This window comes from Kitasatospora sp. NPDC086801 (assembly GCF_044745805.1).
Taxonomy (GTDB): Bacteria; Actinomycetota; Actinomycetes; order Streptomycetales; family Streptomycetaceae; genus Kitasatospora.
The window spans coordinates 335,740-392,647 of record NZ_JBIVAX010000003.1 but is presented as its reverse complement, the minus strand read 5'-3'; the positions used below and the strand labels follow the sequence as shown (position 1 = coordinate 392,647).

The window sequence follows — 56,908 nt, the reverse complement described above, 5'->3', positions numbered from 1 at the left end:
AGCAGTGCGGCCTTGCCGGCCGGGGCGAGCGGCAGGCCGACGTCGGTGGAGCCGACCACCTCGCCGGCGAGGGCGCCGAGCGCCTGGCCGATCTGGGTGCCGAACATGGCGCCGCCCATGGAGCGCATCATGCCCATCAGCGGGCCGGCCATGGCCTGCATCTCCTCGGGCAGGACGCCGCCCATGGCGTTGCCGACCCGCTCGGCGACCGGGTCGACGAGGTCCTTCCAGACCGGGAGGGTGGCCTCGATCCACTCGGCGCGGCTCCAGGCGACGGCGGTGCCGGCGCCGGAGGGGAACTCGGTGACGCCGTCGAGCCACAGGTCGGCGAGCCGGACGGCCTCGGCGACGGCGGAGTGCTCGGCGGCGCTGACCGAACGGTCCTTGCTCTTGCCCTCGGCGGGTTCGGCGACGACGGTCTGGCGGGCGATGTTCTTGGCGAGGTCCCAGTTCACCGGGCCGCCCTCGAACGAGAGCATCTGCCCGAGCTGCTGGAACGCGGCGCCGAGGTCGTTGGGGTTGAGGCCGCCGAACATCGCGGCGAACGGGTTGTCGGCCCCGCCGGGGCCGCCCGGGGCTCCGCCGCCGGGCATGCCGAACAGCGCGCCGAACGGGTTGCCGGCGCCGAAGCCGAACGGCTGCGCGCCGCTCTGGTCGGAGCCTGCGGAGCCCTGGTCCTTCTTCTGCTGCTCGTCGTCGGGCTTGGCCTTGCCGTCCTCGGGCTCCTCGGGCGGAACGCCGAATCCGAAGGGAAGGTCGCTCACGGGGTCCTCGATCCGGTCGGCCGTCATGCGGGTGTGGCGGGAAGTGCTGCCCGCCCGGGGCACCAGCGGAGTGGGGGACTCGTGGGCGGCTCCCGCGCGGCAGGTCCGCGCCGGGTGCACCGCCGGGCCTTCGCCTCGGGCAGGATGGACGTACGTGACACACGTCCGTACGCACATAAGCTAACCGTGGAGGATGGCCGGTGAGTTCCCCGCCTTCGGACGTTCGCTCTGGGCTGACCGCAGGAGAGGACGACCCGGACACCACGGCGTCGCCGCCTCCAGCCTACGGCGGACGGCCGCTGACCGTGGCCGTCACCGGCGCCGCCGGCGTGATCGGCGAGCGGGTCGCGGCCCGCCTGGTCGCCTCGCCGCACGTGCGCAGGGTGCTGGCGGTGGACGACCGGCGCGGCGAGGTGCCGGGTGTGCAGTGGCGGGTGCTGGACGTGCGGGACCCCGCGGTGGCCGAGCGGCTGTCCGGGGTGGACGTGGTGGTGCACCTGGCGATGGACTTCGGCATGGAGTCGGATCCGCGCGCCCGCAGCGCCTACAACGTGCGCGGCGCGCAGACCGTGCTGACGGCGGCCGCAGCCGCCGGGGTGCACCGGGTGGTGCTCTGCACCTCCGCGATGGTCTACGGCGCGCTGGCCGACAACGAGGTGCCGCTGGCCGAGGACTCCGAGCTGCGGGCGACCGAGGAGGCCTCGCTGGTCGGGGACCTGCTGGAGATCGAGCGCCTGGCCCGCCGGGCGCCGCGCGCCCACCCGGGGCTGCAGGTGACGGTGCTGCGCCCGGCCGTGGTGGTCGGCCCCGGCGTGGACACCGTGCTGACCCGGCACTTCGAGGCGCCGCGGCTGCTGGTGGTGGCCGGTTCCCGCCCGTGCTGGCAGTTCTGCCACGTGGACGACCTGGCGGCGGCGCTGGAGTACGCGGCGCTGGGCCTGGTGGAGGGCGAGGTGACGGTCGGCTGTGACGGCTGGCTGGAGCAGGAGGACGTGGAGCGGCTGTCGGGGATCCGGCGGATGGAGCTGCCGGCCTCGCTGGCGCTGGGCACCGCGGCCCGGCTGCACCGGCTGGGCCTGACCCCGGCCCCGGCGGGGGACCTGGCCTACACGATGTACCCGTGGGTGGTGTCCGGCAGCCGGCTGCACGAGGCGGGCTGGCGTCCGGAGCACAGCAACGAGCAGGTGCTGGCCGAGCTGCTGGACCAGGTGGCCGGGAAGCACGCGGTGGCCGGGCGCCGGCTGGGCGGCAAGGAGGCCGCGACCAGCCTGGGGGCGGCCGGGGCGACGGTGGCGCTGGTCGGTACGGCCGCGCTGGTGCGCCGGGCCCGCAAGCGGCGCCGCTTCTGAGGCCCGCAGCCGGGGGCCGGGCACTTTTCTCACGATGCGGAATTCTGTCGTCGTGATGCGGAACCCACTTGCCTCAAGCCACTCGGGATGGGGAATCATGGGGTCATGCCCGAGAACCACGACCCCATCCGCCTGCTCGCCATCCGCGACACCCCGCTCTCGCTGGACGAGGTGTACGAGGCGGTCGGCGACGACGCGGCCGGCGGGACCACCGTCTTCGTCGGGACGGTCCGCGACCACGACGGCGGCAAGTCGGTCACCGCGCTGGAGTACAGCTGCCACCCCACCGCCGAGCAGGAGATGCGCCGGATCGCCGAGAAGGTCGTCGCGGACTTCCCGGTGCGGGCGCTGGCGGCGGTGCACCGGGTCGGCCGACTGGAGATCACCGACAAGGCGGTGATCGTCGCCGTGTCCTGCGCCCACCGGGGCGAGGCCTTCGCGGCCGCCCGGCGGCTGATCGACGACCTCAAGCACGAGGTGCCGATCTGGAAGCACCAGGTCTTCACCGACGGCGAGGAGGAGTGGGTCGGCGCCGGTGGCTGCTGACCCGGCGCCTCCCGCGGATCGGGTCGGGCCTGCGGGCGGCCGGTTGGATGCGGAGAGTCGCCATGTGCACACGCAGTGCGACGATCATGCCAGGCGCGCCGGGCTCTCACTCGAACGGGTCCGGGTCGGTGGGCCGAATACTCCCTGGCAGTGAGCCGATCGGCCGTCCCGTAACCCGGATGGCGCTCGCCGCGTTGTCCGCCGGAGTGGTTAATCTGCTCATAGACACGACGAGCTGGGAGTACTGATATGGGTGCGCTCGCCTGGTTGATCATTCCGGTAGTCGCCGTCCTGCTCGCCGCGCTGTGGGCGGGCTGGGCGCAGCGCGCCCCGAGAGCCACCGGGGACCCGGCCTCGCTCGCCGAGCACCGGCGCTTCATGGCCGCGATGGAACGCACCACCGCCGGAAGCGCCGCCTCCGAGGACGGTTCCGGCCGGTAGCCCGGGGGGCGTCCGCTCATCCGCGTCCCGTACTGTCGAGGCATGCCACGCCGCTCCGCGACGATGCTCGCTGCCACCCTGCTGCTCATAGCGCTGCTCTGCGTCTCGGTGCTGATGAAGGTGCCGTACACGGAGATGAGCCCGGGGCCGACGTACAACACGCTCGGCAACCAGGGGGGCAAGCCGGTGATCACCATCACCGGGCGCGACTCGTACCCGACCAGCGGGCACCTCAACATGACCACCGTCCAGGTCACCGGGGCCAAGTACGAGCCCAGCCTGGTCAACGCGGTGGTCGGGTGGCTGCGCGACGACGTGATGGTCGTGCCGCACGACAACGTCTACCCGAAGGGGCAGACGGACGCCGACGCCAAGAAGCAGAACGCCGAGGAGTTCGCCTCCTCCGAGGACAGCGCCCGCACCGCCGCGCTCAACCAACTGGGCGTCCCGATCGGCACCGAGCTGATCATCAAGTCGGTCACGGCGGGGGCCCCGGCGGAGGGCCGGCTGCACGCGGGCGACCAGATCGTCGCCGTCGACGGCGCGCCGGTCAGCACGGTCGAGCAGGTGGTGGCCGCGGTCACCAAGCACAAGCCGGGTGAGTCGGCGGTCTTCACCGTGGTCCCGCGGGTCAAGGACGCGGCCGGTAACGGCGGCGCCAACCCGGGGGCCAGGACCGACGTCACCGTCCCCACCGTGCGGGCCGAGGACCTCGACCCGAAGGCCCCGGCCGAGCGGGCGGGGCTCGCGGTGGTCGGCATCGGCACCACGATCCGGCACACCTACCCGTTCCAGATCGACATCGGCCTGCAGGACGTCGGCGGGCCGAGCGCCGGCCTGATGTTCTCGCTCGGCATCATCGACAAGCTCACCCCCGGCGGCGACCTCACCGGCGGCCGGTTCGTGGCGGGCACCGGCACCATCGACGACGACGGCAAGGTCGGTCCGATCGGCGGCATATCTATGAAGCTGATCGCCGCCCGGGACGCCGGCGCCGAGTACTTCTTCACCCCGTCCTCGAACTGCGCCGAGGCGACCAAGAACGTCCCGTCCGGGCTGTCCCTGATCAAGACGGACACGCTGGACGGCGCGCTGAAGTCGCTGGAGCAGATCCGCTCCGGGCAGACCTCCGCGCTGCCGTCCTGCGCCGTGAAGTGACGCCGTGAAGTAGCGCCGTGAAGGAGCGGGGTGAAGGAACGGCGTGGAGGAGCGCCGCCGGGGGTTGGGGCTACGAGAAGGTTGCCAGCAGCGCCGCGGTCAGTCCGGGCACCAGGTCAGGGCCGGTCAGCACCTCGCGGGCGGTGTCCTTGGAGCGCAGCCGCAGCGCGATCTCCTTCTTGCCGTTGCGCAGCACGGCGGCGGTGATCCGCACCTCCTCGCGCTTGGGGTGGTTGGCCACCCACTCGGCGAGCTGGGCGTCGCTGGCGTTGCGCGGGCGGGTCTGCTCGGAGCCCGGCGGCAGCATCAGGCGCTCGACGACCAGGGCGCAGCCGGCCACCGCGTCGGGCCAGGCGATGGTGCCGAGGAACTTGTCCAGCTCCATGCCGGCCGGCAGCTCGTCCTGCTCGACCGGGGTGAGGCCGGCCGTTTCGTCGTCGCCGAGGCCGAGCTGGGCGGCGATCTTCGGGTCGGCCTTGCGCAGGGCGGTGCTGTCCACCAGGGCGAACAGCCGGGCCGGGAGGTCCCAGCCGAGCGTGGCGGCGTACTCGTCGATCTCCAGCGCGGCCCGGGTGAGCGGGGTGGCGGCAGGGAGCTTGGAGACGTCGTCGGGGGAGCCGGGGGAGTTGAGTGCATTGGACGCGTCGGACATGCCCCAATCCTCACACGCCGGGCGGGGGCGCGGGTGCCGGGCGTCGCCGGTGGGCCGGGGAACGGCCGGGGCGGGGAACGGCGTCGTAACCGTCTGCTAACGGTGGGAACTCGGCCAAAGCCTGGTTAAGTTTCCCTGAAGACCGACTGACTCCAGACGACACAGCTGAGGTGCCACCGTGGTATTCCAGATGCCGGAACGCTCAGGGCCGGGTTTCCGGCGCAGAGTAGGACCGCCCTCCCGGCGCGCGCGGGTGGCCCTGCTGACCCTGGGCGTGCTCGCGGTGCTGTTCCTGCTGTTCGTCATGTTCGCCGGGTTCTGGACGGACTGGCTCTGGTTCAGATCCGTCCGCTACTCCTCGGTGTTCACCACGCAGCTGTGGACGAAGATCGGCCTGTTCGCGGTGTTCGGCCTGCTGATGGCGGTGATCGTCGGCTTCAACATCTGGCTGGCGCACCGGCTGCGGCCGCCGCTGTCGGCGATGTCGGTCGAGCAGCAGAGCCTGGACCGCTACCGGTCGGGCCTGGCGCCGTTCAAGCGCTGGGCGCTGATCGGCGTCTCGCTGGTGATCGGCCTGGTGGCGGGCGCCGCGGCGTCCGGCCAGTGGCGGACCTGGCTGCTGTGGACGAACGCGACGCCCTTCGGCGAGAAGGACGCCCAGTTCGGCATGGACGTCTCGTTCTACGCCTTCGACCTGCCGTTCTACGAGTTCGTGCTGGGCTTCGCGTTCAGCGCGGTGATCGTCTCGTTGCTGACCTCGGCGCTGGTGCACTACCTGTACGGGGGGCTGCGGCTGCAGGGCCCGGGCCGTCGGGCGAGCGCGGGCGCGCAGGGGCACCTGGCGGTGCTGCTGGGCGTGTTCGTGCTGCTGAAGGCGGTGGCGTACTGGCTGGACCGGTACGCGCTGGCGGTGAAGACCGGCTCGTACAAGGGGGTCTCCGGCTGGACCGGCCTGCGTTACGTGGACGCCAACGCGTTCCTGCCGGCCAAGACGATCCTGTTCTTCGTCGCGATCATCTGCGCGGTGCTGTTCTTCCTGACCCCGGTGCGCCGCACCTGGGCGCCGGCCCTGATCGGGCTGGGGCTGATGGTGCTGTCGGCGGTGCTGATCGGCGGGCTGTACCCGGCGATCGTGCAGCAGTTCCAGGTCAAGCCGAACGAGCAGGCCAAGGAAACGCCGTACATCCAGAAGAACATCGACGCGACGCGGCAGGCGTACGGGATCGCGGACGCGCAGACCACCCAGTACAGCCCGCAGGGGTCGACGACGGCCGAGGCGCTCAAGCCGGACGCGCAGACCATCTCCGACATCCGGCTGCTGGACCCGAACGTCGTCTCGCCGACCTTCCAGTCGATCGAGCAGCAGCGCAACTACTACGCCTTCCCGAACACCCTGGACGTGGACCGCTACGGCTCCGGCACGGACAAGCAGGACACCGTGATCGGCCTGCGCGAGCTGGACCTCAACGGCGTGCAGCGCAACTGGATCAACGACCACTTCAAGTACACCCACGGCTACGGCGCGGTCGTCGCCAAGGGCAACCAGGTCAGCGACAAGGGCGAGCCGGTGTTCACCGAGTCCGGCCTGCCGGCCACCGGCGCGCTGGGCGACTACCAGCAGCGGATCTACTACGGCGAGAAGACGACGTCGTACTCGATCGTCGGCGGCTCGAACAAGGAGATCGACTACACCACCAAGACCGGCGAGAACAAGGAGTACACCTACACCGGCAACAGCGGTGTCTCGCTGGACAACCCGATCACCCGGGCCGCGTACGCGGTGCGCTTCGCCGAGCCGCAGATCCTGTACGCAGGGGCGATCACCGACGGCGCGAAGGTGATCTACAACCGGACGCCGAAGGAGCGGGTGGAGAAGGTCGCCCCGTGGCTGTCGATCGACGCCGACGCGTACCCGGTGGTGCAGGACGGCCGGGTGGTCTGGGTGCTGGACGGCTACACCACCTCGGACGGCTACCCGTTCTCGTCGAAGACGACGCTGGGCACCGCGACCAAGGACTCGCTGACCAACCAGCGCGGTGAGCTGCTGACCGTCGCCAACCAGGTCAACTACATCCGCAACTCGGTCAAGGCCACGGTGGACGCCTACACCGGCGAGGTGAAGCTCTACCAGTGGGACGACCAGGACCCGGTGCTGAAGACCTGGATGAAGGCGTTCCCCGGCACCGTCGAGCCGAAGGCGGACATCCCGGGGACGCTGCTGCCGCACCTGCGCTACCCGCAGGACATGTTCAAGGTGCAGCGCGACCTGCTCGGCCAGTACCACGTGACCGACGCCAACTCCTTCTTCAACGGCAGCGACATCTGGCAGATCCCGGTCGACCCGACCAGCGACACCAAGCAGGTCCAGCCGCCGTACTACGTGACGGTGCGGATGCCGGACCCGCAGGTCACCTCGGCGAGCTTCTCGCTGACCACGACCTTCGTGCCCAACGGCCGCCCGAACCTGGCCGCGTTCATGGCGGTCAACGCCGACCCGGGGCCGGACTACGGGAAGATCCGCATCCTGAAGATCTCGGGGGACAACAGCGCCCCCGGACCGGGCCTGGTGCAGTCGACGTTCAACTCCCGGCAGGAGGTGGCCTCGCAGATCTTCGCGCTGAAGAGCGGCGGTGACACCGAGCTGGAGTACGGCAACCTGCTGACCCTGCCGGTCGGCGGCGGGCTGCTCAACGTCGAGCCGGTGTACGTGCGCGGACGCGGCGCCAAGTACCCGACGCTGCAGAAGGTGCTGGCGGTGTACGGGAACGACAACGTGGCGTTCGAGAACACCCTGGAGGACGCGCTGAAGAAGGTGTTCGCCGGGGCGGCCCCCGGGACCACGCCGACCGCGCCGTCCACGCCCAACAACCCGTCCACGCCCGACAATCCGGGGACGCCGACCAGTCCGACGACGCCGGGCGGGGCGATCTCGCCGGAGCTGCAGAAGGCGCTCGGGGACGCGGAGAAGGCGTACAACGACAGCCAGACCGCGTTCAAGAACGGCGACTGGGTGGCCTACGGCAACGCCCAGAAGGCGCTGGGCGACGCACTGAAGGCGGCCGAGGCGGCCCGGGGCGGGAGCCCGGCGCCGGCCCCGACCCCGGGCGCGACGTCGACCGGATCGCCGTCCGCGCGGCCGTAGCCCGCTGAGCTGCGGCAACCGATTCCTGTTTCACCCCGCACCCGTGCTATGGTTCAACTACCGACGCGGGGTGGAGCAGCTCGGTAGCTCGCTGGGCTCATAACCCAGAGGTCGCAGGTTCAAATCCTGTCCCCGCTACTCAGTGGCCAGAGGCCCGGAGGATTCTTCCTCCGGGCCTCTGGTGTTTTCCCCCCGAAGCGGCGGGAACCGCTCCGGTACCATCAACCGTCGCCAACGACGACGGAACGGGGTTTGTAGGGTCCAAGTGTCGGGAAATCGACAAAGCGCCGAAGCAATTCCGTCGGCTTCGGGTCGGCCCCGCCCGAATTCGGCCGGGGCAGGTGTACGCGGGTTGCGGGTGGTGCGACGATGGGACACATGGGGGACGGTGCGCGGCTGCTGACCGGCCGTCGGTTCCGGCGCCTCCCCTGGGGGTCCCCCCGGCCGCGGGCCGGGGCACGATGCCGCGACACTCTGGGGGAGCGGGAGTCGGCATGAGGCTGATCGGCAAGAACGGGTCAGGCACCAAGTCCGCGGCGGCCACCGAGGCGGACACCGACGCCTGGGCGGAGAGCCCCGAGAGCCGCCCCGGAACCCTGCCCGCCCAGCGCACCAGCGGCCTGTCCGAGCGCCCCCCGGTCGTCGGCTACGGCCCCGACAGCCTGGTCCACGTGTCCACCCGTCAGTTCGCCGAAGCCATCAGCCCGTACGGGCCCGGCGGCGAGGCCGCCGACGGCCCGAACGCGAACGCCGCCGCACTCGACCCGGCCGGCCTGGACACCACCAGCTTCGAGACCGCGCTGGCCGCCCGCGAGAGCGCCGCGCTGGAGGCCCGCCACCGGCAGGCCGCCGACGACGGGGACCCGGACGCCGCCAGCCGGCTCGGCACCCTGCTGCTGCGCCGCGGCGACCTGGAGGACGCCGAGCCCTACCTGCGCGCCGCCGCGGCCGCCGGGACGCGCGCCGCCGCCAACAACCTCGGCGTGCTGCTGCACCAGCAGGGCCACCGCGCCGAGGCCTCCCAGTGGTGGCGCCAGGCCGCGGTGGCCGGCAGCGCCCCCGCCGCGCACGCGCTCGGGCTCCAACTGCGCGACCAGGGCGAGGAGGAGGCCGCCGAGTACTGGCTGCACTTCGCCGCCGACCACGGCCACCCGCTCGGCGCGTACGCGCTGGGCGACCTGATGGAGCACCGGCGCGACGTGCGCGCCGAGCGCTGGTTCAAGGTCTCCGCCGACGCCGGGCACCGGGAGGCCGCCTACCGGCTGGCCCGGATGCGCGAGGCCGCCGGGGACAAGGAGACCGCCGAGGCCTGGTACCGCACCGCCGCCGCCCGCGGCCACGCCCGTGCCGCGCTGCGCCTGGGCGTGCTGCTGGAGGAGCGCGCCGCCACCGACCAGCCGCTGCTGGAGGAGGCCGCCCGCTGGTACCGGCAGTCCGCGCAGAACGGCGAGCCGCGCGCCGCCTGCGCGCTGGGCTTCCTGCTGCGCGACTCCGGGGACATGGCCGCCGCCGCCGAGTGGTGGCGGGAGGCGGCCGAGGCCGGCGACGGCAACGCCGCCAACGCGCTGGGCGCCGTGCACGCCGGCCGCGGCGAGGCCAAGGAGGCCGAGCGCTGGTACCGCACCGCCCTGGACGCGGGCGACCAGAACGGCGCCTTCAACCTCGGCCTGCTCTGCGTCGCCACCGGCCGCGACCAGCAGGCCGAGCAGTGGTACCGCCGGGCCGCGTACGCCGGGCACCGGGAGGCCTGCAACGCGCTGGCCGTGGTGCTGTTGCAGCGTGGCGAGGAGACGGGCGCCGAGCCGTGGTTCTCCAAGGCGGCCGAGGCCGGCAGCGTGGACGGCGCGTTCAACCTGGGCGTGCTGCACGCCGGGCGGGGCGAGCAGCGGCAGGCCCAGGAGTGGTACGCGCGGGCCGCCGCCGAGGGGCACGGCGAGGCCGCGCTGCAACTGGCCGTCGCCCAGGAGCAGCGGGGCAACCTGGCCGGCGCCCTGGAGCGCTACCGGCAGGCGGCGTCCGGCGGGTCGGCGGAGGGCGCGTTCCGGCTGGCCTCGGTGCTGGACCGGCGCGGCGATGCGGACGCCGAGGCCGAGCACTGGTACGCGCTGGCGGCCGACGCCGGGCACCGGCGGGCGCAGGTGCGGATGGGCGTGCGGGCGGCCGAGCGCGGTGCGCTGGAGATCGCCGAGAGCTGGTACCGGCGGGCGGCCGAGGCCGGCAGCCGCAGCGCCGCCTTCAACCTGGGGCTGCTGCTGGCCCGGCAGGACCGGGAGGCGCAGGCGATGCTCTGGTACACCCGGGCGGCCGACGCCGGGCACGGGCGGGCGGCGCTGCGCCTGGCGCTGCTGGCGCTGCGCCGGGGGGAGCCGGTGCAGGCGGAGAACTGGTGCCGCCGGGCGGCCGACTACGGGCCTGCCGAGGTGGCGGAGCGGGCCGGGCGCCTGCTGGGCGCGCTGCACGCGGAGCTGAGCGCGTAGCGGCGGGTCCCGCTGCGGCCGGTGGTCTGCGGGGCGGTCGGGGCCGTTACGGCGTGCCCGTGCAGTCCGGGCAGAGGCCGCGGTAGGTGACCTCGGCGGCGGTGACGGTGAAGCCGAAGCGTTCGCCGTCGGGGAGGGCGGCGAGCGGGTCGCCGTGCGGGTGGACGTCGCGGATGGCGCCGCAGCCGGAACAGATCAGGTGCTGGTGGGCGCGGTGGGCGTTGGGGTCGTAGCGCTTGGCGCGTCCGTTGGTGGCGACCTCCAGGACCTCGCCGAGGCCGACCAGTTCGCCCAGGGTGTTGTAGACGGTCGCGCGGCTGATCTCGGGCAGGCGGTTGACGGCGCGGGCGTGCACCTCGTCCGCGGTGAGGTGGACGTGGTCGCCGTCGAGGACCTCGGCCACGACCCGGCGCTGTGAGGTCAGCCGCCAGCCGCGTCCGCGAAGTCGATCCAGCAGGTCGCTCATGGGAACAGGGTAAGTCACACTCTGAGATTGGTTCCAGTGTTGACTTGGACAAAGTCCAAGTTAGGATCGAGTCGTCACGACCGGATAACGCGGAGGCCCTCTTATGACGACCCAGGACGAGCTGCGCCCCACCCTCACCACGGAGGCGGGTGCCCCCGTCGCCGACAACCAGAACACCGAGACCGCGGGCCCCGGCGGCCCGGCGCTCATCCAGGACCAGCAGCTCTTCGAGAAGCTCGCGCACTTCAACCGCGAGCGGATCCCGGAGCGCGTGGTGCACGCCCGCGGCGCGGCGGCCTACGGCACCTTCACGGTGACCGCCGACCTGACGCCCTACACCCGGGCCGCGTTCCTGTCCGAGGTCGGCAAGGAGACCGAGGTCTTCCTGCGGTTCTCCACCGTGGCCGGCAACCTCGGCTCGGCCGACGCGGTGCGCGACCCGCGCGGCTTCGCGCTGAAGTTCTACACCGAGGAGGGCAACTACGACCTCGTCGGCAACAACACCCCGGTGTTCTTCATCAAGGACGCCGTGAAGTTCCCCGACTTCATCCACACCCAGAAGCGCGACCCGTACACCGGCTCCCAGGAGGCGGACAACGTCTGGGACTTCTGGGGCCTGTCGCCCGAGGCCACCCACCAGGTGACCTGGCTGTTCGGCGACCGCGGCATCCCGGCCAGCTACCGCCACCTCAACGGCTACGGCTCGCACACTTTCCAGTGGCAGAACGAGGCCGGCGAGCACTTCTGGGTCAAGTACCACTTCAAGACCGACCAGGGCATCAAGAACCTCACCCAGGACGAGGCCAACCGGCTGGCCGGCGAGGACCCGGACAGCCACCAGCGCGACCTGCGCGAGTCGATCGAGCGCGGCGAGTTCCCCAGTTGGACCGTGCAGGTCCAGATCATGCCGGCGGCCGACGCGGCGAACTACCGCTTCAACCCCTTCGACCTCACCAAGGTCTGGCCGCACGCCGACTACCCGCCGGTCGAGATCGGCCGGCTGGAGCTCAACCGCAACCCCGACAACGTCTTCGCCGAGGTCGAGCAGTCGATCTTCTCCCCGTCGCATTTCGTGCCCGGCATCGGCCCGTCCCCCGACAAGATGCTGCAGGGCCGCCTGTTCGCGTACGCGGACGCCCACCGCTACCGCGTCGGCATCAACGCCGACCACCTGCCGGTGAACCGCCCGCACGCCACCGAGGCGCGCACCAACAGCCGCGACGGCCACCTGTACGACGGTCGCCACGGCCGCCAGAAGAACTACGAGCCGAACAGCTTCGGCGGCCCGGTGCAGACCGGCCGCCCGCTGTGGGCCGCCACCGCGGTCACCGGCGCCACCGGCAACCACGAGGCGCCCTCGCACGCCGAGGACGACGACTTCGTGCAGGCCGGCGACCTGTACCGGTTGTTCTCGGAGGACGAGAAGCAGCGGCTGATCGCCAACCTGGCCGGCTTCATCGCCAAGGTCTCCGCCGACCGCGAGGACATCGTCGAGCGGGCGGTCGACAACTTCCGCAAGGCCGACGCCGACTACGGGCAGCGGCTGGAGGCGGCCGTCCGGGAGCTGCGCAAGCAGTAGCCCGGGACGCGCCCCGATGAGCGGCGGGCCCGGTCGACCGGACAACTGGTCGACCGGGCCCGCACCACGTTCCCGGACGGGTCCTAGACGCTCAGGCGGCGCAGGGCCTCCTCGTGGAGGATGCCGTTGCTGGCGACGGCGTCGGCGCCACCGGGGCCGGGCACGCCGTCCAGACCGGTGAAGCGGCCGCCGGCCTCCTCGACGATGACGCAGTTGGCGGCCATGTCCCAGAGCGACAGCTCGGGCTCGGCGGCGATGTCGACCGCGCCCTCGGCCACCATCATGTAGGACCAGAAGTCGCCGTAGGCGCGGGTGCGCCAGCAGGCCCGGGTGAGGTCCAGGAAGGGGTCGAGGCGGCCGCGCTCCTCCCAGCCGGAGAGCGAGGAGTAGGAGAAGGAGGCGTCCTCGATCCGGGAGACGCCGGAGACGTGGATCCGGGAGGCCTTGGTCAGGCTGCGGCCGGCGTAGGCGCCGAGGTCCTTGGCCGCCCACCAGCGACGCTGCAGCGCGGGGGCGGAGACGATGCCGACCACCGGGCGCTCGACGCCGTCCGGGCCGTCCTCCAGCAGGGCGATCAGGGTGGCCCAGACCGGGACGCCGCGGATGTAGTTCTTGGTGCCGTCGATCGGGTCGATCACCCAGCGGCGCGGGCCGGAGCCCTGGAGGCCGAACTCCTCGCCGAGCACCGCGTCGCGCGGGCGGGCGCGCTGCAGCACGCTGCGGACGAGTTCCTCGGCGGCCTTGTCGGCGTCGCTGACGGGGGTGAGGTCCGGCTTGGTCTCGATCTTCAGGTCGAGGGCGCGGAAGCGCTCCAGGGTGACCGAGTCGGCCGAGTCGGCGAGGACGTGGGCGAGTCGGAGATCGTCGTGGTAGTCGGCCATGTCCGAAACCCTAGCGATCCCGCCCGGATCGGGACAGCCGGGCTCGCGGACCGGGACGGGCCTCCCGGAGGCGAGTGGGCGGGTGGCCGCCGTCAGTGGGCGGAGCCGCTGAGCTGGAGGCCGATCACACCGGCGATCACCAGGGAGATCGAGACCAGCTTCAGCACCGAGGTGGTCTCCTCCAGGAAGACCATGCCGTAGATGGCGGTGCCGGCCGCGCCGATGCCGGTCCACACCGCGTAGGCGGGGCCGACCGGCAGGCTCTTCAGGGACAGCGTGAGCAGGCCGAAGCTGCCCAGGGCGAACACGCAGAAGCTGATGGTGGGCCAGAGCTTGGTGAAGCCCTCGCTGAGCTTGAGGTTGATCGCGAAGCCGGTCTCCAGCAGGCCGGCCAGGACCACCAAGGCCCATGCCATCGCGTGCCCTCCCTGTCGATCGACGGGTCGGGCCGCGCTGTGGCCCGACCTTCCTATGATCGCCAGGCCGGCGCGGTCCGACACCTCGAACGGTCGGGAAACCCCATGGGACGGTAAAACCGCCGCCCGGGTCAGTCGCCCTCGCGGGCCTCCTTGCTGGCCAGCAGGCGGCGCAGCGAGTAGAGCCGGGCGGCCTCGGCGTGGCCGTCGGCGACCCAGGCGTCCAGCGCGCAGTCCGGCTCGTCGTGGCTGCAGGCGCGCGGGCACTCGATGGTGCCGGGCTCCAGGTCGGGGAAGGCGTGGATGACCCGGGACGGGTCGATGTGCGAGAGGCCGAACGAGCGGAAGCCCGGGGTGTCGATCACCCAGCCCGGGTCCAGCGCCTTCTTGGAGCCCGGCTTGGCGCCCGGCGGCGGGGGCAGCCGCAGGGCCAGGGCGGACACGGTGGTGTGCCGGCCGCGCCCGGTGACCGCGTTGACCCGGCCGGTCTGCCGCTGGTGGTCCGGGACGAGGGCGTTGACCAGGGTGGTCTTGCCGACGCCGGAGTGGCCGATGAACACCGTGGAGAGGCCGCGCAGGTGCTCGCGGACGGCCTCGGCGCCGGCCGTCTCCAGTTCGTCCCGACGGGTGACCACGTAGTCGATGCCGAGCGGCGCGTACGACTCCAGCAGCGGCCCGGCCGGGGCGAGGTCGGCCTTGGTGAGCACCAGCAGCGGCTCCATGCCCGCGTCGTACGCGGCCACCAGGCAGCGGTCGATCAGCCGGGGCCGCGGCTCCGGGTCGGCCAGTGCGGTGACGATGGCCAGCTGCTGGGCGTTGGCGACGACGATCCGCTCGTACGGGTCGTCGTCGTCCGCGGTGCGCCGCAGCACCGAACTGCGCTCCTCGACCCGGACGATCCGGGCGAGCGTGTCGTTGTCCCCGGAGAGGTCGCCGACGATGTTGACCACGTCGCCCACGACGACGCCCTTGCGGCCCAGCTCGCGGGCCTTCATGGCGACGATCTCGCGTTCCTGCTTGGTGCCCGGGTCGATCAGGCAGGTCAGCCGGCCGCGGTCGACGGTCAGCACCATCGCCTCGGCGGCGTCATCGTGTTTGGGCCGGATCCGGGTCCGCGGCCGGGAGCCCCGGCGGGCGGGGCGGTTGCGGATGTCGTCCTCGTCGGCGTCCTTGCCGTAGCGGCGCATGGCTCAAGTCTCCGCTCAGGCGTCCGCCACCGCTTCGCCGAGCAGTTCCGCCCACATCCTGGGGAAGTCCGGCAGGGTCTTGGCGGTGGTGGCCACGTTCTCCACCTCGACGCCGGGCACGGCCAGGCCGACCACGGCGGCGGCGGTGGCCAGGCGGTGGTCCTCGTAGGTGTGGAAGACGCCGCCGTGCAGCGGGCGCGGGCGGATCCGCAGGCCGTCCTCGGTCTCGGTGACGTCGCCGCCGAGGTCGTTGATCTCCTTGGCGAGCGCGGCGAGCCGGTCGGTCTCGTGCAGGCGCAGGTGGGCGATGCCGTACAGGTGGGACTCGGAGTCGGCCAGCGCGGCGACGGCGGCGATCACCGGGGTGAGCTCGCCGACGTCGTGCAGGTCCGCCTCGATGCCGTGGATCCGGCCGGTGCCGGTGAACTGCAGGCCCTCGTCGGTGAACTCGCAGGCGCCGCCCATCCGGGTGTAGATCTCGCGCAGCTGGTCGCCGGGCTGGCTGGTGTGCTTGGGCCAGTCGCGCACGGTGACCCGGCCGCCGGTGACCAGGGCGGCGGCGAAGAACGGCGCGGCGTTGGAGAGGTCAGGCTCGACCACCAGGTCGCGGCCGATCAGGGCGCCGGGGGTGACCCGCCAGACGTCCTTCTCGCCGCCGTCCTCGGGGGCGTCGACCTGGACGCCGGCCAGGCGCAGCATCTCGACGGTCATCCGGATGTGCGGCAGCGACGGCACCGGGCCGCCGACGTGCCGGACCTCGACGCCCTGGTTGTAGCGGGCGCCGGAGAGCAGCAGGGCGGAGACGAACTGGGACGAGGAGGAGGCGTCCAGCTCGACCGGGCCGCCGTCGAGCGCGCCGGTGCCGTGCACGGTCAGCGGGAAGGCGCCGCGGCCGCCGTCGTCGATCCGGGCGCCGAGCGCGCGCAGGGCGTTGATCACGCCGTGCTGGGGGCGCTCGTAGCTGCGCGGGTCGCCGTCGAAGTGCACCGGGCCGTCGGCGAGGACGGCGAGCGGGGGCAGGAAGCGCATCACGGTGCCGGCGTTGCCGACGTCGATCGAGGCGGGGCCGCGCAGCGCGGGGGTCGGGATGACCCGCCAGGCCTCGCCGCCGCCGGTGCCGCCGGAGTCGTTGTTGACCTTCTCCTCGATGCCGACGCCGAGGGCGCGCAGACCGTCGGCCATCAGCTGGGAGTCGCGGCTGCGCAGCGGCCGGCGCACCCAGCCGGGTTCGTCGGCGAGCGCCGCCAGCACCAGGGCTCGGTTGGTGACCGACTTGGAGCCGGGGATGGTGACGGTGGCGTCAACGGGGGTGGTCGCGACGGGGGCGGGCCACAGGGTCTCGGTCATGGGAGCAAGTTTAGGGGCCGTACCGGAACGGCCCCTGCGGCAGCCGCATGGCGGGACGGGGGAGGCTCCGTGCAGGGGTTGTAGCAGTCGGTCCGCGCCGAGGGGTGGCTCAGTGCAGGGGTCGGAGCAGCCAACTCGCGCTGAGGGCGAGGCTGGCGAGGGCGGTGAGCAGGAAGACGGTGATCCAGGCGAGGCCGGGGACGTGGGTGAGGCGGGCCAGCTGGTCGGCGTCGGAGTCGCGGGCCCAGCCGATGCGGCGCTGGTGCTGGAGTTCGAGGACCGGGCGGACGGCGCCGAACAGCAGGAACCAGCAGCCGAGGTAGGCGAAGCCGGCCTGGACCTCGGCGCTGCCGAACCAGGAGACCAGGAAGAAGGCGCCGCCGGCGACCAGCACGGTGAACAGGCCGAAGGCGTTGCGGATGCGCACCAGCAGGGCGAGCAGCAGGGCGACGGCCAGCCAGAGCAGCAGGGTGATCCGGCCGGCGGTGAGCAGGGCGGCGCAGCCGAGGCCGAGCAGGGCGGGGGCGGTGTAGCCGGCGGCGGCGGTGAGGATCATGCCGGGGCCGGTGGGGCGGCCGTAGGAGAGGGTGAGGCCGGAGGTGTCGGAGTGCAGCCGGATGCCGGCGAGCCGGCGGCCGGTGACGAGGGCGATCAGGCCGTGGCCGCCCTCGTGGGCGATGGTCACGGCGTTGCGGGTGACGTGCCAGAGCGGGCGGGCGAGGACGGCGAGCAGGGCGGCGCCGGCGGTGGCCAGCACCAGCCAGCCGGGTGGCGCGGGCTGGGTGCCGGTGACCTGGTTCCACAGTTCGCCGAGGTTCTGGTCGGTCGGTTGTGCGCTCATCGTCTCGTCTCCGCCTCCGTCCGCTGCGTTGGGCCGTTCGGGGCAGCCTCCCATGCGGGGACGGGCGGGCGGGAGCGGACGGTTCTCCTGGCGGGATGAAGAAGTGGTGAGCGGGGCCGGCATGGCAAGCTGGCCCGCATGTGCGGTCGCTTCGCAGCCAGTGGCAAGCCCGAGGACGTCGTCGAGCTGTTCGGCGTCGAGCAGTGGGATCCGGCGGAGACGCTGGCCCCCAACTGGAACGTCGCCCCGACCAACAGCGCCTTCGTGGTGCTGGAGCGGGTGCCGAAGGGCCGGGCACGGCCGGTGCGGCAGCTGCGGGTGCTGCGCTGGGGCCTGGTGCCGCAGTGGTCGCGGTCGGCCGAGACGGCGGTGAAGATGATCAACGCCCGCTCGGACACGGTGCACGAGAAGCCCTCGTACCGGCAGGCCTTCGCCTCGCGCCGGTGCATCCTGCCGGTGGACGGCTACTACGAGTGGCAGACGGTGCCGGGCGAGCGCGGCAAGGCGCGCAAGAAGCCGTTCTTCGTGTCCCGGGCGGACGGCACCCCGTTGGCACTGGCCGGGCTGTACGAGTTCTGGCGCGACCGGACGGTGCCGGCCGACCACCCGGCGGCCTGGCTGGTGACCTTCACCATCGTCACCACCGACGCCGAGGAGTCGCTGGCGCCGATCCACGAGCGGATGCCGCTGTTCCTCGACCCGGCCTCCTACGGCGAGTGGCTGGATCCGGGGCTGGACGACCCGGACGAGCTGCGCCAGCTGCTGATACCCCCGCCGCCCGGTGCGCTGCTGGCCACCCCGGTCTCGCCGGCGGTCGGCAGCATCCGCAACAACGGCCCGGAGCTCAAGGAGCCGTGGGCCGAGGCCGAGTACGAGACCACCTTGTTCTGACGTCTGACGTCTGACGTCTGAGCGTTTGACGTCCGGCGTTTGACGTCCGGCGTCTGAGCGTTTGACGTTCGAGTCCTGACAGCTGAGGGAGCCTGAGCCGGTTGGAGCGACCGAAGATGACCACCGAACTCGTCCCCACCGAGGTGGGGGACGCCCGGATCAGCTACCACCGGGCCGATGCGCCGAAGGCGCTGCTGGCGCTCGGGCACGGCGCGGGCGGCGGGATCGAGGCCCGGGACCTGGTGGCGCTGGCCGCGGCGCTGCCGGCGCGCGGGATCACCGTGGCGCTGGTGGAGCAGCCCTGGCGGGTGGCGGGCAAGCGGCTCGCCCCGGCGCCGCGCACGCTGGACCTCGGCTGGACCCCGGTCGCCGGGCGGCTGGCCGGTCAGGGGCTGCCGCTGGTGGTCGGCGGGCGCAGCGCCGGGGCGCGGGTGGCCTGCCGGACCGGTGCGGCGACCGGGGCGGTGGGGGTGGTGGCGCTGGCGTTCCCGCTGCACCCGCCGGGCAGGCCGGAGAAGAGCCGGGCGCAGGAGCTGCTGGAGTCGGGGCTGGCGACGCTGGTGGTGCAGAGCGCGGCGGATCCGTTCGGCGGGCCGCAGGAGTTCCCGGAGCTGCCGCCCGGGCACGAGCTGGTGGCGGTGCCGTACGGCGGGCACGGTTTCGACGTGCCCAAGCGGGCGCCGGTGGGGCAGGACGAGGTGCTGGAGGCGATCTGCCGGGCGGTCGGGGACTGGGTGCTGCGGGTCGTCTGAGGCGGCGGGGGCGGCCGTGAGCGGGGGGTTTCCGCTCGATCACCCGTACGAGCGATTTCGGGGCGGGCGCGGGAATGCGGGCGGGGTCGGGGTGGTTGACACCCTCGTCAGTACGATTCCCGGTTGAGAGGCAGGGCAGATGGGTTCGATCGCGTGCCCCGAGCGGTCAGAGCAGCGCGAGGCCGCCGCGGCGTTCGGCCCCGCCTGGTCCGACTGGATTGTCGCGGGCGAGAAGCCCGTCAGCCCGATATCCTCCATTTCGGGGCGGCCCGCCGTGGGCCGTGCCCGCCATGCCGAGGAGGTGGGTCCGGTCGTCGGGACCGAGCACGAGGCCGAGCCGGGCCGGGGCCCGGAGGAGGGCCAGCCCACGGGCGAGGCGCTCACCGGTGAAGAGCTGGCCGAGGCGATCGGTGAGGACACCTTCCGGGTGTCGGCGGAGGAGAGCGAGGCGGCCCGGCGGGAGCGCTTCGAGCGCGACGCCCTGGGCTACCTGGATCCGATGTACTCGGCGGCGCTGCGCATGACGCGCAACCCCGCGGACGCGGAAGACCTGCTCCAGGAGGCGTTCGCCAAGGCGTACGCGTCCTTCCACCAGTTCCGCGAGGGCACGAACCTCAAGGCCTGGCTGTACCGCATCCTCACCAACACGTTCATCAACTCGTACCGCAAGAAGCAGCGCGAGCCCCAGCGCACGGCGGCGGAGGAGATCGAGGACTGGCAGCTGGCCCGCGCCGAGTCGCACATGTCGACCGGTCTGCGCTCGGCCGAGACCCAGGCGCTCGACCACCTCCCCGACAGCGATGTGAAGGACGCGCTCCAGGCCATTCCGGAGGAATTCCGGATCGCCGTCTATCTCGCGGACGTAGAAGGCTTTGCGTACAAGGAGATCGCGGACATCATGGGTACTCCCATCGGTACGGTGATGTCCCGGCTGCACCGCGGCCGCCGTCAACTGCGCGGCATGCTGGAGGACTACGCCCGTGAGCGCGGGCTGGTCCCGGCCGGCAGCGGGGCAGGGCAGGAAGCGAAGGGCTCGGGCTCATGAGCTGCGGCGATCCGCACGACACGGAGTGTGGCGAGGTCCTCGACCACCTCTACGAATTCCTCGACAACGAGATGGCCGAGGGCGACTGCGCCAAGCTGCGGGTGCACTTCGAGGAGTGCTCGCCCTGCCTGAAGCAGTACGGACTGGAGCAGGCGATCAAGGCGCTGATCAAGCGCTCGTGCGGCTGCGACGACACCCCGGCGGACCTGCGCAGCAAGGTGCTGGCCAGGATCGACTCGATCCGGGCCGGGCAGCGTTCGGGCGAGCAGCTGGTGGTCGCCGTCGACACCACGGTCGAGCTCCACGTCGAGACGGCCCGGCCGGTGCCGGCCGCCGGCGAGGCCGCGGAGGAGTCGGCGGTCCGGCCCGGCGCCACCGTCGAGGCGGGCGCCCCGGCGGAGTAGCCGGGCGGCCGGGCGGGAGCAAGGCGGAGCGACCGGACGGGCCCGCCGACGAGGGCGGGCCGAACGGTCCGGACACGGAGTCAAACGGCCCCGGGAGCGTGCGCTCCCGGGGCCGCTCCCGTTGTGCTTGCATGCGCCCCTCACTCGTTCGAGTGAGTTGGCGGTGCGCCAGCAGCGCCATCGCGCCATCATGCGTCCTTACGCCCGGGTGGCGGCCTATCCTCCTGACGGACGCTCACCGCCGGTCCGCCCGGCGAGCTGAGGCAACGCGGGCCCGGACGGCGGGGAGGTCGAGATCGCTACCGACAGCGAAGGCGCGGCCCTGCCGGAGGGGGCGACGCGCTACCTGGTGGCCGTCCCGGTGGCGGCGCTGTGCTGCCTGCTGCCGCTGCTGCCTGCCGGTGTGCCGCTTGGGGTCCCGCGTTGGTTCGGCGCCCCGGTGGACTGGCCCAAGGTCGGGCTGCTGGCCTTCCTGCACGGCTGCTGGGAGTCGCTGGCCCAGGGCCTGTCGACGCCCTGCCTGCGGATGGTCCGCCGACTGCTGCGCCGCCCGCAGCCGCCCGAGCGGGCGCCCGCCCGCCCCGGGGTCAACGCCTTCTTCCCGGTGCTGTTCGCCGGTGTGCTGATGCTGCCGCCGGCCGCCGCCGCGCTGGTCGCGGTGCCCGCCGCGGTGTTCGGCGGCCCGGCCGGGCGGGACTGCCGGACCCGCCAGCTGTGGAACGGCTCCCAGCTCGCGCTGTGCGCCTTCGCCTCCGCGGCCGCCTTCCACCTGCTGCACGGGCCGCAACTGCTGCTCGGCTCCCGCTTCCCGGCCGCGCTGCTGCCCGGCTTCGCCGCCGTCGCCACGTTCTGCCTGGTCAACGGGGTGTTGGTGGGCGCGATGCTGATGCTCGCCGAGGACCGCCGACCCGCCGTGCTGCTGCGCGGGGCGGTCACGGTGTGCGGGTTGCCGGTGCTGGTGCACGCGGCCGGCGGCCTGATGGTGGCCGTGCTGTGGCAGGGCCCGTACGGGGCGTTCGCGGCGCTGCTGGCGCTACTGCCGCTGTCGATCTCGGCCTGGGTGTTCGCCCAGGGCCAGCGCGAGCGGGACGCCCACCAGGCCACCGTGCAGTCGCTGGTGCAGGCCGTGGAGATCAAGGACTCGTACACCCGCGGGCACAGCGAACGGGTCGGCCGGGCCTCGGTGCTGATCGCCGGTCAGCTCGGCATGGAGGCCGAGCGGCTGCGCACCCTGCGCTTCGCGGGGATCCTGCACGACGTCGGCAAGCTGGGCGTGGCCACCGAGTTGCTGCGCAGAAACGGTCCCCTCAGCGAGGCGGAGCGGCGGGCCGTCGAGGTCCACCCGGTGTACGGGTACGAGCTGGTGCGCGGGATCGCCTTTCTCGGCGAGGCGCACGCCGGGATCCTGCACCACCACGAGCGGATGGACGGCCGGGGCTATCCGAGCGGGCTGGTCGGCGCGCAGATCCCCGAGTTCGCCCGGATCATCTCGGTCGCCGACGCCTTCGACTCGATGACCTCCACCCGCTCCTACCGGCGCGGCCGCCCGGTCGCCGAGGCCGTGGCGGAGCTGGAGCGCTGCTCGGGCAGCCAGTTCGACCCGGTGATGGTCCGGGCGCTGATCGACGCACTGGCCGTGCACGACTGGCAGCCGGTGCTGCCGCCGCCCGGGGACGGCATCCGGGCCGTTCCGGACATCCCGCTCGGGGTGCCCGAGCCGGCGCGGGCGGCGCCGGGCCGGGTGCCCGCGCAGGGCGGGAGCGTCCCCACGGCCGGGCAGCCGTGACCGCGGTCGCCCGGGAGGCCCGCGTGGTGCACGCGGCGGCGGCCGCGCTGCTGGCGTTCGCGGTGGGCGCGGTCGTGCTGCGGGGGGTGGCCGAACCGCGGGTCGCGCTGGCGTTCACGGCGCTGATCGCGCTCGGCGAGTGCGTCCGGATCACCCTTCCGGGCGACCGCGAACAGGCACCGATCGGCGCGGCCGGCGCGCTGGCGTACGCCCTGCTCGGGCCGCTGCGCGGGGTGCCCACCGCGCACGGGATGCTCCAGGTGGTCGCGGTGACCGGCGTTGGCCTGCTGCTGGCCTGGCTGCCCGGGTTCGCGCTGCCCGGGTTCGCGCTGCCCTGGCTCAGGGGGTGCCGCGCGGGCCGGGGGCGGCCGGGCCCGGTGGGCCGGGCCCGCCCCGGCCGACCGCACCGGCGCCCGCCCTGGGCCGACCCGGCCCGGCGCGACAGCGCCGCCCGCCGGCTGCTCGGGGTCGGCTTCGCCGCCGCCGTCTTCCAGCCGCTCTACACCGGCGGACTGGTCGACCGCTACTCGCCCGATGGCCCGGCGTACGGGGCGTTCCTGACCGCCGTCGCCGCGCTGGCCGCGCTCTGCGACGCGACCCTGGCGGCGCTGCTGCGCCGGTCGGCGGCGGGCCTGGAGAGCGGGTTGCGGTTCCCGGCGGCGCTGGAGGACGAACTGCGCTCGCTGTTCGGGATCGGTTCGGCGATCGTCGCCACCGGGATGCTGGTCAGCCTCGCGGCCGGCGAGGTCGGGCTGTGGGCGCTGCCGCTGTTCTGCACCCCGCTACTGCTCGCCCAGGTGTCCTTCCGGCGGGCCGCCGCCGTGCGGGCCACCACCGGGCAGACCATCGCCAGCCTGGCCCGGGCCACCGAGGTGGCCGGCTACACCCCGCACGGACACGCCCGCCGGGTCGCGGACACGGCGTGCGCGCTGGGGCGCGAGCTGGGGCTGGGCACCCGGGAACTCGCCCTGCTGGAGTACGCGGCGCTGATGCACGACGTGGGCCAGCTGTCGCTGGTCGAACCGGTGCCGGACGGCGCGACCGCGCTGCTGCCCTGCGCCGAGCAGCAGCGGATCGCCCGGCTCGGCAGCGAGGTGATCCGCCGCACCGGGGTGCCCCGGCAGGTCGCCGAGCAGGTCGCCCGGCTGGCCGATCCGGTGCTCGGCACGGCCGGCGGGGACGGCTCGGTGGCGCTGGCGGCCCGGATCATCCGGGTGGCCAACGCCCACGACGACCTGCTGACGGCGGCCCGCGGCCGCGGGCTGGGCGAGGCGGTGGGCCGGCTGGAGGCGCTGGAGGTGCTGCGGCTGGGTCGCGGCCGGGTGTACGACGCCCGGGTGGTGGACGCGCTGGCCCGGGTGGGCGGCTAGGTCCCGTCCGGCGTCCCGTCCGGCGTCCCGTCCGGCCGGTCCTGGTGGGTCCGGCAAGATCGGCCGGCCTGGCCCCGGCGGTGAGCGGCGGACCGGTGGACCCCCGTCGGGGTTGAGGCCGGGCGGCCGGGCGGGCAGGCTGGGTGGGGGCGGCCCCAACCTCGGTGGTGGGGAGCGCGGGCGGGGGCGGGCGTGGTTGGATGCGGTCGTAGCGTGGAAACACCGACCCGGGGCACCGTGCCCCGGACCCCGCGGAAGTGGATCCGGACGCGGTGGTACGGGACTTGAGCGGACGACGACGGCAGGGACGAACGTGAGGATCTTCCACCGGGCACGGCACCGGCCGTCCGCCACCTGGCGGCAGACGACCGACCGGGCCTTCACGCTGATCGGCGACGGCCGCTACGAGGACGCCGGCGCGCTGCTGGTGATGGCCGCCGACCTGGAGCCCTGGCTGTCCGACTCCTGGTTCAACCTCGCCCTGCTGCACAAGTTCCGCCGGGACTGGGAGCAGGCCCGCTCCGCCGGGCTGCGGGCCGTCGCCCTGCTGGACCGCGAGCACGGCGCCCCCGACTGGTGGAACCTCGGCATCACCGCGACCGCCCTGCAGGACTGGCCGCTGGCCCGCCGCGCCTGGCAGGCGTACGGGCTGAAGCTGCCCGGTGGCCCGGGCGGGCAGCCGGACGGCCCGGTCAGCCTGGACCTCGGCACCACCCCGGTGCGGCTCTCCCCGGAGGGCGAGTCCGAGGTGGTGTGGGGCCGCCGGCTGGACCCGGCCCGGATCGAGGTGCTGTCCATCCCGCTGCCGTCCTCCGGCCGCCGCTGGGGCGAGGTGGTGCTGCACGACGGCGCCCCGCACGGCGAGCGGGTCACCGACGGGGTCGCCTACCCGGTGTTCGACGAGATCGAGCTGTGGGCGCCGTCCCCGGTGCCGACCTACGTGGTGCTGCTCCAGGCCGCCACGGCGGGGGACCGGGACGCGCTGGAGCGGGTGGTCGCGGACGCCGGCTACGCGGCGGAGGACTGGACGTCCTCGGTGCGGCTGCTCTGCCGGGCCTGTTCGGAGAGCCGGATGGCCGCGGACGACGGGCACACCGCCCACCACGACCCGCACGACGACGGCGACGCCGCGCACCCGGGCCACCTCAGCCACCTCAGCCAGGGCGGGGAGGCCGGCATGTCCTGGCTGGTGGAGCGGGAGTGCGGGATCGCCGCGCCCGCCCTGCTGGTCCGTTCGCTGCTGGACCGCTGGGTCGCGGCCTCACCCGGGAGCCGGGCGTACCGGGACCTCGAAGAGGTCTGCTGAGTACCCTGGTGAGGTACGTGTAGACCTATTGGGAGCGGAAGACATGGCGGAGCAGGCCGAGCAGCACGAGCACGACGAGAACCCGACCCCGAAGGTGGTCGGCGAGGAGCCGGACCTCTCCAAGGGCACCGCGCGTCCGATCACCGTCGTGGGCAACCCGGTCCTGCACCGCGAGGTCAAGGACGTCACCGCGTTCGACGGTGAGCTGTCCGCGCTGATCGACGACATGTTCCAGTCGATGTACGCGGCCGAGGGCGTGGGCCTGGCGGCCAACCAGATCGGCGTGGACCTGAAGGTCTTCGTCTACGACTGCCCGGACGACGAGGGCGTGCGCCACGTCGGCCACGTGATCAACCCGAAGCTGGAGGAGTACCCGGCGGACCGCCGGCGGGTGCTGGACGACAGCAACGAGGGCTGCCTGTCGGTGCCGACCGCGTACGCCGAGCTGCCCCGCCCGGACTACGCGGCGGTGACCGGCGTGGACAAGGACGGCCGGTCGATCCGGGTCGAGGGCACCGGCTTCTTCGCCCGCTGCCTGCAGCACGAGACCGACCACCTGTTCGGCACCCTCTACATCGACAAGCTGTCGAAGCGGGACCGCAAGGACGCGTTGCAGCAGATGGCCGAGGGCGCCGCGCGGTACGCGACCGTGCCGAACAGCTGACGGAACAGCTGACGGAACAGCAGGTCGGGATGGCATCGGGGGCCGGGGCGCGACGGGCGTCCCGGCTCTTGGCGTCCCCGTCCTCGGCGCTCCGGTTCTTGACGTTCCGTCGGTCGTGTTCCGTCAGCCGGGCGCTCGGCCGGTGGACTCGCGGGCGACCAGCTCCGGCGTGAACAGGTAGTCCCGGGCCTGCTGCGGCACCTTCGCGGTGCTGAACGTGCTGCTCGGGGTGCTGGCCGCGTACGCCTTCTCGCGGTTCCGGTTCAGGGGCCGGCGGATCGGGCTGACGGCGGTCTTCCTGGTGCAGATGTTCCCGCAGTTCCTCGCGGTGATCTTGCTCTACCTGATGTTCGCCAAGATCGGGGACGCCGTGCCGGCGATCGGCCTGGACACCCCGTGGGGGCTGGTGCTGGTCTACCTCGGCGGCGCGATGGGGGTGACCACCTGGCTGATGAAGGGCTACCTGGACACCATCCCGCGCGAGATCGTGGTGATCTCGATCCTGTCGCTGACCGCCGCGCTCAACGACGTGATCCTGGCGAACATCTTCCTGACCTCGAACGACTCCAAGACCGTCGCGGTCGGCCTCTACGGGATCATCTCCGGTCAACAGGACCAGAACTACGGCCTGTTCGCGGCCGGGGCGCTGGTGACGTCGCTGCCGGTGATCGTCGTCTACCAGTTCCTCCAGCGCTACCTGGCCCAGGGCCTGACGGCCGGGTCGGTCAAGGGCTGAGCGGGTGGACGCACGGGTTCGTCGGCGAGTGTGGCCGCCGGTTTGTATCCGCCGGGTATCAGGGAGCGCTCGGCCGGCCGTCGATGCGGGGGACGAGGCCGGGGCGTCCGATATCTGCCGTATCGTGCCCTTGTCCGCCGCCGTCCGCCGCCGTCCGCCACTGTCCGCAGCCGTCCGAGCAGGAGCCGTCCGCCCGTGTCCTCGCCCGCACCGCCCCCGCACCCCGTCCGCGTGCTGCTGGTGGAGGACGACGACCTGATGCGCCGCTCCTTCACCGTCGCGCTGGAACGCTACGGCTACGGGATGCGGGCCGCCGCGGACGGCCTCACGGCGCTGGAACTGTTCCGGGACGAGCAGTTCGACCTGCTGATCCTGGACGTGATGCTGCCCGGCCTGGACGGGATCGGCCTGTGCCGCAAGGTCCGGGAGACCAGCCTGGTGCCCGTCCTGATGATGTCCGCGCGCGGCGACGGCCTCGACGTCGTCGCCGGTCTGGAGGCCGGGGCGGACGACTACGTGGTCAAGCCCGTGGACACGTACGTGTTGGTGGCGCGCATCCGCTCGCTGCTGCGGCGGGCGACGTACGCGCCACCCGTCCCGGCGCCCCCACCCGGAGCCGCCGACGGGGACGTCCTGGTGTTCGGGGACCTGACCGTCGACACCGCCGGGATGGAGGTGTCCGTCGGCGGGGAGCCGGTGGCGCTGACCCCGACCGAGCTGAAACTGCTGCTGGAGTTCGCCGCCCACCCCGGCGTCGTGCTGGAACGGCACACCCTGCTGCGCAACGTCTGGGAGTACGGCTGGGACGGCGACAGCCGGGTCGTGGACCTGTGCGTGCAGCGGCTGCGCCGCAAGCTCGGCCGGGAGCGGATCGAGACGGTCCGCGGCTTCGGCTACAAGCTCAGGCGCTGAGGGCGGTGCGCGCCCTGTTCGGGCCGAGGCCGGCCCGCACCCCCCTGCGCTGGAAGATCGCCGCGCTGGCCGCCGCCACCGCCTGCCTCGTCGCGGCGGCGGTCGGCGTGCTGGTGCACCTGTGGACCGCGCACGACATCCGCAGCCGGGCCGAGGCGCAGGCCTTCAACGCCGTCTACTCGGCCATGGACGTCTACCGGCGCACCGGATCGCTGGCCGACGGCGCCGAACTCGACCCCGCCGACCTGCCCGCCGCCCTGCGCCACCCGGCCGACGGCGAACGGCACACGGCCTACGACGGGCACGCCGAGGGGAACTCGGGCCCGAGCTACTGGGCCGCCCAGCGCACCGGCGGGCCCGGCAGCCCGGTCCTCGCCATCCGGGTCAACCTGGCGCCGCAGCTCTCCGACCTGCCCCGGCTGGACGCGGCGATGGCGGTGGCCTCACTGGTCGCGCTCGCGGCGGCCACACCCGTCGCGGTCTACGGGGCCGGGCTGCTCGCCCGCCGGCTGCGGCGGGTCGCCGAGACGGCGGGCCGGATCTCCGCCGGGGACCTCGACGCCCGGACCGGGCCCACCAAGGGCGGCGACGAGGTTGCCGACATCGCGGCGACGGTGGACCTGATGGCCGACAGCCTCGGCCAACGACTGCGCACCGAACGGCAGTTCACCGCGGACGTGGCACACGAGCTGCGCACCCCGGTCGGCGGACTGCTGGCCGCCGTGGACCTGCTGCCGGCGGGCGAGACGGAGGACCTGATCCGGGCGCGGGTGCGGGACCTGCGCGGGCTGGTCGAGGACCTGCTGGAGATCTCGCGGCTGGACGCCGGGGCGGAACAGCCGGCCCGGGCCCGGGTGCCGCTCGCGGCGGTCGTCCGGGAGGCCGTGCTGCGCACCGGGTTCGAGGCCGAGCTCGTCGTGGGGGAGGGGCTCGTCGTGGGAGCGGAGCAGACGGTGGAGACCGATCCGCGGCGGTTGGAGCGGATCGTCGGCAACCTCGTCGTCAACGCGCACCGGCACGGGGCCGCCCCCGTCCTGGTCACCGTCCAGGACGGTACGGTCGTCGTGCGCGACCACGGCCCCGGCTTCCCGCCGGACCTGCTGCGCCACGGCCCGCGCCGCTTCCACACCGGCGCCGCCGAGCGCGGCACGGGCCACGGACTGGGGCTGACCATCGCGCTGGGGCAGGCCCGGCTGCTCGGTGCGGAGCTGCGCTTCGACAACGCGGAGGACGGCGGGGCGGTGGCCACGCTGCGGCTGCCGGGCTGAGCGATCCGACGGCCGGGCTGACCGCCTCGGCTGCTACCGGACTGCTGCCGAGTGGAGCGGTCATGGATACACGGCGGCGCAGGGGCCTGATACGTGCCCCGGACACCCTTCGAAGTGCACCGACCCGCACCTCGGACAGGAGTCCCCCTCGTGATCGCCAACCCCCTCGCCCTGCACGCGACCCCCGGGGTCGCGGCCGCCGTCGCCGACCTGACGAAGACCTACGGCAGCGGCGACACCCGGGTCACCGCCCTGGACCGGGTCAGTGTCGCCTTCCGGGAGGCCGAGTTCACCGCGATCATGGGCCCGTCCGGCTGCGGCAAGTCCACCCTGATGCACTGCGCGGCCGGGCTCGACACCCCCACGTCGGGATCTGTGCGGATCGGCACGACGGAACTGGGCGGCCTGGGCGACCGGCAGCTCACCCGACTGCGGCGGGACCGGGTCGGCTTCATCTTCCAGGCGTTCAACCTGCTGCCCACCCTGACCGCGCTGGAGAACATCACGCTCCCGCTGTCGCTGGCCGGGCGGACGCCGGACCGGCAGTGGCTGGACCGCGTGGTGTCGATGGTCGGGCTCTCCCAGCGCCTCGACCACCGGCCGGCCGAGCTGTCCGGGGGCCAGCAGCAGCGCGTCGCGGTCGCCCGGGCACTGGTCGCGCGGCCCTCGATCGTGTTCGGCGACGAGCCGACCGGCAACCTCGACTCCCGGGCCGGGGCCGAGGTGCTCGGCTTCCTGCGGGACTCCGTCAGGGAGTTGGGGCAGACGGTGGTCATGGTGACCCACGACCCGGTGGCCGCCGGATACGCGGACCGGGTGGTGTTCCTGGCCGACGGGCGGCTGGTCGACGAGATGGCGCACCCGACGCCGGACCGGGTGCTGGACGTCATGAAGTCCTTCGCAGGCTGACCCGCACCCCCCGACTCTCGAAAGCTGATCATGCTGACCACAGCCCTGCGCAACGTCCTGGCGCACAAGGCCCGGCTGCTCATGACCGTCCTCGCGGTCTGCCTCGGCGTCGCCTTCGCCTCCGGCACCCTCGTCTTCGCGGACTCGACCGCCGCCGCCCACCGGGCGGCCGCATCCCGCACCTTCGCCGACATCGCGGTCAGCGTCACCGCGAAGGAGTCTCCTGCCGCCCCCGACCAGCCGAACGTGTTGACGGACGAGTTGGCGCGCCGGGTCGCGGACGTGCCCGGCGTCGCGGCGGTACGGCCGTCGGTCGACGGGAGCGCCACGTTGAACGCGGCCGACGGCAGGCCGCTGCGGGTCAAACGGGGGACGAACCTCGCGGACGCCTACGTCCCGGGGCGTGACGGCAAGGACGCCCGCTACCCCGTGGTCGAGGGGCGGGCCCCCGCCGGCGCCGACGAGATCGCCGTCGACCGGGGCACCGCAACGGCCGGCCGGTACCGGGTGGGCGGCCCGGTCACGCTCGCCACGGACGGCCCGGCGCTCACCGCGCGGCTGGTCGGCATCGTGACCACCGCGGACACCCGGGTCACGGCCGGCGGCACGCTCACCCTGTTCGACCGGGCCACCGCGCAGCGGCTGTTCGCAACTCCCGGGCACTACACCAGCCTTGAGGTCTCCGCCGGGCCGGGCGCCGGCCAGTACGAGCTGGCGGAGCAGATCGCCGCCGTCCTGCCGCCCGGCCGGGCCGAAGTCACCACCGGACAGGCGCAGGCGAACCAACAGGCCGTCTACGTCGACACGTTGACCCGGGGCTACCAGAAGCTGCCGATGGTCTTCGCGGGGGTGTCGCTGTTCATCGGCTCGTTCCTCGTGGTCAACACCTTCACCATGCTCGTCTCCCGGCGCACCCGGGAGATCGCCCTGCTGCGGGCGGTGGGCGCGACGCGGCGCCAGGTCGTGCGCTCGCTGCTGGCCGAAGCGGCGCTGGGCGGGGTCGTCGCGTCGGTGGTGGGCTTCGCCCTCGGGCTCGGCATCGCGTCCGTGTTGCCCGGGCTGCTGAGCGGTGACGGGAGCCAGGTGCCGAAGGGCCCGCTGGTGATCGGGCCCCGGCCGGTGGCGGCGGCCCTGTTCGTCGGGGTCGGCGTGACGGTGCTGGCCGCCTGGCTGCCGTCGCGCAGGGCGGCGCGGATCGCGCCGATCGAGGCGCTGCGGGCGGCGGCCGCGCAGCCGGGCGGGCGCTCGCGGCTGCGTCCGATCGTGGGGGTGGGGCTGCTCGTCCTCGGCGTCGGCTGGCTGGTCGCGCTCGCGGGTGCGGCCAAGGACGCCTCGGAGGGGAACCTGCAGAGTGCGATGGTGGGTTGCGGGCTCCTGGTCGTCGCCCTGATCGTGCTGGCACCGACCCTCGCCGTCCCGGTGATCCGGCTGACGGGCCGCCTCACCCGGCGGTTCGGCGTCGTCGGCCTGCTGGCCCAGCAGAACGCGCTGCGCGACCCCCGGCGCACGGCGGCGACCGCCGCCACGCTGCTGATCAGCACGGCGCTGGTCAGCGGGCTCGCCACCATCGGCAGCTCCACCGGGCAGGCCCTCGACCGGCAGACGGCGGACGGGCTCGCGGCCGACTACGTGATCAGCACCGGCGACACCATGACCGGCATCGACCCGGCGGCCGTGCAGCGGGTGGCCGGTCTTGCGGGGGTGCGCGGCGCGAGCGCGGTCGCGGACTCCACGGTGGTCATCGGCGGCAAGGTCCGTGAGATCTCCGGCATCGACCCCGTCTCTGTTGAACAGGCCGTGAAGCTCGACTTCGTGAGCGGTTCCGTGCAGGACCTCGGGCCCGGCCGGATCGCCGTCTCCAGCAGCGTCGCCAGGGAGACCGGGCTGAGCACGGGCGGCCAGGTCAACGCACGGATGGGTCGGAGCGAGGAGTTCACGCGGTACACCGTCGTGGGCGTCTACCAGGACAACCCCACCGCCCACGACGCGGTCGGCGCCCGGGGCGAGGTGCAGAAGAACGGCTTCAAGCCCGGCTCCGTCCAGCGGATCCTGGTCCGGGGCGACGGCTTGTCCGGGGACGGGCTGCGGGCCGCCGTCGGCAACAATCCGCTGCTGAAGGTGCAGGACCGGGCCGAGCTGGTGCGGGAGGCGGCGGGGACGATGGGCGACCTGCTGACGCTGATGTACGGGCTGCTCGGCATCGGCGTCGTGATCGCCGCGCTCGGCATCGTCAACACCCTGGCCATGTCCGTCACCGAACGGACGCGTGAGATCGGCGCCCTGCGGGCCATCGGCATGGATCGCGCGGGCATCCGTCGGATGATCCGCCTGGAGGCCGTGACGGTCGCGGCGTTCGGCACCCTGCTCGGCCTGGCCGGCGGGCTGTTCGGCGCCTGGGCGGTCGGGGCGCTGGCGGGCGGCGCGGTCAAGCAGTACGCGCTGGTGCTGCCCTGGGGCACGCTCGCGCTCGTCTGCCTGGCGTCCCTCACGATCGGCGTCCTCGCCGCCGCCGTCCCCGCCCGCCGGGCCGCCGCCCTCAGCCCGCTGGAAGCGGTCGCGGAGGTGTGACCGGTCGATCGCCCTGTCCCCGCCCGGTGCGAACGCCGGGCGGGGACCATCAGCGTCGCGGCCGGGACAGGGCGATCGGGTCGTCCGGGTCCTCGATGTGGTCGCTCACTGGGCCCCGAGACGGTGAAGGAACGTTGAGGCCTGGGTCCGCGGGATCGGCTGCTGGTCGTCGTGGTGGTTGTGCAGGGACGCTGCGCTCACCATTCCTCCGGAAGTCTCGTGCAGGCGGGACCGGTCAGTGTCTTCCCCCGCAGGCCTGGCCGGTACCGGAGCCGTCACGAGAGTCCTGAGCGGCGCGTCCTGTCCCGGCGAAGATTGACCGGCTTGTCCGTCTCAGCAACGGTTGACCAGGCGTTGCTATGGCCCTGCAACCTACACAGCCCTCACAAGAGAGCCCAATGCCTGAACTTCCCGTCACACGCCGCATCACCCTCCACCTACCCGCCGACCTCGTCGACTGGCTCCACGAGTTCGCCGAGATCTCTCACCGATCCGTTGACGAGGTGGTCCGGCCACTGATCGAGGCGGAGAAAGCCCGCTTCGATGCAAACTGGGATCGGACGTCACCAGGGCCTGGTTAGAGTCGAGGAGCGCCACGACCAGCAGCTCGACGCCCACACGCGACCGGTTGGCAGCCGCTCCTTTGTCGTGTGCGGGTCGGGCGCCATGTACCAGACGATGGAAGGCCGTTGGGGCTGCGCCTCTTGTGGCTCCACCTGGGCCCGAGACAGCGAGAAGGGCCAAGGAGCATGCCGATCTGTGCGGAGTGCCGCACCGCTGAGGCGGTCATCAAGGACCTGGACGTCGGGTGACTGGCCTGGCCGGCGATCGCACATCAGGCTGACGGCCGGGCAGCGGGTCGGATCGGGCACGGGATGTCCGGCCAGATCCGGTTGGGGCACGCGATCACGTAGTGGCCCGACCAGCGGCTGTCGGACACCCAGCGGGACCAGACGACGTCCGAGGCGCCCTCCAACTGCTCAACCGCGCGGAGTCGCCGTGCCTCGAAGGGAAGTTGGGGGTCGCCGCCAGGAGTGTGTTCCTCGTACCGTTCCGCAAGCCAGTCCACTGCGTTGCTCACCGCCACCCAGGTGCCCCGCACCTGGGCGGCCGGGCGCAGGAGCCACCAGCCGGTCATCATCGGCGGGAGTTCCGAGAGGCCGAACCGTGCGGCCTCGATCGGGCGACGCTCCGGCTCCTTCGCCAGCAGCCGGCCGTCACCGGCCCACTCGTAGCCGTGGAAGTGCAACAGTGCTTCTCCTCGGAGACGTGGAAGCCCCGGCCGCCCGCACGGGACTGCGGGCGGCCGGGGCTGTCAGGGGACTTCAGACGGACAGGCCGAACCGCGCCGGGTCGATTCCGGCCTCGGTCAACTCCTCGGCGGTGAACAGCAACGGTTCGCGGTCGGGACGCTTGCTGTCGCCGAGGGCGAAGACGCCGTGCTCGACCAGGCCGAGGGTCACGCACGACTCGCCGTCGTCGCCCCCGCCCTGGTTGCCGCCGCACGCACGGTTGAACTCGACCTGGGAGAGGTCGAGTCCGTACAGGTTGCGCTCAGTCATCGCCTGCACCTTTCGGTATCGCTTCGGGGCAGCACGGAACGGCCCCGCCCCGCCCAGGACTTGGGCGGGAGAATGAGGGGGAGTTCAGCCCCACAGGCTGATGCGGGTGGTGAGCTGGTCGGCCGGTACCTGGCGCGGTTTGGCGTCCGGCTCGAACAGCGGCCGGACCAGCGCCCGGCCGTCCTGGGCGCCCACGATTTCGACCAGACACCCGGTCGTCAGGTCCTTCCGGACCGGATTGTTGTCGATCCGCTCCATGAGTTCCGCGTGCGTACGGCGGCGTGTGGTGCCGGTCGGCTGTGCGAAACCGTCAGTGGGCATGGAGCGCTCCTGTGGCTCTCGAATCATTTCGGCGAGTCACCAAATTACCGGGGCGTTGGGGTTGTTTCTGTGCGCTTTCCCGTTCCCGAAAGAACTCACCTCAGGCCCGTTTGGGCAGTGCGCGCATTCCATTTTCCGCCCGGGTCGAACGGGAGGGATCGTAGGGCTCAGGTGGCCCACCGAATCCCGCCGAACGTGGGCGCAGGAAGTCGGACCGGTCGACTTCCTGCACCGCGAAGGTTCGCTGGTTGGCTATCGGCAGAGATCCTGTGATGTCTCCCGATGGCGGGAAGTCCACTCGTGCAACGCGGCCCGAGCATCCTCGCCCCAGAGCGCGTAATTCTCGAAGGTTCGGAACGTGTCCAGGTACTCCTGGACGTCGTGGGGCCTGTTGAACACGAGCACGCCTGCGGCTACCTCAACGGTGGCCAAGGATGCGTCGTAGACGGTGAAGACGTTCATCGGCGCCTTCGGCATATGGCCGGCCAGCGGGATGACTCCGAGTCGAACATTCGGCAAGCGGGAGACCGAAGCCAGGTGGTCGAGCTGCGTGGCCATGGCCTGCGCCGGTACCAGCGGCCAAAGGCAGGCCTGCTCCGTCAAAACAAAGGTGAAGCTCTTGGTGACGTCGCGGAGTACGGCTTGCCGCTCAAGCTTCTTGGCGATGACCCTCGAGTGATCGCCGGGGATCTGGGCCAGACTGGCGTTGACGTACGCCGGCGTCGAGAGCAGTCCGGTGATCATGGTCGGCAGGAAGTGGCGGGGTTCCGTCGAGGTCCGCTCAAGGCTCGCCAGCTCAACCTGCTTCTTGTCCGCGCCGTTTCAGCGGAGGATTCTGGCGTCCTGCCGCTCTGGACCCGCGAGCCGTGCTGAATCCGACCTGTTTTCCACTGAGGATTCCTTTGGATTCTTATTCTCGAAGGAATTCGTCTCGGATCCCTTCGACCAGTGCGCGCATGTCGTCTCCGTGTAGTGCTACGGCATCGAATTCGGAGAATTTTGACAGATAGACGCCGACATCTCGTGGATCGTGAGTGGTGATCTCTGAATGGAACGTCTCCACGATGACCAGGCGATCGTCATACATGCTGAAGCATGTCATTGGGAAGTCCGGCATTCGTCTGGCGAGGGGAATAGACCCGATGGTCACGTTGGGAAGGCGGGACAGTGACACCAGGCGATCGAGCTGTGTAGCCATGACGGCAGGAGGACAGATCCGCCAGCGTAGTACATGTTCACAGATGAGGAAGTGGAACTGCCGCTGGCGGTCGTACAATACGGCCTGGCGCTCCAGTCGAGCTGCGATCGTTTTCGTCTTCGCCTCTTCTGGCAGCTCTGGGTGCAAGGCGAAGACGGCCGAGACATATTCGGCGCTCTGGAGCAGTCCAGGAATCAGCTGTCCCTGGAAGAGTCGGAGAAGGCCTGTTCGGGCTTCGATGGCTTTGATGGCGTGCTGGTGCTTCCAGTGGCCCATTCGGCGGAGTTCCCGCCAGGCGACCTCTTCGGTCGCCGCGCCGCGGGCTGCCTCCAGGAACTCTGCTTTGGCTTCGCCTGATATGCCGAGCGCGGTCAGGATGAGGTCCACGTCCTGCACGCTCGGCAGGGTCTTGCCGTTTTCGATCTTCGAAAGCTTGGCTGGAGACATGGAAGCCCTGCGGGCGACGGTCTCGGCTGTCTTGTCCGAGGCGATCCGTAGCGCCCGCAGGGCTTTGCCCAAGTCCTTGTGCTGTTCTCCGCTCAAGCCGCCGAGTACTCCCCGAAAGGCACGGCGTTCGTCAGAGCGATCTCCCGGTACTGCTGGTACTCGCTCAGGTAGTCGTCGGGCAGGAGTTCGGCTCCGAGGAACTGCCCTGCATCCGTGTAGTGCATCCGGTAGACCTGGGCGTCATCGAACAGCCAGAAGTCGTGGTCCGGTAGCCCGGCCACCTTCTGGCGAGCCGTGTCGATGATGCCGATCGACTCGCCGGCCTTGATGTTGCCGGGGTACGACGCCAGCTCGTAGCGGAGGTAGTCCGACAAGGGGGAGTGGAGGACGTGCACCCGGGCCACCTGCTTGCCCAGATCGGTCATGGAGCGGACCCATGGGTTGTCGGACGATTCGGGCGGCAACCCCTTGCCTGCGAGGAAGTCGGCGAACTCGTCGCGTTCCTCGTCCACGTCGTAGACCGCCAGCGTTTCGAGCCGGAAGGCCGTTCGCTCGAACGTCTTGAAGAGACGGCCGAAGTCTTCACCCTTGAGCATGGAAGTACCCCTCCAGGACCGTAGCGGGGATCACGACCGCAGACTCGCCGTCGGGCAGGTTCAACTCTGCCAGGCAGGAAGGACCGGTGATCGCGTAACCCTGGACCGCGTAGTCCCCGTTCTCGGTGCCCCACAGCGTGGGCACGATCCGTCGTTGCAGGACCCGTTCCCAGACAGCCAACGCAGCACCACGTGCCTCCAAGTCGCCGGTGGTTCCTGTCTTGCCCGATGCTCCCGGCTCTCTGGGCGCAGGGTCAAGAACCTGATCTTTCCAGAACGGGAAAGTCGTTCGACCGCCCCCGCCCGGTGTGAACGCCGGGTGGGGGCGGGGGAGTTCAGGGGGATGGGGTGGGCGGTCGGGTCGGTACAGACAGAGGTGCCCCGCGCGGCGGTGAGCCGGGCGGGGCACCTCTGGTGTGTCTGAGCGGTTTAGAAGTCGTCGTCGAAGGCGACGGAGCCTTCGACGGCGACCTGGTACGCGGAGACGCGGCGCTCGAAGAAGTTGGTCAGCTCCTGGACGTTCTGGAGTTCCATGAACCCGAACGGGTTCGTCGACCCGTAGCGGATCGGCAGGCCCAGGCGGGCCAGGCGCTGGTCGGCCACGGCCTCCAGGTACTGGCGCATGGAGTCGGTGTTCATGCCGGCGAGGCCGTCGCCGCACAGGTCCTGGGCGAACTGGAGCTCGGCCTCGACGGCCTCTTCCAGCATCTCCGTGACCTGCTTGGCCATCTCGTCGTCGAAGAGGTCGGGCTCCTCCTCGCGGACGGTGTCGACGACCGACATCGCGAAGTCCATGTGCATGGACTCGTCGCGGAACACCCAGTTGGTGCCGGTGGCCAGGCCGTGCAGCAGGCCGCGCGAGCGGAACCAGTACACGTACGCGAACGCGCCGTAGAAGAAGAGGCCTTCGACGCACGCCGCGAAGCAGATCAGGTTCAGGAGGAACGCGCGGCGGTCCTCCTTGGTCTGCAGCGAGTCGATGTGGTCGACGGCGTTCATGTACTTGAAGCAGAACTGCGCCTTCTGGCGGATGGAGGGGATGTTCTCCACCGCGGCGAAGGCCGCGTTGCGGTCCTCCGGGTCGGGCAGGTAGGTGTCGAGCAGCGTCAGGTAGAACTGGACGTGCACGGCCTCCTCGAACAGCTGGCGCGACAGGTACAGCCGCGCCTCCGGGGAGTTGATGTGCTTGTAGAGGCTCAGCACCACGTTGTTGGAGACGATCGAGTCACCCGTCGCGAAGAAGGCGACCAGGCGGCCGATCAGGTGGCGCTCGCCCTCGCTGAGCTTGGCCAGGTCGGCGACGTCGGAGTGCAGGTCCACCTCCTCGACGGTCCAGGTGTTCTTGATCGCGTCCCGGTACCGGTCGTAGAACGACGGGTAGCGCATCGGGCGCAGGGTCAGCTCGAAGCCGGGGTCGAGCAGCATCTTCTCGCGGTCGGGGGTGCTCACTGGCAGGCCTCGCAGGACTCGGGGTTCTCCAGGGAGCAGGCCAGCGCGGCCTCCTCCTCCGGGGTGAGGGTCGGGGTGTTCACGGGCACGGGCGCGGACGCGGACGCGGGCGTGGCGGCGCGGGCGGTACCGGACGCGGCCTGGGCGATCCGGGTCGCCGGGCGCGAGCGCAGGTAGTAGGTGGTCTTCAGACCGACCTTCCACGCGTACGCGTACATCGAGCTGAGCTTGCCGATGGTCGGCGCGGCCATGAACAGGTTCAGCGACTGGCTCTGGTCGAGGTACGGCATGCGGGCCGCGGCCAGGTCGATCAGCGCGCGCTGGGGCAGCTCCCAGGCGGTGCGGTAGAGCGAGCGGACCTCGGCGGGCAGCCAGCCCAGCTCCTGCACCGAGCCGTTGGCCTCGCGCAGGGCGTCGCGGGTCTGCTGGTCCCAGACGCCGAGCTCCTTGAGCTCGCGCACCAGGTACGGGTTGACCTGGAGGAACTCGCCGGACAGCGTCTCGCGCTTGAACAGGTTGGAGACCTGCGGCTCGATGCACTCGTAGACGCCGGCGATGGACGCGATGGTCGCGGTCGGCGCGATGGCCAGCAGCAGCGAGTTGCGCAGGCCGGTCTCGGCGATCCGGGCGCGCAGCGCGGTCCAGCGGTCGGCCCACTGCGGGGCGGCCGTCGGGAAGTGGTCGATGTGCAGCTCGCCGCGGGCGGCGCGGGTCTCGCCGTAGGCCTCGTGGCGGCCCAGCTGCTCGGCCAGGTCGGCGGAGCGCTCGTACGCGGTGAGCATGATGCGCTCGGCGATGAGGGTGGACAGCCGCGCGGCCTCGGCCGAGTCGAAGTCGATCCTCAGCTTGAAGAAGACGTCCTGGAGGCCCATCACGCCGAGGCCGACCGGGCGCCAGCGGGAGTTGGAGGTGCCGGCCTCGGTGGTCGGGTAGAAGTTGATGTCCACCACGCGGTCGAGGAACGTCACGGCGGTGCGGACGGTGGCGTCCAGGCGCTCCCAGTCCATCGCACCCAGCAGGTCGTCGACGGAAGCGCCGACCGCCACGTGGGCGCCGAGGTTGACCGAGCCGAGGTTGCAGACGGCGGTCTCGGAGTCGTCCGTGACCTCCAGGATCTCGGTGCACAGGTTGGAGGAGTGCACCGTGCGGCCGGGCAACGCGGTCTGGTTGGCGGCGCGGTTGGAGGCGTCCTTGAAGGTCATCCAGCCGTTGCCGGTCTGCGCCAGGGTGCGCATCATCCGGGCGTACAGGGTCTGTGCGGGGATGGTGCGCACGGCCTTGCCGGCCAGTTCGGCCTTGCGGTAGGCCTCGTCGAAGTCGGAGCCCCACAGGTCGACGAGCTCGGGCACGTCGGCGGGGGAGAACAGCGACCAGTCCTCGTTGGCGTTGACCCGGCGCATGAACTCGTCCGGGATCCAGTGCGCCAGGTTGAGGTTGTGGGTGCGCCGCGCCTCCTCGCCGGTGTTGTCGCGGAGCTCCAGGAACTCCTCGATGTCGGCGTGCCAGGTCTCCAGGTAGACGCAGGCCGCGCCCTTGCGGCGGCCGCCCTGGTTGACGGCGGCGACCGAGGAGTCGAGGGTGCGCAGGAACGGCACGATGCCGTTGGACTTGCCGTTGGTGCCGCGGATCAGGCTGCCGCGCGAGCGGATGCGCGAGTAGGACAGGCCGATGCCGCCGGCGTGCTTGGAGAGCCGGGCGATCTGCGCGTAGCGGTTGTAGATCGAGTCCAGGTTGTCCAGCGGGGAGTCGAGCAGGTAGCAGCTCGACATCTGCGGGTGCCGGGTGCCGGAGTTGAACAGGGTCGGCGAGGAGGTCAGGTACTCCAGCCGGCTCATCAGGCCGTACAGCTCGGCGACCTCGCGCACCGACTGCTCGCTGTCGCCGACCGCCAGGCCGCAGGCGACGCGGAGCAGGAAGTGCTGCGGGGTCTCGATGACCTTGCGGGTGATCGGGTGGCGCAGCAGGTAGCGGGACTGCACGGTGCGCAGGCCGAAGTACTCGAAGCGGTCGTCGCCCTCGGGGTCGATCAGCGCGTCCAGGGCGGCGGCGTGCTTGGCGACGAAGGCGGCGGTGGTGTCGCCGATCAGGCCCTCGGCGTGGCCGACGGCGATCGAGGCGGCGAAGGAGCGCGAACCCTGGCTGTTCGCCTCGTCGACGATCTCCAGAGCGAGCAGCCGGGCGGCCAGCTTCGAGTACTGGGGGTCCTCGGCGATCATCGACGCGGCGGCGTCCACGGCCAGCCCGCGCAGCTCGGCGAAGTCCGAGCCGGCGTGGCGGCCGCGCAGCGCGGCGGCGGCGACATGGCCGGGGTCCGCCTGGGGGAGATCGACGCTGCGGTCGGTGAGCAGCCGAAGGAGCGCGCCGCCGGGGTCGGAGACCGTCGGGTCGGTGGGGGCGGGGCCGGTGCCCTGGGCGGGCAGGGTGGCTGAGGCAGCGGTGGTCAAGGCGCTCTCTCCTGGCGGCGATCGGCGGCGGTGATCGGGGGGTACCGGGCCGTTCGGGGCAGGGGAGCACGGCACGTACGCGGGAAGCGTCGCGCGACAGTGGCGTCCCCGGCCCGCCCGCGAGGCCCGGAAGGTACTTCTCGTGCTGGTGCGGCCTCTGCGGGAGGGCCGGTGCGCACACTGTCGGCAGGTACTCGGACTCGCCGGGCGGCTACTGGAGCCGCCCGCTCACCGCTGCGGGGCAGTCCCGGATTCGCACCGGGTTCCCCTGCATCGACAGCAGGATTGAGCATACATCTAGTGGTGTCTCTCTGATGCGACCCCACATCTAGTGCGGCGCGGTGTGTCGGGGCGATAACCGGCGGTGCTGGAAGGGGGTGGGTCATGGCCTTGGGGCGCCTCGGTTCCGGGCTCCGGGCGTCCTGGTTTCGATACGGAACAGTCACCGGGCGGATCGGTCGCCGGGGGCATGCCCTACGATCTGGGCGCATGAGCGAGCGAAGCGCCGAGGGGCGCGTTTCGCGAAGCGATCATCGAGCGAAGCGAGGGGGCGCGTGAGCGACGGAACTGGCGCACCCGGGCAGGGTCCGCAGGGAATGCCCCCCGTCGGGCCGGGGGACGCACGGAATCAGCAGCCGCCGGTGGTGCCCGGTCCGGTGCTGCCGCCGAGTGGGGGCTTCGGGCCGCCGCCGGCCTCGTACGGGCCTCCGGTGCCGCCCGCGCAGCCGGTGGCGCAGCCCGTTCCGCCGGTGCCGCAGCCGGCCCGGCCGGTCGCGCAGCCCGGCCCGCCGGTGCCACCTCCGCAGCCGCAGCCGGTCCAGCCGGGGCAGCAGCAGGTGCCGCCGCAGTGGCAGGCGCAGCCGCAGCCGCGGGCGCCGCAGCGCTCCGAGCCGAACTGGGAGGCGCTGGCGGACCGCAACGAGGCGGACGGCAAGCGCCGCCGCCGGCTGCGGGTCCTCGGCGTGGCGGTCGCGGTCGTCGTGGTGGGCGGCCTGGTCGCGGGCGGGGCGATGCTGATGACGAAGAAGGACGGCGGCGGGAAGCCGGTCGCGGGGCAGACCGGCACGGCCTCCAGCCGGCCGTCCTCCGCCGCGCCGAGCGCCGCCGGGGCCCCGAGCGGCACCCTGAGCGGTGCCCCGTCCGGCACCCCGGGCGGCGCGCCGGACGACCCGTCGAAGCCGATCTGGGAGGCCGCCACCGACCCGGCGCCGCAGGACGCGGGGGCGCTGTTCTCCGCGCTCCAGGTGACGGTCAACGGCGCCACCTGGAACCGGACCTTCGTCTCGCTGGACTCGCCCTGCTGGGACGGGAACTCGACGACCGGCGGGCTCGGCAAGGTCCTCGGCGACCAGGGCTGCCAGAAGGTGCTCCGGGCGACCTACGTCTCCGGCGACAGCGCGGTGACCGTCGGCGTCGCGGTCTTCGACCACAAGATCCAGGCCGAGACCTCGATGAAGAGCTACACCGGCCACCTCAAGGGTGCCGTCGCGCCGGGCGCGCCGGCGTTCTGCGCCACTCCGGGCTGCACCAACACGCACAACACCCTGGGCCGGTACGCCTACTTCACGGTCGAGGGCTCGGCGAAGGGCGGCGACACCGCCGACGCCGCCGCCACCGCGGCGGCCGCCGGCTTCGGCGAGCACGTGAAGGGCCAGCTGCTCCAGCGCGCCAAGGCCGCGTCCGCGGCCGCGCCGGGTGCGCAGGGGGCCACTCCGGCCGGCTGATCCGCCGTGACACCCCTGCCCCGGCGGGTTCGTTCGCCGGGGCAGGGGGAGTGTGGCAGGCTCTCGGGGCAGTCATTCGTACGAGTGTTCCGGTTGCGTCCGTCTGGGCCGGTGCCGGCGAGCAACCGGAGGAGCGGTCCGTGGCCCTGCCCAGAGCCCTGCGCGGCAAGCCCGCCGTCCTGGCCGTGGCCGGGGTCGTGGTCGCCACGGGCGCCGTGGTGCTGCTGCAGCGCGACGGCCGGGCCGACGGCGGGGAGCTCGCGCGCGTCCCGGTGACGGTCGGCCTCCCCGGGCGCACCCTGCCGCCGGAGGTCGGCCGGGACCTGCTCGCCCGGGACCAGCAGGCCTCGCCGAACGCCCGGGCCGTCCAGCAACTGCTCGCCGACCTGGAGAACCAGGCCCGCACCGGGCAGAGCGGCGGGACGGTGATCGGCCAGCACGTCGAGGCGCACAACGAGCGCAACAACCCCGAGTACGGCGACTACCGCGGCACCAAGCAGGTCGGCTACTACTACAAGAAGGCCGCCGACATCACCGGCAAGCTGCCCGGCTTCGTCGAGACCGACCTCGGCCCCGGCTACGGCCAGACCGGCTGGGGCGTCGGCGACCCGCGCTCCTACTCGGCCGGCCGGTGGCCCACCTGCCGGGCCGGCTGGCAGTACACCGACGACGCCGTCGACCTGCTGGCCGCCGTCTGGTCCGGCCACCCGCGCGCCGACGACGGCAGCTACGGCACGGCCGGCGTCCAGCACAACTGCGACGGCACCACCACCGAACTGCCCGACAACGGCGGCGGGCCGGCCGGGATCGTCGGCATGTCCTTCCACCAGCCCTACCCCGGCTCGGACGTCAAGTCCTTCGAGCAGGTGCTCTGTTCGAACTCCCCGGCCGCCAAGGACAAGGGCTGGTTCGGCCGGGTCGTCGACAGCGCGCACGACACCCCCGAGTACCGCGCGCTGATGACCGACCTGTCCTACCTGGCCGACCACCTGGAGTACCTGGCCGCCCACGACGTGCCGGTGCTGCTGCGCCCGTACCACGAGATGAACGTGCAGGACTGCTCCCGCAGGTTCTGGTGGTCGGGCCAGAAGCCGGCCGACTACCAGGCGCTGTGGCGGATCACCTACCGCTACCTGGTGGAGACCAGGGGCCTGCACAACCTGCTGTTCGTCTGGACGCCGGTGTCCTGGGACGGAGCCCCCGGGGCGGACCCGTGGGACTACTACCCGGGCTCCCAGTACGTCGACGTGGTCGGGGTGGACGACTACAGCGGCAGCCCCGCGCACCCGATCGGCACCGGCGAGGTGTGGACCAAGCGGTACTACGACGGGCTCGCCGCCTACGGCAAGCCGCGGATCCTGGCCGAGTCCTTCGCCGTCCCGGTCAACTCCCGCCAGCCGGACACGCTGCGGCGCACGCCCTGGACGATCTGGACGGTCTGGGGGCAGTCGCTCACCTCGGACAACCTGGCGCCGGACCAGCCGCGCAACTCCAGCGCGGACGTCAACGCCACCTACCGCAGCCCGCTGGCGCTCACCGGCGGCGCCGGCCCGTTCGGCTCGAACGTCGACTGGGGCGGTCTGCACGTTCGCTGAGCCGGCCGGCACGTCTGCCGGGGTGGCCTGCACGTCCGCCGGGGCGGCCGCTGTGAGGTGTGCGACACCGTGAAGTGCCGTTGAACGGCCGGAGTTCCGTGTCCGTTGCGCCGTGTGGCATCCTGTGGCGGCGAAGCCGAGGGGTTGGCGCCGGGACGGTCCGGCGGGGCGGGGGTGCGGGATGGGACAGGCGCGTGCGATGCGCGCGGCCGGCGGCATCGCCGTCGGCTGGGGCGTGGTGCTGCTCGGCTGGGCGGCGTACAACTGCTTCGGCCAGGTCGGGTTCGCGACCTACGTCAAAGGCATCTTCTACTACGGCGGCACCGCGGTGGACGCCGAGACCGGCAGCCTCAACTACGGCCTGCTCTACCTGGTTTCGGGGATCCTGCTGCTGCGCGGGCGCACCTGGGCACTCGGGGTGGCGGCCGGTGTCGCACTGGTCGAGGGGTACAACCGGGTGCGCAGCCTGACCGGCGCGCTCCTGGACAAGCCGCAGCGGGAGTGGTTCACCGGCACCACCGAGGGCGGGCTCAAGCTCGCGACCTTCGCGCTCGGCGTGGTCGTCACCGCGGCGCTGATCGTGCTGCTGGCCCGGCTGAAGTGGCGGGAGCAGCGGGCGCCGGAAGCCGCCGCGGCGTCGGGCGGGCCGGTGCACTGGTCGCTCCTCCAGACGATCCCGGCCGAGCCGGCCCCGGGCCCGCAGCCGTTCCAGCAGCAGCCCGCCTGGCCGCCGCAGCAGCTCCAGTTCCAGCTCCAGCCCCAAGCGCAGCCCGCCTGGCCGCAGCAGCCGCCGGTACAGCCCCAGCCCGCTTGGCCGCAGCAGCCGCCGGCACCGCAACCGCAGCCCGCCGCCTGGCCGCAGCCGGCGCAGGCCCAGCCGTCGCAGCCGGTGCCGTACGCGCAGCAGCCCACCCAGCCGGCCCCGCACCCGTCGACGCTCGCCCAGCAGCCGTGGCCCGCCGCGCCGCCGGTGACGCCCGGCCCGGTCCTCCCGGGCCCGGTCGTGCCGCCGGCCGACCACCCTCTGACGGACCGCCCGCCGGTGGACCATCCACCGACGGACCGTCCGCCGCAGGCCTGAACCGCGCACGAACGACCCGGCTCCCGAAGCGGGCCGACCCGCCACCAGACGAGGGACGACTTTCGCCATGCCATCGACAGCCCCCGCCCGGACGGTGCTCACCACGTCCCGCGAGGCCGCCCGGCTCGCCGAGCGACAGATGTCGTGGAAGCCCCGGGTCCTCCCGTTCTACTTCTCCTTCACGGTCATCTTCGCCTTCTCGGTCTGGGCCTACGTGCCCAACCCCACCCCGCTCGGCTGGACGATCACCATCCTGTGGGGGATGCCGGTGTTCGGCGTCCTGATCGGCTTCCAGGGCGTGCTGATGGTCCGCCGCCGGCTGCGCCAGGTGAGCCGGATGACCCCGGCCGAGCCGGTCGAGGACGACTTCCTGATCGTGCTGGTGCCGACCATCGGCCGCCACGACACCTATCCGGCGCTGGAGCGCTCGGTGCTCTCGTACGTCGAGCACCTGCCGGCCTACTTCCCGTGGATGCGGGTGGACGTCCTCACCGAGGAGGGCTGCGCGGCCGCCGAGAAGATCGACGGGCTGGCCGCCCGCAGCCCGCTGATCCGGGTGGTGACCGTGCCGAAGGCCTACGAGACGCCCAACGGCACCAAGTTCAAGGCCCGCGCCAACCACTACTCGCACGAGCTGCGGATCGAGGAGGGCGAGGCCGAGGACGACGTCTGGGTGCTGCACATGGACGACGACACCGGTGTCGGTCCGGACACCGCCGCCGCCGTCGCGCAGTTCATCAACCGGCAGCGCCGGGCCGGGGACGACGCCAAGCACATGGCGCAGGGCATCCTGACGTACCCGCGGGAGAACGCCGTCTCCACCTTCACCTGGCTCGCCGACGCGATCCGCCCGGCCGACGACATCGCCCGCTTCCGCGCGATGACCGGCACCGGCACCCCGATCGCCGGCGTGCACGGCGAACTGCTGCTGGTGCGCTCCTCGGTGGAGGCCACCATCGGCTGGGACTTCGGCCCGAAGACCATCGTCGAGGACGCCCAGATGGCGCTGAACTTCTGCCAGCGCTACCCGGGCCGCAGCGACTGGTTCAACGGGCGCTGCTACGGCGCCTCGCCGGCCGGGGTCAAGGACTTCCTCAAGCAGCGCGAGCGCTGGGCCTGGGGCCTGGTCGCGCTCTGCTTCAACAGGACGATCCCGTTGCGGTACCGGCTGTTCATCGGGATGGGCATGGTCAGTTGGGTGCTGGGCCCGCTCCAGCACGTCGGCCTGGTGCTGCTGGTCGCCTGGTTCACCGGCACCTGGAACACCTCCCCGGTCACCCAGTCCGTGGTGCTGGTCTGGTCGATCAACTTCGCCTACGTCATCTGGACGTACTGGGAGGGCCTGCGCCTGAACGTGGTGGCCTCGGCGAACCACCGGCGCAAGTGGTGGGAGCCGATCGCCGTGGTGGCGGCCATCCCGCTGTTCTCCTTCCTGGAGGGCTGGGGAGGCCTGCGCGGGCTGATCAAGTTCCTCAAGCGCGAGGAGAACAAGTTCGTCGTCATCGCCAAGCCGGCCTGACCGGAGGTCACCGCTGTGAAGCGCCCCGTCATCTTCATCCTGCCGACCGTGGTGGTCGCCATCACCGTCGGCGTCCCGGTGGTCTGGGGGGACCACCCGCTCAAGTTCGTCCACCAGCGCCCGACCGCCGTGCACTGGGCCGGCTCCGCGACCGAGCAGGGCCGGGTCTGGGGCTTCGGCAAGGACGCGCCGCCGGTCGAGGACACCGGCCCCAAGGTGGCCCGCCCGTGGACCAGGGGCAGCCCCGAGTGGGGCGTGCAGGTGTACTGGCTGGACGACCCGGCGGACCCGGACAACTTCGTCCAGGGCAAGGTCGACCGCATCGTCAAGTACGTGGTCGGGCTGAACGCCAACTCCCTGTCGGTGACCTTCCCGTACTACACGACCGGTACCAAGTCGAACGCCGTCGCCGCCCGGCCGACCACCCCCACCCCGGAGCGGCTGGCCCTGCTGCTGGACGCCGCCCACCGGGCCGGCCTGCGCACCACCATCCGTCCGATCATGGACGAGGACGTCTTCGACTACCTCAACACCCTCAAGTGGCGCGGCAACATTGCGCCGACCGACCGGGACGCCTGGTTCGCCAGCTACGCCGCCTTCCTGGCGCCGTACCTGAAGACCGCCCAGGAACACTCCGCGGCCGAGTTCACCATCGGCACCGAGTTCAACTCGCTGGAGGGCGACCCGCGCTGGCCCGGTCTCATCGACCAGGCGCGGAAGAGCTTCCGCGGCGAGCTGGTGTACGACGCGAACTTCGACAACTGGTCCAAGGGTTCGATAGCGGTCCCGGCGGACGGCACCGGCGTGGACGCCTACCCGCCGGCCAAGTCGGCCGGCGACGACGCCCCGGTCGCCGACCTGAAGGCCAGTTGGAACGTCTGGCTCGACAAGCGCGGCAGCGGTCCGCAGCCGACCACCAAGCTCACCGAGGTGGGCATCCCGGCGCAGAAGGGCGCGTACAAGACGCCCGGTGAGTACTACAAGAAGACCGAGCTGAACGAGGCCGTCCAGGCCAACTGGTTCACCGCGGTCTGCCAGGTGGCGCAGGAACGCAAGCTGCGCGGGCTGTACTTCTGGTCGCTGTACTTCGGCATCGACCCGAACCTGCCGACCAACCAGGACACCCCGCGGATGGACTACGCCGGGCGCCCGGCCTCCGAGCAGGCGATCCGCGACTGCTTCGCGCAGACCTACGACCTGCCGCCCTCCTAGGCGTGTTCCATCATTCCCGCCGGTCGGGCTACGGCTGGCCGCCGGCCGGGGTCCGGCCGGGCTTGGCCGAACTCGGCCGGCCCGTGGGCTTGGTGGTGGCCGCCGAGGTCGTCGGGGTGGGCGTCGTCGGGGTGGGCGTCGTCGGGGTCGTCTGGGTCGGCGTGGGGGGCGGGGTCGCCGTGGGCGCCGGGGTGGCCGCGGGCGGCTCCGACGGCGGTCCGGTCAGTCCGTCCGCGATCTGCTGCTCCAGCCACGGCGTCACGAACCGCATGCCCGCCGGGGTGAGGTGCACCCCGTCGTTGGCGGGGGTGACCCAGTGGCCGTCGCGGTCCTTCCAGACGCAGGTCTCGTACGGGCAGTAGAAGGTGTTGAGGTCGACCAGCCGGACGGCGCCGGCGGCGGCCTTCACGTAGGCGGCGACCTGCTGGTTGTAGCAGGTGCCCCAGCCCTTGTTGACGGCGCCGTTCTCGACCCGTTCGTTCATCAGCAGCACCCGGGCGCCGGGCGCGCGCCGACGGACCTGGTCCACGGCCTGGGTGAGCTGGGCGGTGTAGCGGCTCTTGTAGTCCTCGTCGCAGGGGGTGAGCCAACTGCCGTCGAGGTACTGTTCGGCGGCGTCCCAGCCGAGGTGGATCACGACGGCCTGCGGTGCGGCGCCGGCGAGCTGCCGGTCCCACTCGGCGGCCCGGTCGCGGCACTCCCGGCTGGTGTCGAACTCCTCCCCGGAGGTGGTGCGCACCTTGTCCGGGTCGAACAGGCCGCAGCCGCTGATCCCGCCGTCGACCACCCGGTAGCGGTCGCCGTGCCGGTAGAGGCCGGTGGCGAGGTCCTGGGCGAAGGAGTCGCCGAGGACGAGGACCGCGGGCTTGCCGCTCGGCCCGGACCGCATGTCGTGCTGGATCCAGGCGGGCAGGTACCAGGCGCCGGTGGTGGCCACCGCTGTCGCGACGGCCAGCAGCGGGACGGCCGGGAAGGCCCGCCAGCGCAGCACCCGCAGCTTCTCGGTGCCGGTGTGCAGCAGCCAGGCCAGCACCCAGGAGACCGGTGCGCCGATGGCGAGCAGCAGCTGCGGCGAGATGTCGTCGACGTAGTGCTGGAGCAGCCAGTACACCGGCAGGTGGAGCAGGTAGAGGCTGTAGGAGATGGTGCCGGTGAGCCGCAGCGGGGGCAGCGACAGCAGCCGGACCAGCGGGCCCCGGTCGTGGCAGAGGGAGGCGGCCAGGACGGCGGCCAGCGCCGCGACCACGGCCAGCCCGCCCTGGTAGAGCAGCGGGTCGTGGTAGCCGCTGACGGACAGGCTGGCCCAGACCAGGCCGCCCAGGGCCGCGGTGCCGAGCAGGGTGGGCGCGAGGGCGCCCGGTCCGGAGCGGTCGAGCGGGCGCCGCCGGGAGCGGGTGCCGCCGTCGTCGTCGGGGGCCGCCGCGCGGACCTGGCGGCGCAGCCGCAGGTAGACCGCGAAGGCGGCGGTGGCGCCGGCCGCGAAGCCGACCGCGCGGGTCTCGGTGCCGAGGTAGAGGCGGTCGCTGTTGTCGCCGTTCCACATCAGCGGGGCGACGAGTGCGGCGGCGGCGAACAGCCCGGCGGTGACGGCGCCGGCCGCGCGCAGCGAGCGGCGGCAGAGGCCGAAGACCGCGAGCAGCAGCAGCGGCCAGAGCGCGTAGAACTGCTCGGTGATGCTGAGCGACCACATGGCCGCGAGCGGGTCGATCGAGGCGAAGTGCTGCCAGTAGGCGTCACCGCGGGCCAGCTGGGCCCAGTTGGCGACCTGGCCGAGCGCGGCGAGTGCCTGCGGGCGGAGGTCTCTGACGTCCCGCAGTGGGCTGACCAGCGCGGACAGCGCGACGACGAGGAGGACGGTGGCGAGCAGCCCGGGCAGCAGCCGCTTGGCCCGGCGGCGGTAGAAGACGCCGAGCCGGATGCCGTCGGTGCGGTCCAGCTCGCGGATCAGCACCAGGGTCACCAGGAAGCCGGAGAGGACGAAGAAGACGTCCACGCCGAACAGGCCGTTCTGGAACCAGTTGGTGTGGTAGAGCAGGACGGAGGCGATGGCGAGGCCGCGCAGCCCGTCGACCGCCGGGAAGCGGACGGAGGGCGGCAGCGGCCCGCGCGGCCGGGGCGTCGGGGCGGGGATCGCGTAGCGGCTGGTGGCCGGGGGCTCGATGCCCCGGGACGTGCGCATGTCCTGGAGCGTGGGGCCGCTCGCGGGCGTGCCGAGGCCGGGCCCGTCGTCCATGTTGGTGCGTCCCCCCGGGATCGGTCGGCTGCCGCGACGTGGCATCAGACGTGTCTTGATCAGTGGTTTATATCAAAAGACGTCCGTTGATCGTCTGTTCGTCACCGGGGAGGGGTGGGGCCGGCGATGCCCGGCCGGGCTCAGAACGCCAGGCTGTAGACCATCAGGTCCATGCCCGGGTACGGGGACCAGTCGCGTTCGGGGGTGCGGCGGAAGCCGGTCCGCTCGTAGACGCGGTGGGCGGCGGTCATCTGCGGGCGGGTGGAGAACGCCATGCCGTCCAGGCCGAGTTCGCGGCTGCGGGCGATGGTGGCGCGGACCAGGGCCTCGCCGACGCCCCGGCCGCGGGCGGCCGCGGCGGTGGCGAGCATCCGGATCTCGCCCTCGCGCGGGGTGGCGATGTCGGCCCACTCGGTGCCGCCGACGGCGTAGGTCACGCAGCCGAGGACCCGTCCTTCGGCCGCGTCGACCGCGACCAGGAGCTCGGCCTCCCGGGCCCGGCGGGCGGCGTCGCGCAGCTGCTCGACGTAGCTGCTCTCCGGCGAGGTGTGGCCGTCGCCGACGAAGGCTTCGACGGTGATGCGGCCGGCGTCGTCGAGGTCCTCCGGAAGGGCCTGGCGGATGAGGATGTCCATCCCGTCAGTGTGCCGGAGCCGTCCGGGGTGGTGATCTCCGGGGTGGTCAGGACCGGGAGGGTGGCCGGGTCGGCGGAGGGGCGCAGCGAGGCGGCGGGCATGGTGCCGTACAGCCGGTCCAGGCGTTCCGGCCCGGCCGGGTAGCCGCCCGCGCGGTGCCAGTTGTCGCGGCCGGTGGCGGCGCTGCGGGAGAACTCCCGGCCGATCAGGGTGCCGAGCAGGCCGAAACCGCCGACGGCCCCGGCCAGGGCGAGTGCGCTTGCGAGAGTGTCGGTGTCCATGGCTCCACTCTGGCCGGGCGGGGCGGTGGCCACGAGTGGCAGGAATGACCAATGTCATCGAAAAACTGCCACTCCGGCCCTTCCGTCGCCGGTGCCGCCCGGGGCATCCTGGGCGGCATGCTGAAGAACGTGGTCGCGGTGGTGCTGGAGGAGATTCACCCCTTCGAGCTCGGTGTCGCCTGCGAGGTCTTCGGCCTCGACCGCACGGCCGACGGCCTGCCCGGGTACGACTTCGCGATCGCCGGGGCCCGCCCCGGGCCGCACGCGACGCACGCCGGGTTCGCGGTGGACGTCCCGCACGGCCCCGAGCGGCTGGCCGGGGCCGACCTGGTGGTGGTCACCGCGACGGCGATCCGCCCGGACTACCCGGAGCCGCTGCTGGCGGCGCTGCGCTCGGTGGTGGCGGACGGCGGCAGGGTGCTGTCCATCTGCAGCGGCGCCTTCGTGCTCGGCGCCGCCGGGCTGCTGGACGACCGCCGCTCCACCACCCACTGGCGGCACAGCGAGGAACTGGCCCGGCGCTTCCCGCGGACCGCGGTCGAGCCGGACGTGCTGTACGTGGACGACGACCCGGTGATCACCTCGGCCGGGACGGCCGCCGGCATCGACGCCTGCCTGCACCTGGTGCGCAAGGCGCAGGGCGCCGAGGTGGCCCGGGGGATCGCCCGCCGGATGGTGGTGGCGCCGCACCGGGAGGGCGGGCAGGCCCAGTTCGTGAGCCGCCCGCTGCCCGGCGGCGACGGCGACTCGCTGGCGCCGCTGCTCGACTGGATGCGCCACCACCTGGACCGGGACTGCACCGTCGAACAGTTGGCCGCCAAGGTCCACATGTCCCCGCGCACCTTCGCCCGCCGCTTCCAGCAGGAGACCGGCACCACGCCGCACCGCTGGCTGACCGGGCAGCGGGTGCTGCTCGCCCAGCGGCTGCTGGAGTCCACCGCGGAGCCGGTGGATGCGATCGCCGCCCGCTGCGGCTTCGGCAACGCGGCCGCGCTGCGGCACCACTTCGGGCGCCGGCTGGGGACCACGCCGCTGGCCTACCGACGCTGCTTCGCCTGCCCGGACGAGGAGTCCTGACGGGTCGGTCAGTTCTCCAGGGCGAGGTGGTCGACGGTGTTCCAGCGGTCCGGGTGCAGCCGCCCGTCCTGGGCGCGCCACAGGCTGGTGGAACAGTTGTGCACCGGCGCGAGCGCGGTGAGCCGCTCCTCGGTGAGCCGGTCCAGCACGTAGCGCAGCATCAGCACCGTGCAGTCGTGCGCGACCAGCAGGACGGGCCGCCCGGCCTCCTCCTCGCAGACGTCCCGCAGCAGGCTGCGCACCCGCAGCGCGACATCGGCCCAGGACTCGCCGCCGGGCGGGCGGTAGTACAGCTCGCCCATCTTGCGCCGCCGGGCGGCCTCCTCCGGGTGCTTGGCCTCGATCGCGGCCCGCGTCAGCATCTCCAGGACGCCCAGCTCGCGGTCGCGCAGCCGCTCGTCGTAACGCACGGCGAGGGTGACCGGGACGGCGCCGAGCCCGGCGGCCTGGGCGAGCGCGATCCGGGCGGTCTCGGTGGTGCGCACGTACGGCGAGCACCAGACGCTGCGCGGGCGGTCGGCGCTGGGCAGGGCGGCCCACCAGCGGCCGAGCGCCTGGGCCTGCTGCTGGCCGTGCAGCGACAGCGGGATGTCGGCGTCCCGGCAGCTGATCGGGACGCCGAGCGCGCCGGCGGCCTCGGCCAGCTGGAACTCGACGTTGGCGGTGGACTCGCCGTGCCGGGTGGCGATCAGCACGGACGGCAGCCGGGTGGCCGACGCCGGGCGGTGGGTGGTGAGGTGGTGCGGGCTCTGGGTGGACTGGTGCTGGCCGTTGAGGGTGGTGCCGAGTTCTGCCATGGCCGCGTGCTCCCCGTGGGTCGATCAGTTGCCGGCCGGTCGCCGGTCCGGTCTGGTGGTGCCCTGCGAAGGCGGCTGTTCATACATATGATCGCGCCGCCTTCTCCAGTGTTCACGGAGAGGGCGGCGCGATCACAGGGCGCGTGCGGCGGGAAATCAGTGCGCCGCTACGGGCTCCGGCGCGTTCTTGGGCTCCTCGTCGCCGGCCTCGGCGCTGTAGTCGGCGGGCCTGGTCTCGTCCGGGCCCTCGGGTGCCTTGACCGCGCGCAGCACCAGGGTGAGCGCCACCGCGACGAGCAGGTTGAGCGCGAAGGCGGTCACGCCGATGTAGCCGATCTCGCCGATGCCGGGGATCGCGGCCGCGTTGCCGCCGAAGTGCTTGGTGGCGGGGCTGGCGATGCCGTAGGCCTTCCAGGTGCCGTAGGCCATGCCGGCCGCCCAGCCGGCGAACAGCGCCCAGTGGTGGAACCAGCGGGTGAACAGGCCGCCGACGATCGCCACGAAGGTCTGCAGGATCCACAGGCCGCCGAGCAGCTGGAGGTTGATCGCGGCCTGTTTGTCCATGCCGAGCACGAAGACCAGCGCGCCGACCTTCACCAGCAGCGAGACCAGCTTGGCGATCCGGGTCTCGTCCGCCGGGGTGGCGGCGGGCTTCAGCCACTCCTTGTACACGTTGCGGGTGAACAGGTTGGCCGCCGCGATCGACATGATGGCGGCCGGCACCAGCGCGCCGATCCCGATCGCCGCGAAGGCCACGCCGGTGAACCAGTCCGGGAACACGTCGGCGAACAGCTGCGGCACGGACAGCTGGGCGTTGAACTTCTTGTCGCCCTTGCCGACGCCCGCCGCGATGGCCATGAAGCCGAGCAGCGCCAGCAGACCCAGCATCAGCGAGTACGCGGGCATGATCGCCATGTTGCGCCGCACCGTGCCCCGGGACTTGGAGGCCAGCACGCCGGTCACCGAGTGCGGGTACATGAACAGCGCCATCGCCGAGCCCAGCGCCAGCGTCGCGTACGTCCACTGCTTGTCGCCCGGGAGGGTCAGCGAGCCGCCGGACTTGGGGGCGCTGAACTTGTGCGCGGCCGCGTCGAAGACGTGCCCGTAGCCGCCGAGCCGGATCGGGATGTAGATCACCGCGACGATGATCACGATGTAGATCAGGGCGTCCTTGACGAAGGCGATCAGCGCCGGGGCGCGCAGCCCGGAGGAGTAGGTGTACGCGGCCAGCACGCCGAAGGCGATGAACAGCGGCAGGTCCTTGACGAACCAGTTGGCGTTCTCGCCGCCGCCGACGCCCAGCACGTCCAGCACCGCCTGGATGCCGACGAGTTGGAGCGCGATGTACGGCATGGTGGCCAGGATCCCGGTCAGCGCGATGACCAGGGAGAGCGGCCGCGAGCCGTACCGGCCGCGGACGAAGTCGGCCGGGGTGACGTACCCGTGCACCCGGGAGACCGACCAGAGCCGGGGCAGGAAGAGGAAGACCAGCGGGTAGGCGACGATCGTGTACGGCACCGCGAAGAAGCCCGCCGCGCCGGTCGCGTAGACCGCCGCAGGGACGGCGACGAAGGTGTACGCGGTGTAGAGGTCGCCGCCGAGCAGGAACCAGGTGACCCAGGTACCGAAGCTGCGGCCGCCCAGGCCCCACTCGTCCAGGTGCGCGGCGTCGTCCGCGCGGCGCCAGCGGGAGGCGAGGAAGCCCATCACGGTGACCAGGGCGAAGAACAGCACGAAGACCACGAGGGCCGGCACGTTGACGTGGCTCATCGCGCGTCGCCCGCCTTCCGCGCCGCCTTGCGGGCCTTCTCGTCCCGGTTGATCAGCAGGTACGCGGCCACGGTGAACACCGCCGACACCGGCACCCAGAGCAGCTGGTACCAGTAGAAGAACGGCACCCCGCCGACGTCCGGGTCGGTCTTGTCGTACGAGGACACCCACAGCGTCGCGACGATCGGCACGAGCAGGGCGAGCCCGGCCAGCACCCGTTCGGGGGTCACCGCGGGCACCCGGCCCCCGGGTGGCTCGGGCATGACAGGTTCGACGGTATCGGGGTCAGACGGCATCTTCGGCTCCGCTCCGGAGGGTTCTCCCCGTCGGCGCCGCAGCCCGTGGGGGCGCCGCACGCCCCCGCGAACCCGCCGAGCAGCACCATCGGTGATCGACAGTCAGTACGGCTGCGCAATCTAGGGCATGGAGTGATCCATGTCACCGGGGTCGGTGCAACTTCCCGCCATCCGGACGGCACCCGGTCGTATTCGACCGGTACGGGTCGTTCCCGTGACGCGAAAGGGCACCGGCGCGCGGGTCGTGCGCGCCGGTGCCCTTGGTGCGTCGGGGGAGCGCTTCGCTCGGACTGCCCCGCTTCGAACCGCCCTGCTCTGAACTGCTCCGCCGGACTGCTCCGCCCGGCTACTCCGGGCGCTTGAGCCGGGTGATGAACTTGTAGCGGTCGCCCCGGTAGATCGAGCGGACCCACTCCACCGGGTCGCCGTCGGCGTCGAAGGAGTGCCGGGAGAGCTGGAGCATCGGCAGTCCGAGGTCGGAGCCGAGCAGACCGGCCTCGCGCGGGTTGGCGAGGGTGGTCTCGATGGTCTCCTCGGCCTCGGCCACGGTGACCCCGTACACCTCGCGCAGCGCCGCGTACAGCGAGTTGTGCTTGGCGAGGTTGCGCCGCAGCGCGGGGAAGCGCTTGGCGGACAGGTGCGCGACCTCGATGGCCATCGGGTCGCCGTTGGCCAGTCGCAGGCGCTCGATCCGCAGCACCCGGCCGCCGGGCTTGATGTCGAGCAGCGGGGCGAGCCGGTCGTCAGCGGTGATGTAGCCGATCTCGATCAGCCGCGAGGCGGGCTCCAGGCCCTGGGCCCGCATGTCCTCGGTGTAGGAGGTGAGCTGGAGGGCCTGGGCGACCTTGGGCTTGGCGACGAAGGTGCCCTTGCCCTGGATGCGCTCCAGCCGGCCCTCGACGACCAGTTCCTGCAGCGCCTGGCGGACGGTGGTGCGGGAGGTGTCGAACTGGGCGGCCAGCGCGCGCTCGGGCGGGACCGGGGTGCCGGCGGGCTGGGTCTCGGTGAGCTGGAGTAGGTGGCGCTTGAGGCCGTAGTACTTGGGGACGCGCGCGGTCGGGTCGGTGCCGGCCTGCGCCGGGAGGTTTTTCACCTCGGGGTCGTTGACCTGGGCGGTGGTTCCCCCGTCGCTGCTCATCGGACCTGTTCTCCCGCTTCTCGCGCGGCCTTCACGGGCCCCGCCACATCGTTAACGGGTGACATCGTTGCATGTATGGCTACGGAACGAATACCTCATCACGCGATGAACGATGTGCGGTGTCGGCTTGATAACGGGTGGTCCGGATCGGTCGAACAGCCGTTGACAGGCCCATTGGTCTAGGCCAAGCTCCAGGCATCTGGTCTACACCACTAGGCCGGACACTATGAATCCCCCCACCCGTTCGAAGGGGTCCGCGGCACCTTTCCCCCCGCTTTACGTGGGTCTGCCGCTGCCGCCCGACGGGGGTAACCCAGGCATCCCTCAGGAGGATGGCGTGAAGCGTCAGCTCATCGCGGCGGTCGGCGTCGCAGCAATGGTCGTCGGCCTGGCGGCCTGTGGCTCGGACGGCAAGGGCAAGGACAACGCCGGTTCGAACTCGTCGTCCTCGACGGGCGCCAAGAACTACAGCGGCAAGACGCTGAAGGTGTGGCTGATGAGCGGCTCCGCCCCGAAGGGCTGGACCGACGCGGTCAAGGGCGAGTTCGAGACCACCTACCCGGGCTCCAAGATCGACTTCCAGATCCAGGAGTGGGACGGCATCGGCCAGAAGGTGACCGCCGCGCTGTCCGAGGGCTCGCTCGACGTCGTCGAGCTCGGCAACACCCAGACCTCCGGCTACGCGGCCTCGGGCGGCCTGCTCGACATCACCAAGGACAAGTCCGCCCTGGGCGGCGACGGCTGGAACGCCAACCAGAACGAGGCCGCCCAGCTGGACGGCAAGCAGTTCGCCGCCCCGTGGTGGGTCTCCAACCGCGTCGTCGCCTACAACAAGGACCTCTGGGCCAAGGCCGGCCTGACCGCCGCGCCGACCACCCTGGACGAGTTCTACGCCGACCTGGACAAGCTGAAGACCACCGACGGGGTCGCCGACCCGCTCTACCTGCCGGGTCAGGAGTGGTACACCTACTTCGGTCTGCTCGCCGGTGAGGGCGGCAAGATCGCCAAGAAGGACGGCGACAAGTGGGTCGGCGGCCTGTCCTCGCCCGAGGCGCAGAAGGCCTTCGAGACCTACAAGAAGCTGCAGGGCTACTCGGTCACCGGCCCGAAGGACAAGGACGAGGCCACCCCGCAGCAGAAGGACGTCTTCGGCAAGGGCAACGTCGGCACCATGATCGCCCTCGGCTGGGAGCTCCCGGCCGAGAAGGACATGGCGAAGGACAAGATCGGCTTCTTCCCGATCCCGGGCAAGACCGCTGACAAGCCCTCCGGCGTCTTCCTCGGCGGCTCGAACCTGGCGATCGGCGCGCTGAGCAAGAACACCGACATGGCCAAGGACTTCCTGAAGATCGCCCTCAACGACAAGAACGAGGGCGCGGTCGCCGCCGCCGGCAACATCCCGAACAAGGCCGCGCTGAACAGCCAGATCACCGGCGACTTCGCGAAGGCCGCCCAGTCCGCCTCGGCGGTCGGTGCGGTCACCCCGATCACCCCGAACTGGGCGAGCGTCGAGGACAAGCCGAACCCGATCAAGGAGTTCCTGACCGCCGCCCTCCAGGGCGGCGACTACGCCACCACCGCCAAGAAGTACGACGACGAGATCGCGAAGCGGCTCAACCAGAAGCAGTAAGCACCGAGCGGCGTCGCTCACCGACCCCCGGCGGGGGGTCGGTGAG

Annotated in this window: 50 protein-coding genes, 1 tRNA gene and 1 riboswitch (1 of these 52 cut by a window edge); of the genes, 28 read left to right on the top strand and 23 right to left on the bottom strand. The window is 72.2% G+C overall.

Annotated features, from left to right (window positions below; translation table 11 throughout):
• A protein-coding gene (locus tag ACIPLC_RS06885; protein WP_400471761.1) for a zinc-dependent metalloprotease crosses the window boundary here: on the bottom strand, positions 1-764 show its beginning. Its footprint begins 805 nt before the window's first position; the window shows 764 of its 1,569 coding nt (coding positions 1-764); the start codon lies at positions 762-764; its stop codon lies off the left edge, out of view.
• Positions 765-964: 200 nt separating this feature from the next.
• Between ACIPLC_RS06885 and ACIPLC_RS06880 the strand changes: the two genes are divergently transcribed.
• The 4 genes from ACIPLC_RS06880 to ACIPLC_RS06865 all read left to right on the top strand — a co-directional run bounded on the left by ACIPLC_RS06880 (position 965) and on the right by ACIPLC_RS06865 (position 4,258).
• On the top strand, positions 965-2,113 hold the full coding sequence (locus tag ACIPLC_RS06880) for an NAD-dependent epimerase/dehydratase family protein (RefSeq protein ID WP_400471759.1): 1,149 nt from the start codon (positions 965-967) through the stop codon (positions 2,111-2,113).
• 105 nt (positions 2,114-2,218) lie between these two features.
• Positions 2,219-2,659, top strand: a complete 441-nt coding sequence (locus tag ACIPLC_RS06875) for a molybdenum cofactor biosynthesis protein MoaE (protein ID WP_400471757.1) — start codon at positions 2,219-2,221, stop codon at positions 2,657-2,659.
• Between the two features lie 267 nt (positions 2,660-2,926).
• On the top strand, positions 2,927-3,100 hold the full coding sequence (locus ACIPLC_RS06870) for a hypothetical protein (protein ID WP_400471755.1): 174 nt from the start codon (positions 2,927-2,929) through the stop codon (positions 3,098-3,100).
• A gap of 42 nt (positions 3,101-3,142) precedes the next feature.
• Complete coding sequence (locus ACIPLC_RS06865) at positions 3,143-4,258, top strand: PDZ domain-containing protein (protein ID WP_400471753.1); 1,116 nt, start codon at positions 3,143-3,145, stop codon at positions 4,256-4,258.
• 70 nt (positions 4,259-4,328) lie between these two features.
• Here the strand turns inward: ACIPLC_RS06865 and ACIPLC_RS06860 are convergent, their stop codons facing one another.
• Positions 4,329-4,910, bottom strand: coding sequence for a PPA1309 family protein (locus tag ACIPLC_RS06860; protein ID WP_400471752.1), 582 nt, complete (start codon positions 4,908-4,910; stop codon positions 4,329-4,331).
• A 190-nt stretch (positions 4,911-5,100) separates the two neighbouring features.
• On the opposite strand from ACIPLC_RS06860, the gene ACIPLC_RS06855 reads away from it, so the two are divergent.
• From ACIPLC_RS06855 to ACIPLC_RS06845, 3 genes are all read left to right on the top strand, one after another.
• A complete protein-coding gene (locus tag ACIPLC_RS06855) occupies positions 5,101-8,052 on the top strand; it encodes a UPF0182 family protein (protein WP_400471750.1) in 2,952 nt (983 codons plus the stop codon).
• A 64-nt stretch (positions 8,053-8,116) separates the two neighbouring features.
• Positions 8,117-8,190: transfer RNA gene (locus ACIPLC_RS06850), tRNA-Met, on the top strand.
• Between the two features lie 356 nt (positions 8,191-8,546).
• On the top strand, positions 8,547-10,529 hold the full coding sequence (locus tag ACIPLC_RS06845) for a tetratricopeptide repeat protein (RefSeq protein ID WP_400471748.1): 1,983 nt from the start codon (positions 8,547-8,549) through the stop codon (positions 10,527-10,529).
• Positions 10,530-10,575: 46 nt separating this feature from the next.
• On the opposite strand, the gene ACIPLC_RS06840 is transcribed toward ACIPLC_RS06845, so the two are convergent.
• Positions 10,576-10,995 (bottom strand): Fur family transcriptional regulator, encoded by a 420-nt coding sequence (locus tag ACIPLC_RS06840; protein WP_400471746.1) that lies wholly within the window; start codon positions 10,993-10,995, stop codon positions 10,576-10,578.
• Between the two features lie 103 nt (positions 10,996-11,098).
• Here ACIPLC_RS06840 and ACIPLC_RS06835 point away from each other — a divergent pair, with 103 nt between their 5' ends.
• Positions 11,099-12,574, top strand: coding sequence for a catalase (locus ACIPLC_RS06835; protein WP_400471744.1), 1,476 nt, complete (start codon positions 11,099-11,101; stop codon positions 12,572-12,574).
• 83 nt (positions 12,575-12,657) lie between these two features.
• Here the strand turns inward: ACIPLC_RS06835 and hisN are convergent, their stop codons facing one another.
• The 5 genes from hisN to ACIPLC_RS06810 all read right to left on the bottom strand — a co-directional run bounded on the left by hisN (position 12,658) and on the right by ACIPLC_RS06810 (position 17,246).
• The gene (hisN, locus tag ACIPLC_RS06830; RefSeq protein ID WP_400471742.1) at positions 12,658-13,455 is read right to left on the bottom strand and encodes a histidinol-phosphatase; all 798 of its coding nucleotides are present in this window, start codon (positions 13,453-13,455) and stop codon (positions 12,658-12,660) included.
• 92 nt (positions 13,456-13,547) lie between these two features.
• A complete protein-coding gene (locus tag ACIPLC_RS06825) occupies positions 13,548-13,871 on the bottom strand; it encodes a DMT family transporter (RefSeq protein ID WP_400471740.1) in 324 nt (107 codons plus the stop codon).
• Between the two features lie 131 nt (positions 13,872-14,002).
• Entirely contained in the window at positions 14,003-15,058 is a 1,056-nt protein-coding gene (gene rsgA / locus ACIPLC_RS06820; protein ID WP_400471738.1) for a ribosome small subunit-dependent GTPase A, read from the bottom strand.
• A 15-nt stretch (positions 15,059-15,073) separates the two neighbouring features.
• Positions 15,074-16,405 (bottom strand): 3-phosphoshikimate 1-carboxyvinyltransferase, encoded by a 1,332-nt coding sequence (gene aroA / locus ACIPLC_RS06815; protein ID WP_400471737.1) that lies wholly within the window; start codon positions 16,403-16,405, stop codon positions 15,074-15,076.
• A 109-nt stretch (positions 16,406-16,514) separates the two neighbouring features.
• Entirely contained in the window at positions 16,515-17,246 is a 732-nt protein-coding gene (locus tag ACIPLC_RS06810) for a M50 family metallopeptidase (protein ID WP_400471735.1), read from the bottom strand.
• Positions 17,247-17,384: 138 nt separating this feature from the next.
• On the opposite strand from ACIPLC_RS06810, the gene ACIPLC_RS06805 reads away from it, so the two are divergent.
• From ACIPLC_RS06805 to ACIPLC_RS06745, 13 genes are all read left to right on the top strand, one after another.
• Positions 17,385-18,137: an SOS response-associated peptidase gene (locus ACIPLC_RS06805; RefSeq protein ID WP_400471733.1), complete on the top strand. Its 753-nt coding sequence runs from the start codon at positions 17,385-17,387 to the stop codon at positions 18,135-18,137.
• Between the two features lie 116 nt (positions 18,138-18,253).
• Positions 18,254-18,889 carry an alpha/beta family hydrolase gene (locus ACIPLC_RS06800; RefSeq protein ID WP_400471731.1) on the top strand — a complete coding sequence of 212 codons (636 nt, stop codon included), beginning with the start codon at positions 18,254-18,256 and terminating at the stop codon, positions 18,887-18,889.
• Between the two features lie 301 nt (positions 18,890-19,190).
• A complete protein-coding gene (locus ACIPLC_RS06795) occupies positions 19,191-19,934 on the top strand; it encodes a sigma-70 family RNA polymerase sigma factor (RefSeq protein ID WP_400471808.1) in 744 nt (247 codons plus the stop codon).
• Positions 19,931-20,338: a mycothiol system anti-sigma-R factor gene (rsrA, locus tag ACIPLC_RS06790; RefSeq protein ID WP_400471729.1), complete on the top strand. Its 408-nt coding sequence runs from the start codon at positions 19,931-19,933 to the stop codon at positions 20,336-20,338. Before ACIPLC_RS06795 ends, rsrA begins: the two co-directional genes overlap by 4 nt.
• A 349-nt stretch (positions 20,339-20,687) precedes the next feature.
• Positions 20,688-22,124 carry an HD-GYP domain-containing protein gene (locus ACIPLC_RS06785; RefSeq protein ID WP_400471727.1) on the top strand — a complete coding sequence of 479 codons (1,437 nt, stop codon included), beginning with the start codon at positions 20,688-20,690 and terminating at the stop codon, positions 22,122-22,124.
• A complete protein-coding gene (locus tag ACIPLC_RS06780) occupies positions 22,121-23,494 on the top strand; it encodes an HD-GYP domain-containing protein (protein WP_400471725.1) in 1,374 nt (457 codons plus the stop codon). The genes ACIPLC_RS06785 and ACIPLC_RS06780 overlap by 4 nt, the downstream gene beginning before the upstream one ends.
• 313 nt (positions 23,495-23,807) lie before the next feature.
• Entirely contained in the window at positions 23,808-24,800 is a 993-nt protein-coding gene (locus ACIPLC_RS06775) for a tetratricopeptide repeat protein (protein WP_400471723.1), read from the top strand.
• 43 nt (positions 24,801-24,843) lie between these two features.
• The gene (def, locus tag ACIPLC_RS06770; RefSeq protein ID WP_400471721.1) at positions 24,844-25,464 is read left to right on the top strand and encodes a peptide deformylase; all 621 of its coding nucleotides are present in this window, start codon (positions 24,844-24,846) and stop codon (positions 25,462-25,464) included.
• Positions 25,465-25,672: 208 nt separating this feature from the next.
• Positions 25,673-26,200 carry an ABC transporter permease subunit gene (locus ACIPLC_RS06765; RefSeq protein WP_400471719.1) on the top strand — a complete coding sequence of 176 codons (528 nt, stop codon included), beginning with the start codon at positions 25,673-25,675 and terminating at the stop codon, positions 26,198-26,200.
• Positions 26,201-26,395: 195 nt separating this feature from the next.
• The gene (cseB, locus tag ACIPLC_RS06760; RefSeq protein ID WP_400471718.1) at positions 26,396-27,112 is read left to right on the top strand and encodes a two-component system response regulator CseB; all 717 of its coding nucleotides are present in this window, start codon (positions 26,396-26,398) and stop codon (positions 27,110-27,112) included.
• Positions 27,109-28,380: a sensor histidine kinase gene (locus ACIPLC_RS06755; RefSeq protein WP_400471806.1), complete on the top strand. Its 1,272-nt coding sequence runs from the start codon at positions 27,109-27,111 to the stop codon at positions 28,378-28,380. The genes cseB and ACIPLC_RS06755 overlap by 4 nt, the downstream gene beginning before the upstream one ends.
• A gap of 153 nt (positions 28,381-28,533) precedes the next feature.
• The gene (locus tag ACIPLC_RS06750) at positions 28,534-29,289 is read left to right on the top strand and encodes an ABC transporter ATP-binding protein (RefSeq protein WP_400471804.1); all 756 of its coding nucleotides are present in this window, start codon (positions 28,534-28,536) and stop codon (positions 29,287-29,289) included.
• Between the two features lie 30 nt (positions 29,290-29,319).
• On the top strand, positions 29,320-31,857 hold the full coding sequence (locus tag ACIPLC_RS06745; protein WP_400471716.1) for an ABC transporter permease: 2,538 nt from the start codon (positions 29,320-29,322) through the stop codon (positions 31,855-31,857).
• Positions 31,858-32,692: 835 nt separating this feature from the next.
• Here ACIPLC_RS06745 and ACIPLC_RS06740 read toward each other — a convergent pair.
• The 9 genes from ACIPLC_RS06740 to ACIPLC_RS06700 all read right to left on the bottom strand — a co-directional run bounded on the left by ACIPLC_RS06740 (position 32,693) and on the right by ACIPLC_RS06700 (position 39,850).
• Positions 32,693-33,106 carry a hypothetical protein gene (locus ACIPLC_RS06740; protein WP_363586967.1) on the bottom strand — a complete coding sequence of 138 codons (414 nt, stop codon included), beginning with the start codon at positions 33,104-33,106 and terminating at the stop codon, positions 32,693-32,695.
• Between the two features lie 76 nt (positions 33,107-33,182).
• Entirely contained in the window at positions 33,183-33,419 is a 237-nt protein-coding gene (locus ACIPLC_RS06735) for a DUF397 domain-containing protein (protein WP_363586966.1), read from the bottom strand.
• Between the two features lie 84 nt (positions 33,420-33,503).
• The gene (locus ACIPLC_RS06730) at positions 33,504-33,740 is read right to left on the bottom strand and encodes a hypothetical protein (protein WP_363628659.1); all 237 of its coding nucleotides are present in this window, start codon (positions 33,738-33,740) and stop codon (positions 33,504-33,506) included.
• Between the two features lie 252 nt (positions 33,741-33,992).
• On the bottom strand, positions 33,993-34,535 hold the full coding sequence (locus ACIPLC_RS06725; RefSeq protein ID WP_400471802.1) for a DUF5753 domain-containing protein: 543 nt from the start codon (positions 34,533-34,535) through the stop codon (positions 33,993-33,995).
• Between the two features lie 115 nt (positions 34,536-34,650).
• Positions 34,651-35,481 carry a helix-turn-helix transcriptional regulator gene (locus tag ACIPLC_RS06720; RefSeq protein ID WP_363586964.1) on the bottom strand — a complete coding sequence of 277 codons (831 nt, stop codon included), beginning with the start codon at positions 35,479-35,481 and terminating at the stop codon, positions 34,651-34,653.
• Positions 35,478-35,981: a DUF6879 family protein gene (locus tag ACIPLC_RS06715; protein WP_400471713.1), complete on the bottom strand. Its 504-nt coding sequence runs from the start codon at positions 35,979-35,981 to the stop codon at positions 35,478-35,480. The genes ACIPLC_RS06720 and ACIPLC_RS06715 overlap by 4 nt, the downstream gene beginning before the upstream one ends.
• Entirely contained in the window at positions 35,968-36,162 is a 195-nt protein-coding gene (locus tag ACIPLC_RS06710) for a hypothetical protein (RefSeq protein ID WP_400471712.1), read from the bottom strand. The genes ACIPLC_RS06715 and ACIPLC_RS06710 overlap by 14 nt, the downstream gene beginning before the upstream one ends.
• Before the next feature lie 248 nt (positions 36,163-36,410).
• Positions 36,411-37,406, bottom strand: coding sequence for a ribonucleotide-diphosphate reductase subunit beta (locus ACIPLC_RS06705; RefSeq protein WP_079136257.1), 996 nt, complete (start codon positions 37,404-37,406; stop codon positions 36,411-36,413).
• Positions 37,407-37,426: 20 nt separating this feature from the next.
• Positions 37,427-39,850, bottom strand: a complete 2,424-nt coding sequence (locus tag ACIPLC_RS06700) for a ribonucleoside-diphosphate reductase subunit alpha (RefSeq protein ID WP_400471800.1) — start codon at positions 39,848-39,850, stop codon at positions 37,427-37,429.
• Between the two features lie 191 nt (positions 39,851-40,041).
• A riboswitch (cobalamin riboswitch) is annotated at positions 40,042-40,184 on the bottom strand.
• A 400-nt stretch (positions 40,185-40,584) separates the two neighbouring features.
• Between ACIPLC_RS06700 and ACIPLC_RS06695 the strand changes: the two genes are divergently transcribed.
• From ACIPLC_RS06695 to ACIPLC_RS06675, 5 genes are all read left to right on the top strand, one after another.
• Positions 40,585-41,598 (top strand): hypothetical protein, encoded by a 1,014-nt coding sequence (locus ACIPLC_RS06695; protein ID WP_400471710.1) that lies wholly within the window; start codon positions 40,585-40,587, stop codon positions 41,596-41,598.
• Positions 41,599-41,738: 140 nt separating this feature from the next.
• Positions 41,739-43,193: a glycoside hydrolase family 26 protein gene (locus ACIPLC_RS06690; RefSeq protein WP_400471708.1), complete on the top strand. Its 1,455-nt coding sequence runs from the start codon at positions 41,739-41,741 to the stop codon at positions 43,191-43,193.
• 181 nt (positions 43,194-43,374) lie between these two features.
• Positions 43,375-44,274, top strand: a complete 900-nt coding sequence (locus ACIPLC_RS06685; protein WP_400471706.1) for a hypothetical protein — start codon at positions 43,375-43,377, stop codon at positions 44,272-44,274.
• Positions 44,275-44,341: 67 nt separating this feature from the next.
• The gene (locus ACIPLC_RS06680; RefSeq protein WP_400471704.1) at positions 44,342-45,793 is read left to right on the top strand and encodes a glycosyltransferase family 2 protein; all 1,452 of its coding nucleotides are present in this window, start codon (positions 44,342-44,344) and stop codon (positions 45,791-45,793) included.
• Between the two features lie 15 nt (positions 45,794-45,808).
• Complete coding sequence (locus ACIPLC_RS06675) at positions 45,809-47,005, top strand: glycoside hydrolase family 113 (protein ID WP_400471702.1); 1,197 nt, start codon at positions 45,809-45,811, stop codon at positions 47,003-47,005.
• A gap of 28 nt (positions 47,006-47,033) precedes the next feature.
• On the opposite strand, the gene ACIPLC_RS06670 is transcribed toward ACIPLC_RS06675, so the two are convergent.
• Together ACIPLC_RS06670 and ACIPLC_RS06665 are read right to left on the bottom strand one after the other, a co-directional pair.
• Entirely contained in the window at positions 47,034-49,238 is a 2,205-nt protein-coding gene (locus ACIPLC_RS06670; RefSeq protein WP_400471700.1) for an acyltransferase family protein, read from the bottom strand.
• A gap of 140 nt (positions 49,239-49,378) precedes the next feature.
• A complete protein-coding gene (locus ACIPLC_RS06665) occupies positions 49,379-49,873 on the bottom strand; it encodes a GNAT family N-acetyltransferase (protein ID WP_400471698.1) in 495 nt (164 codons plus the stop codon).
• Positions 49,874-50,271: 398 nt separating this feature from the next.
• On the opposite strand from ACIPLC_RS06665, the gene ACIPLC_RS06660 reads away from it, so the two are divergent.
• A complete protein-coding gene (locus tag ACIPLC_RS06660; protein ID WP_400471798.1) occupies positions 50,272-51,231 on the top strand; it encodes a helix-turn-helix domain-containing protein in 960 nt (319 codons plus the stop codon).
• 8 nt (positions 51,232-51,239) lie between these two features.
• Here the strand turns inward: ACIPLC_RS06660 and ACIPLC_RS06655 are convergent, their stop codons facing one another.
• The 4 genes from ACIPLC_RS06655 to ACIPLC_RS06640 all read right to left on the bottom strand — a co-directional run bounded on the left by ACIPLC_RS06655 (position 51,240) and on the right by ACIPLC_RS06640 (position 55,232).
• Positions 51,240-52,028, bottom strand: a complete 789-nt coding sequence (locus ACIPLC_RS06655; protein ID WP_400471696.1) for a histidine phosphatase family protein — start codon at positions 52,026-52,028, stop codon at positions 51,240-51,242.
• A 156-nt stretch (positions 52,029-52,184) separates the two neighbouring features.
• Positions 52,185-53,798, bottom strand: a complete 1,614-nt coding sequence (gene mctP / locus ACIPLC_RS06650; RefSeq protein ID WP_400471694.1) for a monocarboxylate uptake permease MctP — start codon at positions 53,796-53,798, stop codon at positions 52,185-52,187.
• Positions 53,795-54,061, bottom strand: a complete 267-nt coding sequence (locus ACIPLC_RS06645; RefSeq protein WP_400471692.1) for a DUF3311 domain-containing protein — start codon at positions 54,059-54,061, stop codon at positions 53,795-53,797. The genes mctP and ACIPLC_RS06645 overlap by 4 nt, the downstream gene beginning before the upstream one ends.
• 379 nt (positions 54,062-54,440) lie before the next feature.
• A complete protein-coding gene (locus ACIPLC_RS06640; protein WP_400471691.1) occupies positions 54,441-55,232 on the bottom strand; it encodes a GntR family transcriptional regulator in 792 nt (263 codons plus the stop codon).
• Positions 55,233-55,569: 337 nt separating this feature from the next.
• Here ACIPLC_RS06640 and ACIPLC_RS06635 point away from each other — a divergent pair, with 337 nt between their 5' ends.
• Positions 55,570-56,862: an extracellular solute-binding protein gene (locus tag ACIPLC_RS06635; RefSeq protein WP_400471689.1), complete on the top strand. Its 1,293-nt coding sequence runs from the start codon at positions 55,570-55,572 to the stop codon at positions 56,860-56,862.
• Positions 56,863-56,908: the final 46 nt, after the last annotated feature.

What these genes read in the sequence shown, in the direction of transcription:
- ACIPLC_RS06660 (WP_400471798.1), top strand. Translation starts at nt 50,272, where the DNA reads ATGCTGAAGAACGTGGTCGCGGTGGTGCTGGAGGAGATTCACCCCTTC.
- ACIPLC_RS06810 (WP_400471735.1), bottom strand. Translation starts at nt 17,246, where the DNA reads ATGAGCGCACAACCGACCGACCAGAACCTCGGCGAACTGTGGAACCAG.
- ACIPLC_RS06680 (WP_400471704.1), top strand. Translation starts at nt 44,342, where the DNA reads ATGCCATCGACAGCCCCCGCCCGGACGGTGCTCACCACGTCCCGCGAG.
- rsgA (WP_400471738.1), bottom strand. Translation starts at nt 15,058, where the DNA reads ATGCGCCGCTACGGCAAGGACGCCGACGAGGACGACATCCGCAACCGC.
- ACIPLC_RS06805 (WP_400471733.1), top strand. Translation starts at nt 17,385, where the DNA reads ATGTGCGGTCGCTTCGCAGCCAGTGGCAAGCCCGAGGACGTCGTCGAG.
- ACIPLC_RS06835 (WP_400471744.1), top strand. Translation starts at nt 11,099, where the DNA reads ATGACGACCCAGGACGAGCTGCGCCCCACCCTCACCACGGAGGCGGGT.
- def (WP_400471721.1), top strand. Translation starts at nt 24,844, where the DNA reads ATGGCGGAGCAGGCCGAGCAGCACGAGCACGACGAGAACCCGACCCCG.
- ACIPLC_RS06670 (WP_400471700.1), bottom strand. Translation starts at nt 49,238, where the DNA reads ATGGACGACGGGCCCGGCCTCGGCACGCCCGCGAGCGGCCCCACGCTC.
- ACIPLC_RS06705 (WP_079136257.1), bottom strand. Translation starts at nt 37,406, where the DNA reads ATGCTGCTCGACCCCGGCTTCGAGCTGACCCTGCGCCCGATGCGCTAC.
- ACIPLC_RS06855 (WP_400471750.1), top strand. Translation starts at nt 5,101, where the DNA reads ATGCCGGAACGCTCAGGGCCGGGTTTCCGGCGCAGAGTAGGACCGCCC.
- ACIPLC_RS06645 (WP_400471692.1), bottom strand. Translation starts at nt 54,061, where the DNA reads ATGCCCGAGCCACCCGGGGGCCGGGTGCCCGCGGTGACCCCCGAACGG.
- ACIPLC_RS06865 (WP_400471753.1), top strand. Translation starts at nt 3,143, where the DNA reads ATGCCACGCCGCTCCGCGACGATGCTCGCTGCCACCCTGCTGCTCATA.
- rsrA (WP_400471729.1), top strand. Translation starts at nt 19,931, where the DNA reads ATGAGCTGCGGCGATCCGCACGACACGGAGTGTGGCGAGGTCCTCGAC.
- ACIPLC_RS06665 (WP_400471698.1), bottom strand. Translation starts at nt 49,873, where the DNA reads ATGGACATCCTCATCCGCCAGGCCCTTCCGGAGGACCTCGACGACGCC.
- ACIPLC_RS06860 (WP_400471752.1), bottom strand. Translation starts at nt 4,910, where the DNA reads ATGTCCGACGCGTCCAATGCACTCAACTCCCCCGGCTCCCCCGACGAC.
- ACIPLC_RS06640 (WP_400471691.1), bottom strand. Translation starts at nt 55,232, where the DNA reads ATGAGCAGCGACGGGGGAACCACCGCCCAGGTCAACGACCCCGAGGTG.
- ACIPLC_RS06735 (WP_363586966.1), bottom strand. Translation starts at nt 33,419, where the DNA reads ATGACTGAGCGCAACCTGTACGGACTCGACCTCTCCCAGGTCGAGTTC.
- ACIPLC_RS06730 (WP_363628659.1), bottom strand. Translation starts at nt 33,740, where the DNA reads ATGCCCACTGACGGTTTCGCACAGCCGACCGGCACCACACGCCGCCGT.
- ACIPLC_RS06745 (WP_400471716.1), top strand. Translation starts at nt 29,320, where the DNA reads ATGCTGACCACAGCCCTGCGCAACGTCCTGGCGCACAAGGCCCGGCTG.
- ACIPLC_RS06840 (WP_400471746.1), bottom strand. Translation starts at nt 10,995, where the DNA reads ATGAGCGACCTGCTGGATCGACTTCGCGGACGCGGCTGGCGGCTGACC.
- ACIPLC_RS06685 (WP_400471706.1), top strand. Translation starts at nt 43,375, where the DNA reads ATGGGACAGGCGCGTGCGATGCGCGCGGCCGGCGGCATCGCCGTCGGC.
- ACIPLC_RS06825 (WP_400471740.1), bottom strand. Translation starts at nt 13,871, where the DNA reads ATGGCATGGGCCTTGGTGGTCCTGGCCGGCCTGCTGGAGACCGGCTTC.
- hisN (WP_400471742.1), bottom strand. Translation starts at nt 13,455, where the DNA reads ATGGCCGACTACCACGACGATCTCCGACTCGCCCACGTCCTCGCCGAC.
- mctP (WP_400471694.1), bottom strand. Translation starts at nt 53,798, where the DNA reads ATGAGCCACGTCAACGTGCCGGCCCTCGTGGTCTTCGTGCTGTTCTTC.
- aroA (WP_400471737.1), bottom strand. Translation starts at nt 16,405, where the DNA reads ATGACCGAGACCCTGTGGCCCGCCCCCGTCGCGACCACCCCCGTTGAC.
- ACIPLC_RS06875 (WP_400471757.1), top strand. Translation starts at nt 2,219, where the DNA reads ATGCCCGAGAACCACGACCCCATCCGCCTGCTCGCCATCCGCGACACC.
- ACIPLC_RS06800 (WP_400471731.1), top strand. Translation starts at nt 18,254, where the DNA reads ATGACCACCGAACTCGTCCCCACCGAGGTGGGGGACGCCCGGATCAGC.
- ACIPLC_RS06715 (WP_400471713.1), bottom strand. Translation starts at nt 35,981, where the DNA reads ATGCTCAAGGGTGAAGACTTCGGCCGTCTCTTCAAGACGTTCGAGCGA.
- ACIPLC_RS06845 (WP_400471748.1), top strand. Translation starts at nt 8,547, where the DNA reads ATGAGGCTGATCGGCAAGAACGGGTCAGGCACCAAGTCCGCGGCGGCC.
- ACIPLC_RS06655 (WP_400471696.1), bottom strand. Translation starts at nt 52,028, where the DNA reads ATGGCAGAACTCGGCACCACCCTCAACGGCCAGCACCAGTCCACCCAG.